General features: G+C 40.4%; 40 protein-coding genes (2 of these 40 only partly in view). 12 read left to right on the plus strand and 28 right to left on the minus strand.

Annotated elements, in window-relative coordinates; translation table 11 throughout:
- On the minus strand, positions 1-198 hold the 5' end (the start) of the coding sequence (gene tpiA / locus ABJF57_RS05020) for a triose-phosphate isomerase (protein WP_462230588.1). It extends 567 nt beyond the left edge of the window; 198 of the gene's 765 nt are visible here — the first part of the coding sequence; its start codon is at positions 196-198; its stop codon lies beyond the left edge, outside the window.
- A 69-nt stretch (positions 199-267) separates the two neighbouring features.
- On the opposite strand from tpiA, the gene ABJF57_RS05025 reads away from it, so the two are divergent.
- The 4 genes from ABJF57_RS05025 (at position 268) to ABJF57_RS05040 (ending at position 3,411) form a co-directional block, all read left to right on the plus strand.
- Positions 268-1,656, plus strand: a complete 1,389-nt coding sequence (locus ABJF57_RS05025; RefSeq protein WP_462230586.1) for a DUF5687 family protein — start codon at positions 268-270, stop codon at positions 1,654-1,656.
- Entirely contained in the window at positions 1,653-2,342 is a 690-nt protein-coding gene (locus ABJF57_RS05030; protein WP_462230584.1) for an ABC transporter ATP-binding protein, read from the plus strand. Before ABJF57_RS05025 ends, ABJF57_RS05030 begins: the two co-directional genes overlap by 4 nt.
- A gap of 108 nt (positions 2,343-2,450) precedes the next feature.
- The gene (locus ABJF57_RS05035; RefSeq protein WP_462230583.1) at positions 2,451-2,861 is read left to right on the plus strand and encodes a tellurite resistance TerB family protein; all 411 of its coding nucleotides are present in this window, start codon (positions 2,451-2,453) and stop codon (positions 2,859-2,861) included.
- A 142-nt stretch (positions 2,862-3,003) separates the two neighbouring features.
- Positions 3,004-3,411 (plus strand): tellurite resistance TerB family protein, encoded by a 408-nt coding sequence (locus ABJF57_RS05040; RefSeq protein ID WP_462230581.1) that lies wholly within the window; start codon positions 3,004-3,006, stop codon positions 3,409-3,411.
- A gap of 2 nt (positions 3,412-3,413) precedes the next feature.
- Here the strand turns inward: ABJF57_RS05040 and uvrA are convergent, their stop codons facing one another.
- Positions 3,414-6,206: an excinuclease ABC subunit UvrA gene (gene uvrA / locus ABJF57_RS05045; protein ID WP_462230579.1), complete on the minus strand. Its 2,793-nt coding sequence runs from the start codon at positions 6,204-6,206 to the stop codon at positions 3,414-3,416.
- Positions 6,207-7,038: 832 nt separating this feature from the next.
- On the opposite strand from uvrA, the gene ABJF57_RS05050 reads away from it, so the two are divergent.
- Positions 7,039-7,638 carry an RNA polymerase sigma factor gene (locus tag ABJF57_RS05050; RefSeq protein WP_462230577.1) on the plus strand — a complete coding sequence of 200 codons (600 nt, stop codon included), beginning with the start codon at positions 7,039-7,041 and terminating at the stop codon, positions 7,636-7,638.
- Positions 7,613-7,840: an anti-sigma factor gene (locus ABJF57_RS05055; protein WP_462230575.1), complete on the plus strand. Its 228-nt coding sequence runs from the start codon at positions 7,613-7,615 to the stop codon at positions 7,838-7,840. The genes ABJF57_RS05050 and ABJF57_RS05055 overlap by 26 nt, the downstream gene beginning before the upstream one ends.
- Positions 7,841-8,156: 316 nt before the next feature.
- On the opposite strand, the gene ABJF57_RS05060 is transcribed toward ABJF57_RS05055, so the two are convergent.
- Both ABJF57_RS05060 and ABJF57_RS05065 read right to left on the minus strand, forming a co-directional pair.
- Positions 8,157-10,031, minus strand: a complete 1,875-nt coding sequence (locus tag ABJF57_RS05060) for a serine hydrolase domain-containing protein (protein WP_462230573.1) — start codon at positions 10,029-10,031, stop codon at positions 8,157-8,159.
- 88 nt (positions 10,032-10,119) lie between these two features.
- Positions 10,120-11,163, minus strand: a complete 1,044-nt coding sequence (locus ABJF57_RS05065) for a helix-turn-helix domain-containing protein (protein WP_462230571.1) — start codon at positions 11,161-11,163, stop codon at positions 10,120-10,122.
- 115 nt (positions 11,164-11,278) lie between these two features.
- Between ABJF57_RS05065 and nth the strand changes: the two genes are divergently transcribed.
- Positions 11,279-11,920: an endonuclease III gene (nth, locus tag ABJF57_RS05070; RefSeq protein WP_462230569.1), complete on the plus strand. Its 642-nt coding sequence runs from the start codon at positions 11,279-11,281 to the stop codon at positions 11,918-11,920.
- Here nth and ABJF57_RS05075 read toward each other — a convergent pair.
- The 4 genes from ABJF57_RS05075 to ABJF57_RS05090 form a co-directional block, all read right to left on the minus strand.
- On the minus strand, positions 11,917-12,477 hold the full coding sequence (locus tag ABJF57_RS05075) for a hypothetical protein (RefSeq protein WP_462230567.1): 561 nt from the start codon (positions 12,475-12,477) through the stop codon (positions 11,917-11,919). The two genes, nth and ABJF57_RS05075, sit on opposite strands and share 4 nt — an antisense overlap.
- Before the next feature lie 88 nt (positions 12,478-12,565).
- Positions 12,566-15,148, minus strand: coding sequence for an ABC transporter permease (locus ABJF57_RS05080; protein ID WP_462230566.1), 2,583 nt, complete (start codon positions 15,146-15,148; stop codon positions 12,566-12,568).
- Positions 15,141-17,810 (minus strand): ABC transporter permease, encoded by a 2,670-nt coding sequence (locus ABJF57_RS05085; protein WP_462230564.1) that lies wholly within the window; start codon positions 17,808-17,810, stop codon positions 15,141-15,143. Before ABJF57_RS05085 ends, ABJF57_RS05080 begins: the two co-directional genes overlap by 8 nt.
- Positions 17,807-18,139 carry a PadR family transcriptional regulator gene (locus tag ABJF57_RS05090; protein WP_462230562.1) on the minus strand — a complete coding sequence of 111 codons (333 nt, stop codon included), beginning with the start codon at positions 18,137-18,139 and terminating at the stop codon, positions 17,807-17,809. The genes ABJF57_RS05085 and ABJF57_RS05090 overlap by 4 nt, the downstream gene beginning before the upstream one ends.
- A gap of 151 nt (positions 18,140-18,290) precedes the next feature.
- Between ABJF57_RS05090 and ABJF57_RS05095 the strand changes: the two genes are divergently transcribed.
- Together ABJF57_RS05095 and ABJF57_RS05100 are read left to right on the plus strand one after the other, a co-directional pair.
- On the plus strand, positions 18,291-19,520 hold the full coding sequence (locus tag ABJF57_RS05095) for an erythromycin esterase family protein (protein WP_462230560.1): 1,230 nt from the start codon (positions 18,291-18,293) through the stop codon (positions 19,518-19,520).
- A gap of 71 nt (positions 19,521-19,591) precedes the next feature.
- On the plus strand, positions 19,592-21,853 hold the full coding sequence (locus ABJF57_RS05100) for an aminotransferase class III-fold pyridoxal phosphate-dependent enzyme (RefSeq protein ID WP_462230558.1): 2,262 nt from the start codon (positions 19,592-19,594) through the stop codon (positions 21,851-21,853).
- A gap of 12 nt (positions 21,854-21,865) precedes the next feature.
- Here the strand turns inward: ABJF57_RS05100 and ABJF57_RS05105 are convergent, their stop codons facing one another.
- The 3 genes from ABJF57_RS05105 to ABJF57_RS05115 all read right to left on the minus strand — a co-directional run bounded on the left by ABJF57_RS05105 (position 21,866) and on the right by ABJF57_RS05115 (position 24,986).
- The gene (locus tag ABJF57_RS05105) at positions 21,866-22,084 is read right to left on the minus strand and encodes a hypothetical protein (RefSeq protein WP_462230556.1); all 219 of its coding nucleotides are present in this window, start codon (positions 22,082-22,084) and stop codon (positions 21,866-21,868) included.
- Between the two features lie 111 nt (positions 22,085-22,195).
- On the minus strand, positions 22,196-23,710 hold the full coding sequence (locus tag ABJF57_RS05110) for a S41 family peptidase (RefSeq protein ID WP_462230554.1): 1,515 nt from the start codon (positions 23,708-23,710) through the stop codon (positions 22,196-22,198).
- A gap of 73 nt (positions 23,711-23,783) precedes the next feature.
- Positions 23,784-24,986, minus strand: a complete 1,203-nt coding sequence (locus tag ABJF57_RS05115) for a helix-turn-helix domain-containing protein (protein WP_462230552.1) — start codon at positions 24,984-24,986, stop codon at positions 23,784-23,786.
- A 10-nt stretch (positions 24,987-24,996) separates the two neighbouring features.
- Between ABJF57_RS05115 and ABJF57_RS05120 the strand changes: the two genes are divergently transcribed.
- Positions 24,997-26,154 (plus strand): helix-turn-helix domain-containing protein, encoded by a 1,158-nt coding sequence (locus ABJF57_RS05120; protein WP_462230550.1) that lies wholly within the window; start codon positions 24,997-24,999, stop codon positions 26,152-26,154.
- A 72-nt stretch (positions 26,155-26,226) separates the two neighbouring features.
- Entirely contained in the window at positions 26,227-27,321 is a 1,095-nt protein-coding gene (locus ABJF57_RS05125) for a hypothetical protein (protein WP_462230548.1), read from the plus strand.
- 53 nt (positions 27,322-27,374) lie between these two features.
- On the opposite strand, the gene ABJF57_RS05130 is transcribed toward ABJF57_RS05125, so the two are convergent.
- From ABJF57_RS05130 to ABJF57_RS05175, 10 genes are all read right to left on the minus strand, one after another.
- The gene (locus ABJF57_RS05130) at positions 27,375-28,514 is read right to left on the minus strand and encodes an acyltransferase family protein (protein WP_462230546.1); all 1,140 of its coding nucleotides are present in this window, start codon (positions 28,512-28,514) and stop codon (positions 27,375-27,377) included.
- 104 nt (positions 28,515-28,618) lie between these two features.
- Entirely contained in the window at positions 28,619-31,222 is a 2,604-nt protein-coding gene (locus ABJF57_RS05135; protein ID WP_462230544.1) for an FtsX-like permease family protein, read from the minus strand.
- Positions 31,215-33,833, minus strand: coding sequence for an ABC transporter permease (locus tag ABJF57_RS05140; RefSeq protein ID WP_462230542.1), 2,619 nt, complete (start codon positions 33,831-33,833; stop codon positions 31,215-31,217). The genes ABJF57_RS05135 and ABJF57_RS05140 overlap by 8 nt, the downstream gene beginning before the upstream one ends.
- A complete protein-coding gene (locus ABJF57_RS05145) occupies positions 33,826-36,420 on the minus strand; it encodes an ABC transporter permease (protein WP_462230540.1) in 2,595 nt (864 codons plus the stop codon). The genes ABJF57_RS05140 and ABJF57_RS05145 overlap by 8 nt, the downstream gene beginning before the upstream one ends.
- Positions 36,413-38,998 (minus strand): ABC transporter permease, encoded by a 2,586-nt coding sequence (locus ABJF57_RS05150; RefSeq protein ID WP_462230538.1) that lies wholly within the window; start codon positions 38,996-38,998, stop codon positions 36,413-36,415. The genes ABJF57_RS05145 and ABJF57_RS05150 overlap by 8 nt, the downstream gene beginning before the upstream one ends.
- Positions 38,991-41,663: an ABC transporter permease gene (locus ABJF57_RS05155; protein WP_462230536.1), complete on the minus strand. Its 2,673-nt coding sequence runs from the start codon at positions 41,661-41,663 to the stop codon at positions 38,991-38,993. The genes ABJF57_RS05150 and ABJF57_RS05155 overlap by 8 nt, the downstream gene beginning before the upstream one ends.
- Positions 41,656-44,328 carry an ABC transporter permease gene (locus tag ABJF57_RS05160; protein WP_462230534.1) on the minus strand — a complete coding sequence of 891 codons (2,673 nt, stop codon included), beginning with the start codon at positions 44,326-44,328 and terminating at the stop codon, positions 41,656-41,658. Before ABJF57_RS05160 ends, ABJF57_RS05155 begins: the two co-directional genes overlap by 8 nt.
- Complete coding sequence (locus ABJF57_RS05165; RefSeq protein WP_462230532.1) at positions 44,321-44,674, minus strand: PadR family transcriptional regulator; 354 nt, start codon at positions 44,672-44,674, stop codon at positions 44,321-44,323. The genes ABJF57_RS05160 and ABJF57_RS05165 overlap by 8 nt, the downstream gene beginning before the upstream one ends.
- 255 nt (positions 44,675-44,929) lie before the next feature.
- The gene (locus ABJF57_RS05170; protein ID WP_462230531.1) at positions 44,930-45,685 is read right to left on the minus strand and encodes a cupin domain-containing protein; all 756 of its coding nucleotides are present in this window, start codon (positions 45,683-45,685) and stop codon (positions 44,930-44,932) included.
- Positions 45,686-45,768: 83 nt separating this feature from the next.
- Positions 45,769-46,773 carry a helix-turn-helix domain-containing protein gene (locus ABJF57_RS05175; protein WP_462230529.1) on the minus strand — a complete coding sequence of 335 codons (1,005 nt, stop codon included), beginning with the start codon at positions 46,771-46,773 and terminating at the stop codon, positions 45,769-45,771.
- Positions 46,774-46,897: 124 nt separating this feature from the next.
- On the opposite strand from ABJF57_RS05175, the gene ABJF57_RS05180 reads away from it, so the two are divergent.
- Entirely contained in the window at positions 46,898-47,368 is a 471-nt protein-coding gene (locus tag ABJF57_RS05180) for a hypothetical protein (protein ID WP_462230527.1), read from the plus strand.
- Between the two features lies 1 nt (position 47,369).
- Here the strand turns inward: ABJF57_RS05180 and ABJF57_RS05185 are convergent, their stop codons facing one another.
- The 7 genes from ABJF57_RS05185 to ABJF57_RS05215 form a co-directional block, all read right to left on the minus strand.
- Complete coding sequence (locus tag ABJF57_RS05185) at positions 47,370-48,284, minus strand: leucine-rich repeat domain-containing protein (RefSeq protein ID WP_462230525.1); 915 nt, start codon at positions 48,282-48,284, stop codon at positions 47,370-47,372.
- A gap of 141 nt (positions 48,285-48,425) precedes the next feature.
- The gene (locus tag ABJF57_RS05190) at positions 48,426-50,864 is read right to left on the minus strand and encodes an ABC transporter permease (RefSeq protein WP_462230523.1); all 2,439 of its coding nucleotides are present in this window, start codon (positions 50,862-50,864) and stop codon (positions 48,426-48,428) included.
- Between the two features lie 138 nt (positions 50,865-51,002).
- A complete protein-coding gene (locus ABJF57_RS05195; protein WP_462230521.1) occupies positions 51,003-51,899 on the minus strand; it encodes a M28 family peptidase in 897 nt (298 codons plus the stop codon).
- A gap of 75 nt (positions 51,900-51,974) precedes the next feature.
- Positions 51,975-54,644 carry an FtsX-like permease family protein gene (locus ABJF57_RS05200; RefSeq protein ID WP_462230519.1) on the minus strand — a complete coding sequence of 890 codons (2,670 nt, stop codon included), beginning with the start codon at positions 54,642-54,644 and terminating at the stop codon, positions 51,975-51,977.
- Entirely contained in the window at positions 54,644-54,985 is a 342-nt protein-coding gene (locus ABJF57_RS05205) for a PadR family transcriptional regulator (RefSeq protein WP_462230517.1), read from the minus strand. Before ABJF57_RS05205 ends, ABJF57_RS05200 begins: the two co-directional genes overlap by 1 nt.
- A 71-nt stretch (positions 54,986-55,056) precedes the next feature.
- Positions 55,057-57,459, minus strand: a complete 2,403-nt coding sequence (locus ABJF57_RS05210; protein WP_462230515.1) for an ABC transporter permease — start codon at positions 57,457-57,459, stop codon at positions 55,057-55,059.
- 86 nt (positions 57,460-57,545) lie between these two features.
- Positions 57,546-57,671, minus strand: partial view of an ABC transporter permease gene (locus tag ABJF57_RS05215; protein WP_462230513.1) — the end only. The gene runs 2,451 nt beyond the window's last position; 126 of the gene's 2,577 nt are visible here — the last part of the coding sequence; the start codon falls outside the window, past its right edge; the stop codon is at positions 57,546-57,548.

Here is a 57,671-nt window from a genome sequence, read left to right on the forward strand (position 1 = left end):
AGCACCCAGCAAAACTTTGTTTGAGGAACCAATTAAGCTATGAATGCTGGAGAGGTGTGTAAAGGGTGGGATCAGTACGACGTGAGCATCATTTTTTACTTCATCTTCGACCATATGAATTACCTCAGAGGTTAATTTTTTTCCCTCCGGGAGGGTGCAATTCATCTTCCAGTTTCCTGCTACGATATTTTTTCTCATTTCCTTTGTAAGTTTTACAAGTGCAATGATACTAACCGAGAGGCATTCTCGCTTTAAAACATGTTTTGAATGAAATTTTTCTACATACGCCATCATTATCAATCAATCGTCAGGAGCACCTCATTTGATGGGGAAGTATTTGCGTTTTTTATTTTGGCGATTTTGTTTGGCAGCTCTATATCGATGACCTATGATCAGCTTGAGCCTTACGCTGAATCTACCAGTTTCTTCTTTTCCCAGTCCGAGACAAACTACTGGCTGTTTTTGATGACCTATCTTTTTTTCGACTTGGGTATGCGGTTGGTGTTTCGACGACCGCTACCCAAACTGAAGTACTACGTATTGTGGAGTAATGCTTCGAAGGAAATTGCCACTCAGTATTTATTTACTTCGCTTTTTGGCATCCTTCCTTTTATTCTCATGATCTCAGTGCTGGCTGTGGCTTATAAAGCAAATGAATGGCTTGGGCTGCCAGGACTACTTTCCGTAATGGTATGGTGGGAAGCTAATCATTTCATAGGGTTGATCTCTCAGTTTGCTCATCAAAGGTTTAGAGGACTTATCGTAGGTGCTATTTTGCTCATTCTTCTTGTTCAATGGCTCATTCCTGCCCTTCCGATTGCACAAAACCTGCTGAATCCCATCATTGCTGGCGTTTTTCTGTTGGTTAGTCTGCTTGTTGCATATCGACTGGTGCGGAGTGCTATAGAACAAAGAGAGGTGCATGAGAAGGAAGGTAAATTGGGGCTTCTAGAATCGTTACCTGTTCTGAGTTTTAAGAATCCAGTGTTTCAGCTGGAGTGGGCACTGCTTGTAAGAAATAAGCGCACAAGAAGCAATTTGCTGCTGGGACTCATAAGTATTTTGTTTCTCCCATTTCTTGTCGACGGTGAAACGGAATGGATGATAGGCACGCTGATCTTTTTTATTACAACGGGCTTTTTTATCATTCAACATGGTGTTTATTCATTGGGTTGGGAGGGAAGTTATTTTGATTTTTTGATTACTAATATTTCACCAAAGGTCTTCATTAAAACAAGGTACCTGTTTTATGCAGGCACTTGTATCATAGGTCTGATTTTGGCCTCCATTCCGACCATGATTAACGGACTCAGCTGGATGAGTCTATTCATGTTGTTTTTGTACAATATTGGCGTAACTATTCCGCTGGTGTTGTATCGATCCACCTTGAATAGTACCAAAATAGTTCTGACTGAAAATTCATTCATGAATTACAATGGCATGATGACGGGCCCAATTTTCGTTAGCAGTTTTCTGGTAACCTTGTTGCCTCTTTTCATTTATGGGTTGGGGCAGGCATTTTTTGATCAAAATGCTATTTACCTACTTGGGCTGATGGGCATCACAGGCTTGTTGTTTTTTAAGCCCATCACCAACCTTGTTGCTCAAAAGTACCACGCACGAAAGTATCATTTATCTCAAAGTTTTAAGGCATGATAAAAATTCAAAATCTCAGAAAATCCTTTAATGGTGTTGCTGCACTTAACATCGAAGATTTGGAAATCCACCCCGGAGAGTGTGTGGGCATTGTAGGAAATAATGGGGCAGGTAAGACTACTTTTTTTAAATCTGTTCTTGACTTGCTAAAGCCCGATACTGGATTTGTTGCCGTGGAGGGTGAGCATGTAAATATTTCAGCTGATTGGCAAAATCATTTGAATGCGTTCATTGATGAATCTTTTCTAATTGAATTTTTGAAGCCCAAAGAATACCTGACGTTCATTCTTAAGATGAAAAACTCGCAGTTTGAGATGGAAGAGCTGCTGGCTAAGTATGCTGAATTTTCGAATAAAGACATTGATGAAAACAAGAAATACATCCGTGACTTATCGACGGGAACCAAAGTGAGAATTGGGGTATTATCCCTGCTTGCAGGAGATCCAAAATACATGATTATGGATGAGCCTTTCGCGCATCTGGATCCTACCTCTCAGGCTAAATTGAGGAAGTTGATCCGTGCACAAAAAGAAGAAGGAAGGTGCGTGATTGTTTCGAGTCATAACTTACAGAATATTGCAGAATCTTGTGATCGGGTCATTCTCATTGAAGCTGGTCGAATCAAGTATGATGTGGAGGTCAATGAAGAGAATATGAAGAAGTTGAGTGCTTATTTTGATGATTGATTAAACAACATTCGGTTAGTAAAAAAGCCTAGAGATTTCTGATACTAACACGCATTTTATGTCTGTGATTAAATGAGTCAATTTGTATGAAACCGACCAGCATTTCATATGAACAAAGAGGAAAAATTTCGAGCATTGATTCGAATGGCGCTTATCGATCATAAGCTAGATAAGGAGGAGATGATGCTTCTCAAAGAACTTGCAAAGGATCATCAAATGGATGATTCAATACTGGCGCAATTAATGGAAGAAGCGCAGAACAGTAAGGAGGTAAAGAAGCCTGTTGCCTTTAATTTGGATCTAGCTGGTAAGATTGAAATCCTTGCTGACTTAGTCAAGATCATGAAAGCGGATGGGAAGGTCTTTTTTAGCGAAATTAAGTTTTGTGAAATGATGGCTAGAATATTTGGGTTCGATGCTAAGTCGATTGAGTTCTTATCCGATGCGGTCCACAAAGACAAAAGTGTATCACCCAACTGGGCTACGATTCAAACCAAAATGAGGGAGTACGTGGCCTGAACTTAAAGGAATTCCTACTCTCTTAAGTGAAAATATCACTGAATTAATCGATATAGATCTGCAACTCATCAATTTCTCACTTGGTTGTAGATAATAAGAAACTAATTCTTATGACCTTGTAGTATCAAAACCTATTTGATCTATGAAAGATATTGTGAAATTCAGAGCACTGGTTGGCATAGCACAGGCTGACGGTGACTTTGATAGTTCTGAAAAAGATTTTATTCGCCACCTGGCAAGCCTTGAAGGCTTAAGTATGAAAGAGCTGAAAGAGCTTCTCCAGAGCGCTGATAAGACCGGAACACTGATTAAAGACCTCAACTTTGACGATAAAATTGATATACTGATTTATACCGTGAAGCTCATGAAGATCGATGGTAAGGTTTTGCTAAGCGAAATTAAATTCAGTGAAAAAATAGCAAGGGCCCTTGGCTTTGAAGAAAAGTGTATCGGGTTTTTGTCTGGTATTATTGAAGGCAACCCCAACGATACGCCCAATGTTGGCAGCATCAATCATCGCATGAGGAAGTATTTAATTGAAACTTCTTGATTCTAAAGTTTCTCTTTCAGGTACTGAGCTGTGTAGTTATCCTTGAGCTTGATCATATCCTCAGGTAACCCTGCAAAGCACACGGTGCCTCCTTCTTCCCCGCCTTCCGGACCGAGATCGATGATCCAATCTGCGTTTTTAATCACCTCAGTGTTATGTTCAATAATTACAACTGAATTACCGGCATTTACAAGCGCATTGATGGCGTCCAGCAGTTTCTTGATGTCATGAAAGTGAAGGCCAGTGGTGGGTTCATCGAAGATGAAAAGAATGTGGTCTGTATTATTGCTCTTGCTTCCCTTTGATAGGAAGCTGGCGAGTTTTACTCGCTGAGCCTCTCCACCACTCAGGGAGTTTGATCCCTGCCCCAGCTTTACATAGCCCAGCCCCACGTCAAAGAGGGGTTGAAGTTTGTTTGTGATTGCATTGTTGCCAGCAAAAAACTCAATGGCTTCCTGAACGGAAAGATCCAGGACTTCCGCAATGTGCTTGTCGTTATACTTTACTTCCAGAATTTCTTTTTTGAAACGCTGGCCACCACAGTTTTCACAGGTGAGGTGAAGGTCGGCCATGAACTGCATTTCGATTTTTACTGTCCCTTCTCCTTCACAAACTTCACATCTTCCTCCATCTACGTTGAATGAGAAGTGAGCGGGCTTGAAGCCATTGGTTTTAGAAAGCGGTTGATCTGAAAAAAGTTGGCGGATCGCATCATAGGCCTTCACATATGTGACGGGGTTGGATCGCGAACTCTTCCCGATTGGGTTTTGATCGACAAATTCTACCTGGGTGATTTTTTTATAATTACCTGTTAGGTTAGTGAATTTCCCGGAGGCTTCACCAATGAGTCCCAGTTGCTTTCCAATAGCCGGATGGATGATTTTTCGAACAAGAGTAGACTTCCCTGAACCACTTACACCCGTAACAACCGTAAGTACACCAAGTGGTACTTCTACATTTAAATCTTTAAGATTATTCTCTCTTGCACCTTCGATCAGCACGGAAGATCTCCATGGTCTGCGTCTCTCAGGAACGGATATGCTTTCCTTTCCTTGCAGGTATTTTGAGGTGTAAGAATTGGTCTCTCCATTCATGTCGGAGGTTTTACCTTGAAAGACAAGTTCTCCACCAAAGACACCTGCATCTGGTCCAATATCGATGATTTGATCAGCAGCCTCCATCACTTTTTCTTCATGCTCTACTACGATCACGGTATTGCCAACATCTCTCAACGTTTTCAATACATCAATGAGTCTGTCGGTATCTCTGGGGTGGAGACCAATACTTGGTTCGTCTAGGATGTACATCGAACCGACAAGCGCACTGCCAAGTGAAGTGGCTAGTTTTATTCGTTGAAATTCTCCTCCGGAAAGCGTACTTGTCAGACGGTTCAGTGTGAGGTACCCAAGTCCTACCTGATCCAGGTATGAGAGGCGATTTTTGATTTCTTCCAGAATGCGTTTTGCTACTTTTTCATCATGCTTGTCCAACTTGATTGCGTTGAAAAAGGGTTTCAGTTTTTTAACTGGCATCAACACTAAATCGGTGATGGAATGATCAACTATTTTCACATAGCTTGCATCCTTTCTCAACTTGGTTCCGCGGCAATCGGGACAAGTTGTTTTGCCTCGGTAGCGGGAAAGCATGACACGATATTGAATCTTGTGTAGTTTCGATTCGAGGTGCGCAAAAAAAGCATTTAACCCTTCAAAATATTCGTTTCCAGTCCAAAGAAGATCATATTCTGCTTGTGTGAGTTCTGCTATAGGTCGATGTATGGGGAACTCAAATCGAATGCCATCACGGAGCAATGGTTCTGCCCATTTTTTCATGGTTTCCCCCTTCCATGGAGCTATGGCTCCTTCGTAAACGGACAAGTTCCGGTCTGGGATAACCAGGTCTGGGTCTATTCCCAGTACTCTGCCGAAACCTTCACATTTGCGGCATGCTCCATACGGATTGTTGAAGCTAAAGAAGTTTACGGTAGGTTCTTCAAAAAGTATATTGTCAAGTTCAAAGCGGTCTGAGAAGTTTTTCTTGCCTTTCCCAACAATTGTTACAAAACAATCGCCTTCTCCCTCAAAAAAAGCTGTTTGTACAGAGTCTGCTAACCTGAACTGCGTGGCTTCATCATTTTGAACCGCCGCCCGATCAATGAGAATCTCTATTCCATCTTTTGGTTTTTCCTTGGACTTTAGGATGTCCTCAATGAATGAGACTTCATCGCCAATCAGGATACGTGTGTACCCTTTACTCATCAAAATTTCCAATTCCTTGGTAAGCGATCTTTTTTCTTTCTTTTTCAGTGGCGTTGTAATCATCAATTTTGATCCCTGCTCGTGCGATAGGATATAATCGACAACATCTGTGACGGTATCTTTTTTTACTTCTTTGGCAGAAGTCGGTGAAATGGTTTTGCCAATTCTAGCGAAGAGGAGCTTAAGGTAATCGTAGATTTCTGTAGTAGTGCCGACAGTTGACCGGGGGTTTCTTGAAGAGACCTTTTGCTCAATAGCAATCGCAGGAGCCACACCTTTGATATAGTCCACTTCAGGTTTTTCCATTCGACCTAGAAACTGCCGAGCGTATGAGCTTAAGCTCTCCACATACTTTCTTTGACCTTCTGCAAAAAGGGTGTCAAACGCCAGGGAAGATTTGCCAGAACCGGACAGCCCCGTGATGACCACCAGCTGATCGCGAGGTATAGCAACATCAAGGTTTTTGAGGTTATTCACCCTGGCACCTTTTATGATGATGTATTCTTTGGGGTCGAGACTGTCTATTTTTTTGGTCATGCGGTAGGGAGAAGCAAACTTAGATTGTAATAGTATACAGTCAACACGTAAAGTTTAAAAATTTAGTTCAAATAGATACCTCAAACATGTTCAAACTTCTGAAATTGACTGTTATAATTTTTCTGTTCGCCTCATGTAAAGAGCGTGAGATAGCAAGTCCACCAATAGAATTTGATGTTCGATACACTCATGCTTTTCTGAATTGTGATAACTCTGTAAATCCCGAAATGAATTGTAATGAGTTCGTTATTTTCAAGGAAAACTCAAAAGCATCACTATTGTTGGGAGGAGATGATATTATCTATAATTACGATTTTCATTATAAAATTGGAAGTATTATACAAGTAGGAAATTGTTGTTCATTTAAGGTCGTCGATCGTCATACGCTGGTCAGGACACAAGACAACAGTACCTGGATAATACAACCTGATTCACCATGAGGGAAGGAGTAAGATAAGGAAATGCCATGTACTTCTTCGAGGACCTAAAAGGATTGTTTCAAAGATAAATTCATCCCTTTTTATGTCAAGGGCTTGTTTTAGCATTCCTTTCTCAGGCTCTTCAGAAGGAGAAATAAGAAGTCATTTTTGAATGGAAAGCATGAGCTTAAATGGAACTCACTTTGATTCGTTTCGGATGATTTTTCCAACCATTTTAGGGGTTCGTCTGTCTATGAAACACTAACAAACGGATTCGGATCTTATGCACTGAAAAAATAGGGTGCTTACTTTTCCGAGTTGTTCAAATTTTATATTCTTGTCCGCTAAATTATTTCAAACCCAAAACGATACAATATGATATAGACCTCTACGTTAACAAACAGGTGAATTACATGAATAAGACAAGTTTGAATGATAGCGAGTTGCTATCCCTCTATATTGGAGGAAACGAAGAGGCATTTGAGGAACTCCTCAATCGTCATAAGGACAGGGTTTTTACCACTATCTATTTAATCGTAAAAGACAGGTACACTGCGGAGGATCTCATGCAAGAGGTTTTCATCAAAGCAATACGTACCATCAAATCTGGCAAGTATAATGAGGAGGGGAAATTTCTTCCATGGATTCTTAGAATCGCTCATAACCTGTCCATAGACCACTTCAGAAAAGCGAAGCGATATCCAATGATCGTGATGGAGGATGGAAGTAGTGTATTTAATACACTGGATTTTTCCGAGTCGTCTATTGAAGAAGAACACATAAAACAAGATACCTACAACCTTCTTAAAGCCTTTATTAAGGATTTACCTGAATCTCAACGTGAGGTGCTAGTTATGCGGCACTACATGAAGATGAGTTTTCAGGAAATCGCAGATGCTACAGATGTAAGCATTAATACAGCGCTGGGAAGAATGAGGTATGCTTTGATAAACTTGAAAAAGAAATTTGAGCAAACCCAAAACGCGTATGACAAAAACCTTTACAAAAAATGACCTATTAAGATTTCTATACGACGAGGTAAATGAGGACGAGCGATTAGAGATGAATGAATCGCTGAGTGCTGACATAGAACTCCGAACAAAATTGGATGAATTGACTGAAGCGAAATCTGCTTTGGACGCTTTTTCTATAAAAGCACCGAGCGAAGTTGTTTCACGAATTCTATATGCTTCTAAAAATTTGGAGTCGGCTTAACAAGCTTAGCTGTTAGAAATTAGGAATGGATTCTGAAAACAAGCCTGCCTGCAGAAGGCAGGTTCAGAATGACTTTTAAAATGATGTCATGCTGGATTCATTTCAGATTCTATCCACTAATTTTAAGCGATGACCAAGAAGGAGTGATTTGAAGCGTTCGTAGCGTACTCTTCAGAGTCTTACCCACAACCGGAAACTGAACTACAATATTCTAATCCGTTTGAGCTACTTGTTTTAGCGGGTTTCTAAGCCCACTGCAAAGCAAGGATCAGAATGTTTGTGTCTTACATTCTTTCCAATGGCGGATTTTAATTTTTTAGTAATCAATGTTCAAGAAATGCCATCTATGTAGCATTAGGATATGCGATGTAGCTACTAAACTATAGGCTGAATAGAATATCCGAATTAGCCAATTCCCATCCTTCCTATACCAAAGGATTATGGAAAGAATGAGTAGAACGACAGCTGAAATTGCCATGACCCAATTGACATATCTGATGGATAGCAATGATGGATTTAGTCCAAACAGGAGCTGTTCCTTCGCTTGAAGTAGCGGAACAAAAAAGCCAAAAATATTCCAACAGAAAAGTGCAAAGAATAACAATGCGGCTATATGATAGTGTGGTTGAATTTTTGTCTTGATTAATAGCTGGGGTTTTTTTCTTCTAACAAAACGCAGAATGAGCCACGCTGGAAGTAACAATGGATAGAAAATTAAAACCAGTAATAATATTGGATATTCATCATTCATAAATCTTGGACGCTCAAACCAACCTAGGCGTTCGTAGCTTGAAGGCACTTGAATGCCCCCAACATGAACGCTTCTAAGCATGCTATTAACCTTACCTTGTTTGTCCTTCTTAAATACAACAAATTGGTCGGGGTTAGATATGTTTTGGAATCTGTCCCTTGCTACCATCACATATTCCTGCCAGGATCCATTGTGATAAGCCAGCAAGGTATTATTGGATGAAGCATGAAATTGAAATTGACCTTGGTACAAAATAAAGAGCTCTTCAATTGACTCATGGTTGGTTCGTTGATTGCCATAATGCCCTGCATATTCGCTTACATCATTTTCTAATTTCTCTCCTAATTCTACATTTTGCACAGGGAAAAATCTTTCTTTGAATGCTTCGAAAAATTCTTCAAGAAAATTATCTGTTTCAGTATTAACTGATAAAAAAATACCCAAATCATCACCTGGAAATAGGATTAAAACTGAAATAAACCCCGGCACCTGTCCTGCTTTTGCTACCGCCGGATAACCGTTGAATGTTTGTACCTCCATCCCATATGTGTAGCCCGCAAGCACCGAATCATTGCTAAACTGTTGATTAAGAATCTCATTGTATGATCCCTCAGAGAGTAGCGATTGATCTTTACGAAGCATGCTTTGCATTAAAAGTGCCATATCATCACTTGTGGAGAGAATGCTCCCGGCAGGTATTGCATGCCTCGGATAGCTGATGACCTCTTCAAATGTATCTCTCCACTCATAGCCACGTGCATAGTTGGGCAGATCTCTGTAATTGTCTGGCAGATAGTATGTGCTATTGACCATACTTATCGAATCGAAGATCCGTTGACTAACATATGTATCAAAAGGCAGACCGGAAGATAACTCGACCAAATGTCCAGCTAGTGCATAGCCATAATTTGAATAGTTAATGGTTCTTCCTGGAGGCTGAAACAGCCGGGGCATGTGATCTTTAAGGTGGATGGATATGGGGTCGATTTCATGTTCACTTCGGGCAAGGTAACCGATGATGTGTTCACTGAATCCTGCAGAGTGTGTTAGTAAATCAGCAATGGTCAATACTCGATCATATGGGTTTTCTATTTTCCAGTTTGGTAAAAACTGGTTTACGTTTTTATCCAAATCAAGTGATTCCATCTCAACTTGCTGAAGTACAGCAATAGCCGTTAAGAGTTTACCAATAGAACCCAATTGAAACAAGGTCTCATTATTTGTCTTGATAGTTTTATCCTCATAATTGCTGTATCCATATCCACGACTTAGATAGATACTGTCTGAACTAACAACACTTAACAAAGCCCCTGGAATCATGGGATAACTAATCCCATATTGAACCATACTATCACTAAAATGTGCTACTTGCTTATGATTTAACTGAGCTGAGACTATTGTTGAAGCAGTAATAAGAAAGCATAATAAACAACTTTTCATATTTGAGTTTTGATGGAATTTACGTTCCAATGTTCTCTAAGGATGACTTTTTTAGTTCATAGTTTGCCTAAATAATTATTTAGGCAAACTAGTTGCGATAGGCTTTTGGTGATTGCCCTGTTTTTTTTCGAAAATTATCATTGAATGCAGAAGTACTGTTAAATCCGGCTTGCTTAGCAATTGCTTCTATAGTGAGGTGGCGCGTGTCCGTCCTACCAAGTAGTCGAACAGCCTCTTCAACTTTGTAATGATTGATTAATTCATTGAAGTTAGCGTTCATGCCTCGATTAATAATCAATGAAATTGTAGGAACTGGCATTTCTAACTTGTCTGCCATGTCTTTGATTGTAAAGTGAGGATCAATAAATAGCTTCTCTTTTATCATTAATTCTTCAATTTTTGCCATCGCATGTTCTACCTCATGAGGGTCTATCCTAATATGAGTTGAAGGCTTGTATATCTTCCCGGACAATTGATTGTAAACCAAATAAATGGCAATAAGAACAAGCAATATGGTGTCCATAAGAGCTGAAAGAAGATCGAAACTGAAGAAAAACCTGAAAATAGAGAGTACCCAAAGTACAGTAAATGCTGCTACGATCATTTTTGCTGATTTAATCGTACGATGGATATGAAGTGATTTTGATTTTTTGGTTATCAATAATATAGATACGCCTAGATAAACCCCTTGATGAATCCTTCGTGTACTCCCAAGAAGAATGGAATCAAAGCCAAGTTGTTGATACATCTCATGCAAATAATCTGCTTTCAGATCGGTCGAGGAAGTGTATAATGGAATCAGATAACAAATGGCCAATACAAATGGGATGATATGCCAGACATCATTCTTTTGCCATTTACGCTTCGGGTCTGCGTATCCAAGAATGACAAAATATAAGGCAGGACCAATGAGGTATAAGAATGGGGAGTTAATGCGAACAAGATAGGGATACACTAGTATTTCATGCGAAGCATATAGCCATCCATAAAAAAGCTCAGTTATAAGGATAAAAATGAGTACGAAAGGAGCAAGAGAAACTGGTCTTTTGAGACCAATACTAACCACTTGCTTAGCAAGAAAAACGATTGCGAAACTTAATCCGATAATGATAAAAATGGATATGTTTCCCATCACATAAAACTCTTATCGTGCACTCAAAGATAATTCGACAATATAAAGCACTTGAAATGTTGCTAGCAGGGTAATAAATTAAGTTCATGAGTAATAGTCTGTCTAATTTTAACCGATGACTAAGAAGGAGCGATTTGAAGCGTTTGTAGCGTACTTTTCAGAGTCTTACCCACAACCGGAAACAGAACTACACTATTCTAATCCGTTTGAGCTACTTGTTGCTGTAGTGCTGAGTGCACAATGTACAGATGCAAGGATCAATAAAGTTACGCCTGCCTTATTTCGGGATTTCCCAACTCCTGAATACATGGCTGCCAGTCACTTTGATGAATTGTTTCCCTACATCCGGAGTGTGTCTTATCCCAACAATAAGACCAAGCACCTACTTTCGTTGAGTAAACGTTTGGTAGAGGAGTATAATTCGGAGATACCAACCACGATTAAGGAACTTACTTCCCTTCAAGGTGTGGGAAGAAAAACGGCAAACGTGATAGTTTCGGTGCTCTTCAATCAGCCTGCAATGGCTGTAGACACACATGTCTTTCGGGTATCCAAACGTCTTGGCCTAGTAACACAGACAGCTAAAACCCCGCTAGAGGTTGAGAAACAACTCGTGAGGCATATTCCGGAGGAATATATCTCACGAGCGCATCATTGGTTGATCTTACATGGCCGGTATGTTTGCCTGGCCAGGTCTCCCAAATGTGACAAGTGTGAGATCACCCACTTTTGTAAGTTTTTTGAGAAAAACTTCTAGAAGAAGATCACGAAGTTGAATTTAAATTCAAGAAGATTTTCACTAGTGAAGTCACTATTCAAACTTGAATTGTATCTAATCGTTGGTTCGAATGTAATATTATCACTTAGAAAGGCGGCGTATCCCATTTGAACTCCTAACCAAAGTGGGTCAGGCGTGTCGATTGAACCTCCGCCAAATGACTCTTGATCTTCATTCGTTGCTCCTGTAATATCAATTTGCAAAGGAACGTTTCCTCCGGCATAATGCTTGATTCCAAATTTGTATGTGAAAAAACTGGAAAAATCAATATCTGAATACCCAAGACCGACTTTAATTGCAGTATTGTCCTGAACAAAGTAGCCGCCTTCTGCTCCGATTGAGTATATAGTGGTTCCCTCAGAGGATAGAAGACTAAAACCAGTACTATTGCCATGTTTTAGTGCTGTTTCTCCAAAGACTGAGGTTCCGACTTCAAAAAATAGATTTCCTTTTTTCGTTGCTTCCACTACTCCTTCTTCTTGAGAATAGCCAGCGTACGACAATACAATAAATGTAAGTGCAATGATTTTCTTCATAGGGATAAATGTTAGTGAGTTAATTTATCCTATTGGCAATGGCATAGTACATTTACCCCTAATTGACTAGTAAAAAGAATCTATTTATTCATTCATCTTTCAATGATTCTACAGGATTTGCAATAGCTGCTTTCCAAGTTTGGGAGCTCACTGTTAGCCAAGCAATAATTAAGGCGAGGAATCCTGCCAGCACAAAAAACCACCATTTTAATTCTATACTATAAGAGAACCCTTCGAGCCATTTTTCACCAAGGTAATAGCTAACCGGTAAAGCCACTAATAAGGATATTAGTACAGATTTAGTGAATTCGTAGGTCATTGATAGCGCTAGCTTCCAGCTTTCGGCTCCAAGTACTTTTTTGATTCCTATCTCCTTAACTCTTCGCTGGACCTGGAAGATGGTAAGTCCAAATAGCCCAAGGCAGGAAATCAGTATTGCCAATCCTGAGAATAAGCGAGATAGCTTGGCTACACGCATTTCTGAATCGTACATGGCCTGATAATCCTGATCAACGAACTTGGCATCAAATGGATAGTTAGGATTAAACTTTTTGTAAACTGATTCGATTTCACTGACCGTTTGCAGTTCCTTCCCTTTTTCAATTTTGGCAAGAATGTAATGCGCTCTTTCTGGTCGATAGTGGAACATTGCGGGCTCGATTGGATTATGAAGCGATTCGGTGGTGAAGTCCTTCACTACACCCACAATTGTTTTCTTTCCGGAATAATGCTCGACGGTCTTGCCTATCGGATCTTGGAGCCCCATAGTATGTATGGCTGTTTCATTGAAAATGATGCTGCTCTCCTCGGTATTCAGCTGATCGTTAAAAAACCTTCCTTCAACTAATTCGAGCCCGATTATTTCGGCGGATTTTGCGTCTCCATTGTTTTCCCAAAACTGTACTTGTTGGTCTTCTCCCTTTCCATCCCAGCTAATGCCGCTGGTTCTATTTTGTAGTCCGGGTGCGACTGAAAAGCCACTTTGAGAAACTAGTTTAACTCCTGGGGTATTTCTCAGTTCCGCCATGAACGTATCACTTCTTTCAAGAATCTGCCCTTCTCTAAGGAAGTAAAGCAAATTGTCTCGATCGTATCCAAGGTTTTTGTTTAACGCATAATCTACCTGCTGGCTTACGATCAATGTACCTACGATGAGAATTATCGACAGTGTGAACTGAACAAATACGAGAATTTTCCGACTCCATGCACCCCCGGATTCAGAAGATTTACCTTTTAGGGCTGAAATAACTTCCAACCCCGACAGGTAGATAGCTGGGAAAAGTCCAGCAATAAGTCCAATTGAAGGTATAAAAAGCAATATCAGCCCCAGAAATTTCCAATCAAGGACAAAAACCAGCTCTTTACCAGTTATTTGATTGAACGGTTCTAGGAGGAAGATCACTAAAACCAATGCGATACAGATTGACAGTGCTGACAGCAGGATGGACTCCAAAAAAAATTGAATGGCTAGCTGCGATTTAGAAGCACCAAATGTTTTTTTGACACCAATTTCTTTCACTTTCAATGAGGCAAAAGCAGTAGAAAGGTTTACGAAATTGATACAAGCGATAAGCAGGATGAAGGCGGCAACTACAATTGCCAGGTATACATAATCAATTCGACCACCTGCTTGTTGGCCATTCTCGTAATTGCCATAGAGGTACTGGTCACTGTAGTTGGCTAAGAATAGCTCTACCTGCTCGTTAGCGTTGTTGCTTTGAAAAATTTCATTGATTTTTTTCTCTACCAGTTCTTTCTTAGAAAGCTCATCGAGTTTGATGACGACTCTTCCGTAGTAATTGCCCCATTGTTTGAAGTTGATCAGTTCATCATGATAAAACTTCCATGAAAGAATGAATTCAAATGGATCGGAAGTAGCTGAAGTTGGATCCTCCAAGATACCGGCAACTTTGAAAGTCTTTTCGCTGTTCCAAAAATGCCAGGTAATACTTTTCCCTACAGCATCTTCAGCACCAAACATACGCTTGGCCAATGTGGACGTAATTAAAATATTGGAAGGGTCTGCCAGGGCTGCTTTTTGACCTTTTAGTAGTGGATAGTTGAAGATGTCGAGATAATCTTTGTCCCCAAACCGTCCCTGAGCCTTAAACCTCTTGTTGTCAATACTGAGGGAATACTCATGGACGTCTGTGGAAACCGTGGAGAGATTTACTTGAGGAATTTGAGCTTCAATTTCCGTATCGAGCAGTCCTGTAACTCCTTGCCACACCGTGATCCCATCTGTGTTGTCGAATCTTGAGTACACTTGAAATAGTCTACCTGAATCATCGTGAAAGCGATCTTTCTGCAATTCATCATTTACCCAGATTGCACTAAAAATGACACAAGTCAGACTTGTGATAAGACCTATTAGGTTAATTCCAAAGACTGTTTTGTGTCTTTTGAAACCTCGAAAAGTAATTAAAAGATTATGTTTAAACATGCCTAAGTAATTGAGTTTTCCCCCGCCATGGAGGGGTTTTATTATTCCTTTTCTAAAAAACCGCAGAACAGTCCAGGCGAATCTTCTTCTTGCCCTTTTTAACCCGATGCTTTCAAGATCCTCTTCAAACTGCTCTTCCAAATCCCCAAGAATCGTTTCTTGTAGGGATGGCTTGCAGTACCACTGAAAGAATTTATGAGGTATCGATGGCGGTTTTACTTTACTCATCTTTCAAAGCGTCAACGGGGTTTCTTCGACTTACCGTAATTATTTGAAAACCAATAGTAAAGAGTCCAATTAGAAACAGTATCAATGATCCTGAAAGTACTGTTCCCAAACCAAATCCTACCCTATTGGGGAAACTTTCTAGCCACAAGTTGTTAGCCAAATAGCTCAAAGGCCCACCCAGCAAGATGGCAATAGTGAGCACTGCTAAGAAAGATTTGCCTAGAGCAAGGCTTAATTGTGATTGCTTTGCTCCAAGCACTTTCCTGATGCCTATTTCTTTAGCTCTACGTTCTGTTGAATAGATGGCCATGCCTAAAAGTCCAAGACAAGAAATTATTACAGCGAGTGATGCGATGAAAGCGATAATTGCTACTACATCACCAAACCATTTTGTTGATTTGGCAAGCTGGTCATCATAAACGTAGGATTTAAAAGGATGCGTTTGATCAATGGATTCCCACTTGTCTTTAAGCTTTTTCATTACCTCTTGATTTTGAGAATCAAATCGCACATTGATGTAACTGAATAATTTGGGGCTATACCTGAGGATTAAGGGGAGGTCGCCTTCTCCCATTACCGGATTCTGAAACTTTACGTCTTTGATGACTCCTTGCACCGTCATGGCCCGTTGCCCACCCATGAACACGGTTTTTCCTATTGCCTCTTGAGGGGAATCAAACCCTAACCGATGTATGGTCATTTCATTAATCAGGATCGCATTTCCTTCAGCCTGGCTTTTAGAAAGATTTTTTCCAGCAATAATGTCTAGTCCCATGTTAGAGACGAAGTTGTGATCGATGCTGATATATTCTGCATCGAATAAGTTCTCTTCTGTGATTTCATTGCTGATCGATGCTCCGTTAGTATGTAGGAGTGCAGGGATGAATTCGCAAGTGGAGGTCCCTAGTACACCTGAAATAGAAGCAAACTCATTTTGAAGTATTTGATACGCATTTCCTTGTATCGGAATGTTCACTACGTTTTCGGTATCAAAACCATATTGAAAATCAATGATGTGATTGAATTGACGGGCGATAAGTATGGATGTAACAATGAAGAATAGGGAGAAGGTGAACTGAGTAATGTTCAAAACTCGTCGCAAACCTATTTTGCCAGGTTTTTCAGCTTTCAAATTTTTTAACGCTTTAAGAGGTGCAAAACCTGAAAGTACCAGTGAGGGATACAACCCCGCTACTAAACCAATGATAAGAGCGAATCCTAAGAAAGAAGAGAAAACGGTTAGGTTAGCGGTAAGATCAAAGTTTAAAACGTTGCTAATCCAAAGAGATTTTAGGGCAGGTCGAAGAATTAATAGGATAAGGTTAGCCATCATCAATGCGAGAAAAGAAGTGATGACCGACTCTGTTAAAAACTGCAATATTAGGCTTCCTCTTCTTGCACCATTTACTTTTCTAACTCCGATTTCTTTGGCACGAGTCAACATTCTTGCTATGGATAGATTGGTGTAGTTCAAGCAAGCTGATAGTAGAATAATGATTGCTAGTCCGATCAGAACATAGTAAGCCTCTATTGGCAGTCTCAGTGTAATTGGATTGCCGACAAATTGTCCTGGTGTTATATTATTTAGACGTCTTGAGAGCAACTGCATTCCTTCTAATTGCGGGAACTCTTTGTATTTAGAGCTAGCTAGTTCATTCAAAGACTCTTGCAGTTGTGTTTGTGTGCTACCTTCTCGAAGGAGTAGGTAGGTGTATCCGACCGAATAGTTTTCCCAGGAGCGAGATTTGTCAGTGACCTTGTTCTCTTGATACAGTCTTGGAAGACTGGATGCTGAAATCAACATGTCAAAATCAATGTGACTTTTGGGTTTGCTTAGATCTATTACTCCGGTAATTGTGAATTGACCCCATTCTTCTGCTATCTCCTCTTTCCCAGTACCAATGTCTATCTTCATCAACCCCAGACTTCTGTCCTGAAAGTTGATGGTTTTTCCGATAGCAGGCTGGCTATTGAATAATTTGTAAGCCACTTCTGATGTAATGACAATGCTGTTGGGGTGATTCAAAGCGGTGTTTGGATCTCCTTCTTTGAGTTCAAAATCAAAGATGTCAAAGAACGCATGATCCGCAAAAAACCCCCTGATTTCCGCATATTTACCTACAGCTAAAACAGCATCTCCTCCGACTCCAGGGACCAGAATTGTTGCATTTTCAACCATTGGATAATCCTTCTTCATAGTTCTAGCAAGTGGAAAAGGACTTGAAGCATTGGCAATACCCGATCCTTCAGTTTTAGTGTGAACTCTATAGATTCTGTCTTTTTTTGTATGAAAATGATCGTATTGATGCTGATCTGCCAACATTAAGATGATCAATAGCGAAACGGCCATCGCAACAGCTAGGCCAAAAGTGTTTATGAACGAGAATGCTTTGTACTTCAGGATATTTCTTATCCCTACTTTGAAATAGTTTTTAAACATGCCTAAGTGGTTGAGTTTTCCGCCAATGGCGGTTTTTATAATTTGTGGACGAAAAAATCGGATAACACTCCATATAAATCGACGCTTCGCTTTCCTTACCCCATAGGCTTTTAGGTCATCCTCAAATTGCTCTTCTAAATCTCCGAGGATGGCTTCCTGTAGTGGTGGCTTGCAGTACCATTTAAAAAAGCGGGTAAACAAACGAGGAGGCTGAGTGCTCATCCGCTGAAGTTTAGTTGAGGCGTCAGTTTCCAGAGGTTTGTTCTGGAGTCTTTCATTTCCTGAAGCAGTACTTTACCTGCATTGGTGATTTTGAAATATCTTTTCTTCCGACCACCTCGGGCTTTGGTAGCTCCGCCCATGTCAGATTCTAAAAAGCCCTTTTCCTCCAGACGGTAGAGTGTAATGTGAACCGAGCTGAGGTTTACTTCTCTTTTTTGATGCTCTTTGATAGCTTTCACAACAGTGTTGCCATACGCCTCTTCGCCCAATATCAAAACCATGGTCAAAATCAGCTCTTCGAATTCACCTAAAAAACTTGTACGTCCCATATTCCTTTACCATTATTATTGAACTTGTAAAACAAATATACGGAGCATTTCTATTTAAGTTGTAAAACAAATAAATTTTCAGTGTGATTGGTGTCAGATCACTTAAAATATTAGACAGAAAATAGCGTTTTTGAACGAAAACCCTAGCCTCATGAAACAAGCTATCCTACTAGCAATTTTGCTGTTTTCACAGCAGCAGCTTGCCCAGAAATTTGTAATAAAACTGGATCACTATGCCCCGTCTGCAAGCACAGATGATTTGAAAGCGCTGGATCAGTACTTTCAAAATAGGCAATTGGTAGGTCTTGGTGAATCCACACATGGTACTCACGAATTTTTTGTGATGAGACACCGGTTGATTCGCTATTTGGTTGAAAATCATCAATTCAATAGGGTGTTTATGGAAGCAGATTTTGCAAACTGTTTGGCCGTCAACGATTATATCTCTGGCAAAGGAGGAACAGCCGCAGAAGCAGTGGATAATCTGGCCTTATGGCCTTGGGAGACTGAGGAGTTTGTAGAATTGGTGGAGTGGTTAAAACTGTACAATCAATCTCACCCTTCCAATTCAGTTGAATTCGTTGGAGTAGACGTTCAAAAAATTGGTGAAACAGTAAGACGACTGGAGATGCTCCTGGCAAAGTATGACTTACCAGGAAGAGAAGATGAGATGATAGATGCTACTGCTTTTTACAAACTCGGTGGTAAGGAAATATTGGAAATGAGATCGGTTGAAGTTGCCCGGTACGAAGGGGTTGATGTTTCTAGTTTTTCGAGCCAGGATACGTATGAGTATAAATGGCTATTCCGACACTTAGATCAAATTCTATCAGAAAAATCAGAAAAAAAATCCAAGCAAAACGGCTATAGAGATAAGATGATGGCTGAAAACATACTTGAACATCTGAAGGAGGGCAGCAAGAAAAAAGGCGTGTTTTGGGCTCATAATGGACATGTGGCAAATCTGTTTAACAAAAAGAAGGACAAGGGTGTCGCAGGGGGCTATTTGAAAAAAACCCTTGGAGCGGAGTATTTTATTTTGGGTCAAGAGTTTGACTATGGCAGTTTTAATGCTCGAACAAAACCGGCAGAGTACAGTAAAGATTACAACGAGTGGAAATTGATGGAAGTTGAAGTTGAAGAATCTCCTGAGGGAAGTGTTGCGGCCTATTACAGATCCAATAATCACCCCATCATGTTTATACCATTTGATAGATTGCCGGAAGAGTTGACTGTGTATATGAATTTCATTGGAGCAGTTTATTGGACCAATAAAAAAGGGGAGGCACCTGAATATTTAAGAAGAAATAATCATGGCAGAGAAGCTTTTGATGCGATTATTTTATTTCAAGAATCGACCCCTACTAAACTGTTGAAGTAAGAAACTTTGCTCGAAACCCCTGTAATTGTCAATCTCTGCTATCTTTCTTTTCTAATACAGAAGGTTAGGAAATGGAAAATTTATTGCGCACGCATTTTGATTTTGAAAAAGTCACGATAAAGAAGCTCAACGGCTACAGCAATGCAAACTATATGGTCATTGCGGATGAGCAGCGTTTCATTTTCAAAACGTATGTTTTTGACGAGCAAATGCTTGAGCAAGTAAGTGCTGAGACCGAAATACTCCTTTTTTTAAGTGAAACTCCAAACACGTTGTTCCCGAGCCCCAAGGCATTCGCGGAGGGCTCATTTGTAAAGAAACTTCCAGTTGGTGGAGAGCACCTTATTTGTCGTATGCTCTCTTATTTGGATGGAGAATTTCTAGGCAATGTTGTTCCTTCAGAATCGCTATTTACATCCTTTGGTCGATTTCTTGCCGAAATGAATGTGAAATTAAAGGCCGTTAAGAATGCGACCTTAAAGAGCAGGGAGTTGGCGTGGGACCTGAATCAGTTTCATTTAAATAAGCCGTACATTTCAGCCATTGAAGATCCTCACGACCGTAACATCGTCAGGTATTTTTTTCAAGCATACGACCAACGTGTGGTGCCTGTTCTCCCAGAGCTTCGAAAGTGCATCATACACAATGATGCCAATGAATGGAACATTCTGGTAAAGGATGATCGAGTTTCGGGAGTCATTGATTTTGGTGACATGGTATATTCTTCCCTCATCAATGAGGTCGCGATTGCGATAACCTATGGTTGCTATGATAAAGACAATCCGTTGGAATGGTCGCGAGCCATATTGAAAGGCTACCATGAGATTGTTGCGCTGGAGGAAAAGGAGCTTGATGTTTTGTACTATTTGATTGCAGCGCGACTGTGTACGAGCGTTTGCCAATCCGCTCATGCAAGGAAGCAGGATCCTTCCAATGAGTATGCTTCCGTCAGTGAAAAGTCCGCATGGAAAATGCTCAGAAAATGGCTAAGTATTGGGCCTATTCAAGCGGTCAATTGCTTTTACTCGGCAGCAGGTTTGAGTCTTCCTGAAGTAGACTCGGTTGACGAGATAAAAGAGCGAAGACACCAATCTGTTAGTCCTATTTTATCTATCAGCTACTCTGAGGCTATATACATGAAACAGGCTGCTTTTCAGTACATGTATGATGGCTATGGTAATGCTTTTCTTGATTCGTATAATAACATACCGCATGTCGGACATTGCCATCCACAAGTGGTGGAAGCAGGGCAACGTCAGATAGCCACCCTGAACACAAACACACGGTACCTCTACGATCAGTTGGCGGAATACGCTGAGCAACTGCTATCCAAATTCCCTTCGCCGCTCAACAAGGTCTTCTTTGTGAATTCTGGGAGTGCCGCAAGTGACCTTGCCATGAGATTGGCCAGGACGCATACACAAAAGGATCAGGTGATGGTCATGGAGCATGGATATCACGGGAATACGCAGACCTCTATAGATATCAGCGATTATAAATTCAGCAACCCTAAAGGCCAGGGTCAAAAAGAGCATGTCATAAAGACACCCTTGCCTAATGCCTATAATGGCAAATACAGAGGAGAGCACGCAGGTAGCGCGTATGGGAAAGATGCAGTTGATCAAATTGCGCATGCTGAAGATACCATTGCCGCCTTTGTTTCAGAGCCTATCGTGGGTTGTGGTGGACAGGTACCGCTGGCCGCTGGCTATTTGAAAGAGGTGTATCCGGCTATTCGAAAGCAAGGAGGCGTTTGCATTAGCGATGAGGTACAAACTGGATTTGGACGATTGGGAGATTACTTTTGGGGCTTTGAGGCCCACAATGTAGTTCCAGACATTGTGATATTAGGCAAGCCGATTGCCAATGGCCACCCGATGGGTGCAGTGGTATGCACAGAGGAGGTCGCAGCATCATTTGGACATGGGGTCGAGTTTTTTAGCTCTTTTGGTGGGAATCCGGTTTCATGCGAAATAGCAAAATCTGTCCTTCATGTCATCGAGGAAGAAAGCTTGCAACAACATGCAAAATCAGTGGGTGATTTTTATATATCAGAGTTGCGATCCCTTCAAAAGAAATTTCCCTGCATTGGAGATGTGAGAGGTTCTGGATTATTTATTGGGGTGGAAATTGTTAAGCCAGGATCTTTTGAGACCGATCAGAAAATAGCGCATCAGCTAAAAAACGAATTAAGAAGAAACTTTATCCTGATAAGCACGGATGGTCCAGATGACAGTGTTCTCAAAATGAAACCACCCCTTTGCTTCAACAAAGAAAATGTGAAAGAGGTGATTGATAAGTTGGAAAGTATTCTTGAGAAGCAGAAAAGTTGAAAGCGTACGAAACTAAGCGACCTGTGATTGAAATTCGAAAATCTCTAGGCATCTTTCGTTGGCCCAGGATCTAAAAGAATCCAGCTGATCGGGATAAATATTGACCTTATGATCAACATGGGATCTACTGTATTTTAAATCTGAATCGAGAAAATCGAGGAGTATCGTTCGAGACGGAAAGGAGATGGATAGCATATATCCTTCATCTTTGATTAGTAAAGCGTTAGTCATTGATTTGGCGGTTTATAGTTTTAAAAATAATTGATAAACACTCAATTTGCTTATCCTAACTACATAATTATCATGCCAGACCTACAAATACCCTAAATAGGGTATCTGATTTTAAGGGGATTCCGTTTTTTTATCATTTTTTCTAATCAAGCCCTTCACGAATTCCAATTGCCTGTCGTACCGGATCAACAAATCATCCCTGATAAAATTTACTTCATGGTGAGGCAATACACCTCTATTGGGTATCTTTTGTGGTTTTACGTTCAAGTAACCAGCTACCAAGGGGCTATTGACGTAGATGCCAGAGTTTGGCAATGTCATTTTTATAAACGTAGAACTATTGCCTCCATCGTATGCAGCGTTTGTTTCAGATCCGACGAACGTGCCGAGGTTTCGACTCTTGGCTGCTCCAGCAAACTCACTAGCTGCTGAACCTGTCGTTTCTTGAATTAGAAAGTATAAGTCTCCCTTAAATCGATTGGGCTTAGGTTGGGTAAGTACGGGGTTTGGGCCGTCTGGATTGACCACAAGAAAAGTTCCGTCTGGTTGCTCCTTCAGCTCTTTCTTTGCGATGAGCCAATCTTGATAGGAATACTCTGTGTATTTGAGAAAAGTAGTATCCTTAATAATGGCAATTCCTTTGCGCCAATATTCAAACGGTTCGTCACTTTTTACGAGATAAGATAATAGTTCTGATCCTACAATGTCCCAACCTCCTTGATTGGATCTGAGGTCAATAATCAATGACTCAACTCCTACTTTTTCCATTTTTTTGATGGCCATATCCATAAACTTTCGCGTCTTTTGTTGCGCATCTTCTTCTGAGTCACCTCCAAAAACACTGATGGAAATGGTGGCTGTTTTATCCGCATCTTTAGGAAATCCAAGCTTGAACATCTTCCTCTTCCCTTGCTTGTACTTCTTCAGTATGGATTTATTGACAGGGTTTTTCTTGTAATTGGCCATGCTGGTTCGTGGAGTCAGGGCTTTTACGTGAAACATTTGAAGTTTTCCATCTAGATCCTTAAAAGTGATATCAAATCGTTCTGACTTATCAACTAAAGCATGGTAAAACATCCAAAAAAGGGAACCAGCGAAGAATCTAATTTTCGATGATTCGATAGAAGCATCTGACCATGCATACGTATAGAATTGCTCTTTAATGGATTCGATAGAGTTGCCATTAATGCTCAAGATTTCGAATCCAGGCTTGATTCCTTCGTTCATCGAACCATTGAAAAGTACATATACCTTTTCATTCATCCCATAAGTATAAAAAGGAACTGTACTGATTTGATTCATGCTGTATTGACTTACCTTTTTTGATGGAAAGGCATAAGAATGTGTACACCGAATCTGAGCGCCTATATGTAAGATATCTTTGTAGAACTGATAAAAAGATTTTGGTTTTACTAACGTAGAAGCCACACTATCCAATGTGGATTGCATGTGCTCTTTGGATGTATACCTGTACAATCCGGGGTGAGTCTCTTCCAGCATCTTGCGGTAAAGTTGGAAGTCCTCCTTAAGTTGTTTTGGTGACAGGACGGTTGTTTTCAGTGTATCTATTTGCTGGCCAAAGCTGAGATTTCCTATGAGTACTGCGAGTAATGAGAGTCTTTTCATTTTGAGTTTTTGAGTCAAATAGAGCGAGTGTAAATACTTAATTCTACTCATATCTAGAAATGAGAAGTATTTACTAGCTATCTATATTGGCAGATGCTCTGAAGGACTTTGGAGTTTTACCAGTTATAGCTTTAAAGGCACGCTGGAAGGTAGCTTGAGAGTTGAATCCGCTTTCCAATGCCACCCCGGTAATGGAGAGATGAGCAAATGAAGGATCTACCAATTTCCGCTTCACTTCATTGACTCGGTATTCATTGATCCATTCATTGAAACTTTTGCCTAAATATTGGTTTAGAGCTCCGGAAATTTCTTTTTGGAGTAGTCCGGTTTTTTCTACAATGATGTTAAGAGATAATGAAGCATCAAGATATAGCCTTTCTTTTTCCATCACTTTGTTCAAGCTGTTGACCACTCGTTCCATCTGCTCCTCATCAAGCGTACTAACCCTATGACTTTTAAGATGAACAAGACCATTAATGCCAAGCCAATAAACCAAAATCGTTAGCGGAATATAAATAGGATACCATCCTAGATAAGATAAAAGCCAATTGGAGGTTGATGGCAAGAGATAAGGGATTAGGTGGAAGAGCCAAACGATTTGAAAGATCATAAACACACCCAAAAACTGTTTGACCCACTTGGTTTGAGCAAGTCTTTTTTTAGATACGTATCGTATGGTAAGGACTAAATAAATACTCGTAGAGAGCCAGCGTGGCACATCAACATATTTTTCATAAACCAGATTTAGCTCTTCCAATTCTATTGGCTGGAAGGATGATACGGCATTAAATGCGTATAGAATGGTGGCTATCAAAAACACCAGCGATGGGATAAGGTCTAAAATCGTTGGGAAGAAATGGGCTCGACTAGCTTTAAATGAGAAGGACATACCTGCTAATGACCTGACATGGAAGTAGATCAAAGGTCCTAAAGGCATGATGATAATTAATGGAACGACTTTTTCAAGAATCCGAATAGCAGTAGGAACATCTGGTGGAAGTACTTCGAATAGGTAAATGTTTAGGCATGCCAGCGAAATGATCAAAAGGATACTGGCAAGCAAATGACTTGATTGATGCCTCTTTTTTGAAAAAAGGAGTGTAGCGGTGATGAAGCCTTGCAATGCTCCAAATAAGATGAGTAAGTCTAAAAAGTTGCCGTTATTCAATTGGAGAGGATTTGACTGAAAAATATCAAGAATGGTGCCGATATGGAAATGAAATAGAGAAGGGCTGTCTGAATTAGATAGCATCATCTTTGCTTTGAATCCTGACAAACAGCATTAATTGGATAATCATATATACTTCAATCTTAATCCTATCAATTTCCTGATAATTTCTGGAATTCTACAGATTTTTATACTCTCCGGGGTTCTTTTTGTTAGAAATGAGGGCCATTATTTGAGCAATAGACTCTTGAGTTTGCTTCTTGTGCTTGTTAATTCTTATCTGACCTACTTGATGATTCTGGATCTTAACCTGGATAATCTCTTTCCATGGTTGTTGTGGTTCCCATACTCCTACCTACTAGCGATTGGCCCACTTATCTATTTTTATACTTTGTCTTTTACGCAACCAGATTTTATACTTTCAGAGAAAGTAATGGTTCATTTTCTTCCCTTAGGGATTGAGCTGGCTTTACAGGTTTTTCAAATTAGTTGGGCAATAAGTACTAATGAAATGTATTACAATGTTTTCTCTGATGCATTTATTTCTCCACTGATCTACTTTGGAACTTCTGTTTCTATTTTTATTTATTTAAAGAAATCTTTAATCGCAATCCAAAACCATGAGCAGGCTGTAGTCCATCAATTTTCTGAGATGAGGAAAAAGACGTTGGATTGGTTATTTGCTCTTATTTCCTATTATCGCCTGTTTTGGTTTGTCTGGATTCCTTTTGCAGTTGTTTTTCTTACGCTGTTCAGAGGTCAAATTCAAAATGTGTTTACAATCATCAGTGCCTATTTACTGTTACTATTCCTAACATATCTAACCTACTGGATTGGGCTTCAGGGTTTGCTAAAAGGTTCGGCTATGAACCTTGGAGACTTTTTGAAAAGTGCTAAGAAAGGAAGCTATGATCATCTTCCAGAGAATGAAATTGAAGGGTTAATCATAGTTGTTAAAACTGCAATGGAGGAACATAAGGCGTATTTAAATCCATCGCTCTCACTCAAAGAATTTGCTGGTATGCTGGACAGAGAACCTAATCTTATCTCCTTCATTCTCAACAGACACCTTCAAAAAACCTTTTATGAGCTGGTAAATACTTATCGAATCAATGCAGTCAAAGAAATGCTGTCTCAGAATAAGGCAGAAGGTTTGACCTTGTTAGCCATTGCATTAGAATGTGGTTTTAACTCTAAAACGTCTTTTAATCGGGTGTTTAAAGAAATGAATGGAGTTACTCCAAGTCAATATCTGAAGAAGATTTCGAATAATTAGTGCCAACCGATAGATTGGTACGAAAGTCAAACAAGGATTATTTTCTTTCGTGATTTTACCAAATAAAATCATATGCGAGTCGTTCAAAAAATCTTCTTTCTTCTAATATCTCTCAATGGATTTTCTCAGTCTAAGACGCTACCCTCATTAGATCAATTTGTTGGATACTATAGCGTAGGAGTAAAACCTAATAAACCTTTTTTCAGGAGTCGTTGGTATTTAAAGGAGGATCGACTATTCATTATTTATGATTCTGATATTGATCGGGAACTAGAGCCTTATGAAAACGGAATACTGAAACCTACGATTTTCTTATCTGAAGAAGAGGTTAAGGTGACTGATACAGATTCGACCTACTATTTGGTTTTAAACTTTGAGCATGATAAACTTCAAAGTTTTCGTGTAATACGTCCAAGAAAGGAATGGTCGACAGATCTTTATGGATACAGAAATGACCGACTGAATGAGCTAGCCATTGATACAGAGCAAGAACTTACAGAATCTTCTAAAACAACGCACTTTGAATTTGCATATTCAAAATCAGATTCTGCTCTAGTTCCTAATGTCGCCTTAAGGCTCGAAGAAAGTTTTAAGGTACTGACCAAAGATTTTCAGCTAGATGATTTTCCAGTAACATCCATTAAAATTTATCCAGACATTAAAACCTATCATAATGCGGTGCTTACCCCAGGGGCACCTAAATGGCAAATGGGAAGAGCATGGGATGAAAATGAAATTCGAATGCTCTCTACAATAGTTGCTTCAGAAATAAGAGAAGAAGAAGTTGATCTATATGAAATGATTATGCATGAATTTATTCACTGCATTCATTTGAGTAAACTGTCGAATACGCAGCGAGCGCCGGGTTGGCTTTGGGAAGGCATTGCAACATACAAAGGGTGCTGTCAATGGACAGATAATCCATTTCAGCTAGACTATATGAAAAACGGGAATTATCCTTCTCTCAAGCAAATAGAGAAAGACCGAACCGCACAGTTGAAATATGATTTGGGTTACTATATCATTACTTCTATTGAAGAGAAATATGGGTGGGATGCTGTCCTTGATTTAATAAAAACGAATGGAGATATCAAGCGATCACTCAATGTCTCTGTAAAGCAATTTCAAAAGGAATTCTATGCCTATCTCGAAGAAAAGTATAAATGATAACTCATCCTAAATGACTCACAGAGATGACTTTCACTAAAGTCATATTCAATCTACTTGTTCGTTTTATATTTTCTTCTCAACCAGCGATTTACCGGTTCAGAAAAATAAGTTGAAACCAACCATCCAAGTGCATAGGATACCAAAACGCATGCAATCAAAAGAGGAATGAACCATGCCTCACCTAAATCATTTGCCCTAATTAGCTGAGCAGCTGGTATGACGACAAACATGTGAGTCAAATAGATTTCGTAGCTGTACTTCCCCATGCGATTTAGTCCACGAAAGGCTAGATAGTTTTTTTGAGTTCTGGCTTTTTGTTGGTGATGAAGCCAAAAGACAACAAGCGAAACACCTACTGAAAGTATGGTTACATTCAGGCCAAGTTCTGTTAGACCAGATCGCCAGATCAATCCTTTATAAACCATCACAAGTATCATCAAGGTGAATCCTATGATTAGAAAAACAACATTGAGTTTTTTTGGAATAGTAAATCTATGGGCAATGATGGCAGTCATACAGCCTAATGCTAAGGAGTCAATAGATCCCAGGTGGTTTTTGTATGCTAAGTCGTTCCCTGGAAATAGTTCTATTCGAGCCCATGGCGAAATGAACATGAAAGCAATCAGAATGAAGAGAAAATGCCATTCTTTTTTTAAAAGTAAACAGGTGAAGGGGAAAACTAAGTAGAAGCATTCTTCAATCGAAATTGACCAGAGAACATCCCAATTTGCTGGAAGGTATCCGACTTGTATTTCAAGCCAGTTGAAATGAAAAGTGAGCACGGCGAAAATGGCGCGGAGTAGAGACGTTTTGTTTGGGTTGATCACAAATCCGGAAACCCCACTCAAGTGCAAGGCGGATAAAACGATGAGCAAAGCGATTAAGGGCGGAATGATTCGTGAAAATCGAAACCAATAAAATTGTCGGAGATTTATCGCTGATAGACTAGCCGATCTTTTCAAGATCGATGTAGTAATGAGATAACCAGATAAAGTGAAGAATATCACCACACCGTAAAGTCCGTTCCAGAAGAGGAAAGAGAAAAGCTTTGATGAGAGCTCTTCTGCAAGAAATGAATTTTTTAACCCAAAGTGAATATTAACATGCAGTAGGATGACCAGCAGAATGCTGACTCCTCTTAGAATATCTACTCCAATATTTCTTTTTTCGGAGTGCTGATCTGTGTTCATTGATATCAATTCAATTGATAGTAAGGCACAATTATAACTATTAAAATAGTCTAATTACTATTTTAATAGTTAATGATGAATAGCATAGGAAATTCTCGAACTATTTATCCATCAGCCTTCAAACTTTCTGACACACTGAACTTAGTGGACTTGGCGATTTGTATCATAATGGCTAACACAGCCACTGCAAGAATCAGCACTCCTGCCACGACGAAATACAAAGGCTCCAAATCTATGCGGTAAGCAAAGTTGTTTAGCCAGTTTTTCATCAGGTAGTAGGCGACAGGCAATCCAATCACAACCGCCATGGATACCAGCAGTGTGAAATCACGAGAAAGCATTCTGACAATACTCAGGCTGGTGGATCCAAGGACTTTTCGGATCGCGATTTCTTTGAATCGTTGTTGTGTACTGAAAGAAGTCAATGCCAATAGGCCAAGGCACGAAATGACAATCGCTATTCCTGCAAAATACTTTGATAAAACGGTGATGCGTTCTTCTGAAGCATAGAGTGCTTGATAGTTCTCATCCATGAACGAAACTTCCAATGGGAAGTCAGGGTTGAAATTTTCATATACTTCCGCTATTTGCTCAATCGTTTTTCGCTCGGTACCCGCCTGTATTTTTGCAATGAAATTGTTTCCTCGATCGCTTAAAGAGAAGAAGAAGGGCTTTACTTCTTCGTGAAATGACTGGAAATGAAAGTCTTCAATCACTCCGATGATTTCCTTTTCGTTGACGTTAGGATTCAAGTTTCCAAATGCCTCTCCAACGGGATTTTCCAACTGCATCATTTGGATAGCAGTTTCATTCATGATTACGGCATCTTTGTCTGTGGCGTAATCCCTGGAGAAATCACGACCCTCCTTCAGCGTAATGCCAAGCAAATCGATCAGTTCATATCCACCTCGTATTTTATAGAATCTCAGTTTCTTATCTGCTTCGCTCATGTCTTTCCATGTAAATCCGTGAGTATATCCGATACGTCCAGGCAATTCGCCACTCATTTGCGAAGCATTTGATACGCCTGGAATGGATCGAATTTCCGAAAGAAATGCTTCATGATTTTCTGTCAAATTTCCTTCTCTAGGGAAAGTGATGATGTGTTCTTTACTGTACCCCAGGTTGACGGTCTGGATGAAAGAAATCTGACGATAGATGACCAATACGGAGACAATCAGCATGACAGAAATGGCAAACTGAAAGACAACCAACCCCTGACGAACCCACAGGGCACCTTTATCACCGGAAAGTTTTCCTTTCATCGCTACAATAGGTTTGAAGCCAGATAGGTGTAGTGCAGGATATATTCCTGAAATCAGTCCGGTAATGATGGTGATTGACAGAATGGCTAAGATGATATTCGAATCCAGATTTAGCGAAAGCTGTTTGCCTGTGATCTCATTGAACTGTGGAAGCAGAAGGAGTACAATTCCCAAGGCAATAAAAAGTGAAATAAAGGCCATTAATAATGACTCACTGAAGTATTGGAAAATCAGTGCTTTTCTGCCTGCTCCGATCGCTTTTTTCACGCCAATTTCTTTGATTCTTCTTGAAGCTTTCGCCGTAGAAAAATTCATATAGTTGATGCATGCTATGGACAACACAATTAGGGCGATAATGGAAAAGAGCTTCACATACATGATTCTCCCGGAAATAGGCACACCGTTTTCATAGGTATTATAGAGGTATCTTTCAGCATACGGCTGTGCATATAAGATGTCTTTCCAGTTAGGTGAAAGTGTAGTTAAATAGTCACTGAGTTTTTCGTTGAAGGCCTCCAAGTCAACACCTTCCTTTAATACTAAATGCGCCTGGGTACCGCTATTGTACCATTCCATCATTTCATCCGTTGCAAAGACTTCATGGTTGAGCAGTACATCGTATAGTTCAGAATTATGTGGGTTGGGTTCAAAAACACCCGTGACTAAAAAGCTTCCTTCATAGTATGCACCTTTCAGCTCAATCAACTTCCCAACAGCCTGTTCAACAGATCCAAACAATGTCTTTGCCATGGTTTCTGATATGGCAATGTCATTTTTATCGGATGGAAATTCATTTTTATTCCCTTGAAGGAAATTGACAGGGAATACATTGAAAAAACCTCCTCCTATGAATTGATACTTGCCCCTGATATTCTTATTATTTGCTGAGAAAACCCCCTGATACTCTCGGTCACCACTCACCGGAAAAGCGTATTCTATTTCGGGCAGATCTTTAGGCAGTCGCTTAAAAAGTGGGTTAGGGGTTGATCCATCAATGTTGGTGTGATAGGTTCCGGAAGTCGGATACGTATGAATAACCTGCACATGCCTGTTACTGTCTTTCTCATCGAATTGGTTCATGGAAAGCTCATCATGAACCCAGAGATAGATGAGCATGGTTGCAGCCAAGCCACTGGAAAGTCCCAATAAGTTGATCAAAAAGGTACTTTTGAATCGTTTGAAGCTTCTGAGCGAAATAAGTAAATTATGTTTTAGCATGCCGTAAGTGTTTAGTCTGTAAGTGCCATCAGCTGGCTTAATAATATCTTTTCTGAACAGTAGGAATACATCTCTGATAAATTCTAGATCTGCCTTCTTTTTTCCGATTTCTTTGACTCGCTCATCATAGAGCTCCATCAAATCTCCTTCGATTGGTTTTTGCAATCGGGGATGACAAAACCATCGGAAGAAGCGCAGGAAAAACTTTGGCGGTTGGTTATTCATCCTTCAAACTTTTCACAGGATTGGCAGAGGCTGCCTTCCACGTTTGGAAACTTACCGTCAGACAGGCGATAGCGATAGTAGCTAGTGCTCCAAATGCAAAAAACCAGGTACTAAGTTCAATGCGATAAGCAAAATTTTCAAGCCAGCTTCCAAGTAGGCTAAATGCTATCGGGATAGCAACTAGCATAGCAATCAAAAGCATTTTAAGCATCCCACTTCCCAATAGTGCAACAATCCTGGTTCGGCTCGATCCCAAAACTTTTCGTATGCCAATTTCTTTGGTTCTCCTTTCGGTAATGAAGGCAGTTAACCCAAACAGTCCAAGACAGGAAATTAAGATCGCAATAGAAGCAAAGTAGGTTGATAGGGAGGCTACTTTTTGCTCTGCTTGATATAGGGTATTGTATTCGTCATCAAGGAATGTAAATTCGAATGGAAGACCGGGATTAAATTCATGGTATGCTTCTTCCAGTTTTTCAATCGTTTCCCTTTCCTTTCCTGGCTGCAATTTCACAGCAATGTTGTTGGCGTCTCCTGGCTCAAAAATCAGAAAACTCGGTTTGATTTTTTCATGCAGTGATTGGAGGTGAAAGTCTTTCAGTATGCCTATGATCTCTCGGTTGCCTCTTATATTCACGATTTTGCCCAATGGGTCTTCTAGCTCCATGGCAGCAATTGCTGTTTCATTGAGAATGATTTTGGAATCTTCATTGGCAAAGTCTCTTGAGAACGACCGGCCTTCTTTCAATTCCAAGCCTACCGTTTCAACATAGTCATATCCTACATAAGCGAATGTGAATTGTATGTAGGGTTTGTTTTCCCTCTTATATCCGCCACCGGAGTTGTTAAATTGTGCGATGCTTCCTTCCAGAACGGTTGTATATTGAACTCCTGGTAGAGATTCCACTTTTGTAAGAAATGGAGTTGCTCGTTCTACCAAAGCTCCATCCTTTTCGAAAGTGATCACATTTTCTCGATCGTATCCCAAATTTTTTGACTGTACGAAATCTATCTGTTTGGAGATTACCAGTACCGAGACAATAAGGATAATTGAGATTGAAAACTGAAAAATGATCAGGCCTTTTCTCAGTAGCAGCTCACCCACAGAAGACCTAAGTTTGGATTGCAGAGCATCTATTGGTTTTAAGTGCGAAAGGAAGAAAGCCGGATAAGTGCCAGAAAGAAGTGTAGTGGAAATGATAATGGTACCCATAATTTTCACCCACTGAAAGTCAAAATTCAGCGAGAGCGTTTTTCCCGTAATCGCATTGAATGATGGTAGGGTGATAAAAATCAAAATTAAAGCCGTTGCAAAGGAAAGAGCTACAAGGACGAAGGACTCCATTAGATGTTGTGAGATCAATACCTTCCTTGTGGTTCCGAATACTTTCTTTACTCCCACTTCCTTTAGTCTTCTGGATGCAAGAGCAGTAGATAAGTTGATGAAATTGATGCATGCGATAAGCAAGGTGATCACTCCTACAATAGAGAATAAGTAGACATAGGAAATTCTTCCACCTGAGAGTTCTCCGTTTTCATAATTGCTGTATAAGTAACGAGAGGAGTATGGTTGAAGGTGCATTTTGACAGAAGTGTATGGGAATCGCTCTCCCCATAGACCTCTCATCTTTGCTTCATAGAACTCACTTAGTTTCTTGTCAAATTCCTTAGGATCTGCCCCTTCCCTCAATAAAATATAGACATTGGGGCCATTGCTTTCCCATGCTCTTACGGTTTGATCTCTATCAGAAATAAAAAGACTATTGGGAAGAAGAAAATCGAAACGCTCAGAGCTATTTAACCCTGCGTTATCGAAGACTCCAGAGACAATGTAGTCAGCTTCGTATTCGACCTCACCATCAGTATTATCCACCATATGAAAGGATTTGCCAATGGGGTTTTGGTCTTTGAAAAATTTGTCTGCTAAAAATTGAGAAATAACAATTGAAGATTTCTCAGAGAGCACTTTGTCTTTTGATCCTTGAACCAGGTTGAAAGAGAAAGCCTCGAAAAAGTCTTCCCCGACAAACTTTCCTGCCGCCTTTATTTTCTGTTCGTTGGCCTCTAAGATGGCATAGGAAAACTCTTCCATCACTGGTACAGCAATCTCAACTTCTGCTAGTTCAGCCAACATTTCAGGTGCTAAAAGAACGGAATTGTCGCCATTTGTAAGTGTGCGCGAGTCATTAAATTCGAGGGTTCGCATCACCTGGTATAGCCGATCATTATGCTCATGGAATTTATCTTTCTGTACCTCATCATTGACCCACAAATAAATGAGCATGAAAGATGCCAGGCCGGTGGAAAGACCAATCAGGTTAATGAGGAAGGAACTCTTGTACTTTCTGAAATTCCTAAAGATGATGAGTAAGTTGTGTTTTAGCATACCGTAGTTGTTTAATCTATAAGTGCCATCAGATGGCTTAATAATACTGGGGCGAAAGAGCTGAATCACGTCTCGACGAAACCTTCGATCAGCTTTTCTTTTTCCTAGTTCTTTTACCCGCTCTTCGTAGAGTTCCATCAGGTCACCTTCGATGGGCTTTTGCAATCGAGGATGGCAAAACCATCGAAAGAATCGGAGGAAATATTTTGGTGGTTGATTACTCATCTTTCAGGGAATCAACAGGATTTCTTAAAGCTGTATTGTATGATTTGATCCCTACAGTAAATCCTACAATAACTAACATGAAAGCACCAGTGATTAGGAAAACAGACGGGCTGAGATCAATTCGATATTCAAAATTTTCTAACCAGTTATTCGAAAAGTAAAATGCAAAGGGTGCTGCGATACAAAATGAAATAAGCACCAATCTTCCAAATTCATTTCCCAATAAAGTCACTAACCTATAGGTACTAGCACCCAACACTTTACGGATACCTATTTCCTTTGTGCGCTGTTGAGTGGTAAATGAAACAAGCCCAAATAGGCCTAAGCAGGATATAGAGATGGCTACAAACGAGAAGTAGATGGCTAATTTTCCTACTACGGTCTCATTTTTATACATACTTTCAAACTGATCATCTAAAAACTGAAAATCAAATGGATATCCCGGATCGAACTCTGTATAGATTTTTTCTAAGCTAGCAAGTGCCTCTTTCGTTTGGTTCGGTTTGGTTCTAATAAAGAGCTTCGAAGCATATTCTAAATCCAATCGAATGATCAGAGGTTCAATAGTCGAGTGCATAGACGCAAAATGAAAATCTTTTACTACACCAATGATTCGTCCCTCCCTTCCCCAAAAGGAGAGAGATTCTCCTATAGGAGTGTCCATTTCCATGGCTCTAGCGGCTGCTTCATTAATGATGACATTAGAAAAATCGCTAGATATCTCTTTAGAATAATCCCTCCCGTGAGCAAGCTCTATTTTCATTGTTTCTATGAAATCAAAGTGTGCTAAGATGATATTAAATCCAACTCTTTGATCATCCGTTTTCCCATTCCACCTTACTGCCGTTGTAAAATTCCTAACTGATAAAGGATTGTTTACAGAAGCAGAGACACTAGCTATTCCAGGCATTTGGTTCAGTACTGTTTTGACAGTTTCGTAGTTTTGCTTTGCCCCTTTTTGTAAGTCTAGTTGCAGTAGGTTTTCGCGATCCATGCCTAGGTTTTTATTCTGAATATAGTTGACCTGATTAAAGACAACCATGGTGGCGATGATCAAACAGATGGATATAGAAAACTGAAAAATGACTAAACTTTTTCTGAAGAATCCTGCTTGTTTTGAATGTTTAACCCCCCCTTTTAGGCTTTGTATTATCTTCAAACTGGAAAGGAAAAGGGCTGGATAACTTCCCGAAAGAAGACCTGTTAAACTAACCATACCTAGTGAAATAGCCCAGTATTGTGGGTCTAAGTAGTCGATGATAATTTGCTTATCTGTGAGTAGGTTAAACCCTGGAAGTAAAAGATAGGTGAGCACCTGTGTAAGAAGAAAAGCAAATGAGGTGATCACTAGTGTTTCTACTAAAAACTGGATTCGCAAAGATCCTTTCTGAGCTCCCATAACTTTTCTGACACCAATTTCTTTCGCTCTTCCATTAGAGCGAGCGGTCGTTAGATTCATGAAATTGATGCAGGCAATGACTAATATGAAAATAGCTATTAGCGTGAAGATTCTGACGTACTCAATACGACCACCAGTTACTACCCCATCTTCATAGGTACTAAATAGATATCTATCGGAAAATTTCTGAAGAAAGACTTCACTGTTTATGTGCTTGCTATTATTCAGCGCAATTATTTGTTTGATTTTTTCATTGAAGTCGGTAAGCTTTGAGCCTTCCTCAAGTGTCACGTAGGCCTTCAGCATACTGTGATTCCAACTACCTCTTATTCGTTCATTTTCACGAATGAAGGCTTCAATAGGCGCCACGAAATCAAATTGAAATGAAGAGTTGGCGGGAACGTTTTCAAAAATACCTGCTATGATAAAGTCTTCTTTATCTCCGATTTTAATTGTCTTACCAATGGTTAGATTAGCGTTTCTCCAGGCTGATCCAAAGTATTTCATTGCCAGTTCTTTGGAAATAACCACCGAATTTGATTTATCTAAGGCTGTGTGTTTATCCCCTACAATGAGAGGAAAAGAAAAGACTTCTAGAAAAGAAGGGGTGACGTATATGCCATCGTCCTTAAAGTAGCGATCATCTACCTGTATTATTCTAGTTCTTTTTGAACTCACGAATGTCGCAAGTTTTATTTCAGGATAGTTCTCCTTTAGTACTTCTAGCAGTGGCTGTGGAGTACGAGTAGCCGTCAGAATCTTGCCATCAGGATAGTACGAATTGACCATTACCTGATGGATAGAAGAATCATGAAAGCTATCCACTTTTCTTTCATCATTTATCCAAAGGAAAATGAAGGAGCTAGAAAGTAAGCCTATAGTTAAGCCAGAAATATTGATGAATGAATAAGACTTCTGATTGAGAATACTTCTAAGACTGGTTTTAAAATAGTTTTTAATCATACCGTAGTTGTTTAATCTATAAGTGCCATCAGATGGCTTAATAATACTGGGTCGAAAGAGCTGAATCACATCTCGACGAAACCTTCGATCAGCATTTCTTTTTCCTAGTTCTTTTACCCGCTCTTCGTAGAGTTCCATCAAATCCCCCTCGATGGGTTTTTGCAATCGTGGATGGCAAAACCATCGAAAGAATCTGAGGAAAAACTGGGGTGGTTGATTATTCATCTTTCAGAGATTCTACGGGATTCACGAGTGCTGCCTTTATGGATTGACTGCTAATGGTTGCGAAGGCAATTAAGATTGCTATTGTACCACCCAGCGCGAATACCCACCAACCTGGAGTGATTCTATAGGCGAAATTTTGCAGCCAACCATCCATCAGTAGCCATGAGACAGGCACAGCAATGACAAACCCAATAGTTACGAGGGAAAGAAATTTCTTCCCGAACAGCCACACGATGCTTTGAATGGTGGCACCTAGGACTTTTCTGATGCCAACCTCTTTTTGATTTTTGATAGCCTCAAACGCGGCTAGCCCGAAAAGACCCAAACCTGCAATTAGCATGGCAAGCAAAGTGAAAAACCCTAAAAGTTGTCCTTGTCTTTGATCCTCTTTGTAGATCTGATCAAAATGATCATCCATGAATGTATAGTCAAAAGGATAATTCGAATATTCTTCAACGGTTTCTTGCAAATGCACAACAGTCTCTGGAATACTACCCTTGCCAACTTTTACTGAAATATAGCTGAGCAAATCTCGCTTACCGATGATGAGTGGCGCAATAGGCATGTGCATGCTGTGAATATGGAAATCCTTCACCACTCCAATGATGTTTTTTCTTTCACCATCTTCATGGATATACTCTTGCCCAATAGCAGATTGTGCAGTCCAGCCCAGGACTTTTGCAGCGGTTTCGTTAATGACAAAATCTCTCTCGTTGGCTGTTGGCAAATCAGCATCTAGAAATCGACCTGAAAGTAACTCGACACCAAACACATCCAGAAATTGATGGTCTGTATAGAGACGGTAGATGTTGCCCCCTGTTCTATCCATATTGAGAGAAGTACTTGACTGAACATCCGTTGGAAAACTATTCACAGAGCTCACCGATTCCACGTTGGAAAAATTCATAAATCGCTCTTTTATCACTTCAATGTTTTCTCTCATTTCACGGCCTCTGACACGCACGATCACGATTTGATCTTTCTCTATGCCTAGTTCTTTTTCGCTAATGAAGCGTATCTGCTGATAGGCTATCAGGGTGCTGATAAGCATAATGATAGAAATTGAGTATTGAGACACGATAAGAAATTTTTGGAGTTTACCACCAGATTTTTGCGTGCCGAGCCTTCCTTTCAAGACATGAACAGGTCTAAGCGATGACATGAATAATGCAGGATAGCTCCCTGAAATTATTCCGAGCATTACAACGGTGATGAATAGGAATGGAATGAGATTCAAATCACTCAAAAGACCAATTTCCATTTGACGTTCCACCAATTGTCCGAATAGAGGAAGGGTGAGTTGAGTAATCCCCAGAGCGATAAATAGAGCCAATAAAGAAAGAAAAACGGATTCGCCTAGAAATTGAATGACTAGCTGAGTCTTTCGGGCGCCAATGGCTTTTCTAAGCCCCACCTCTTTTGCTCGATTAATGGATCGAGCGACTGCCAAATTCATGTAATTTATTGCCGCGAGTGTCAGAATAAGAATGGCGATTACCGAAAAAAGGCTAAGTTGTTTTGCATTTCCTTTCACCCCAAAATCTTCATTGATACTACCTCTCAAGTGAAATTCAGAAAGAGGCTGCACAAAATATTTATTCGGGATATCTGTATGTTGCCAACGAACCGCTAAAAGCTCTTTGAGCTTGCTTTCAAAAGAAGGTGGATTGGCCCCTTCTTTAAATGTTAGAAATGTAAAGTATGAATTTCCATCCCATTGTTCTTTTATTCGCTCGCTTCTATAGTATTCGCTTGCTTGAATGCTGAGAATGGCAGAAAATTTTATAGAGGAATTCTTAGGGAGATCTTTAATGACACCTGTAACAAAAGCTGAGCCAGCCCAAAATTTTATTTCCTTTCCAATAGGATCCTCATTTTTAAAAAGCTTTTTAGCAAATGACTCAGTCAAAACCGTGCCTTCGGCAGTATTCATTGCTGTTTTGGGATTGCCAGCGATGAATGTATGTTTAAATACTTCGAAGAATCGCTCGTCTGCCACCACAATGGGCTCGAAGTGATGTTCGCCTTCAGATTCTATCAAAGTGGAATAAGCGTCCATGGTTGTGGCAGACTCGATCTCCGGATATTCGGCTACTAGCGTTGGTGCAAGAGCTGCCGGAGTTACTGCGAAGAAGTCTGTTCCTAAAGAAAAGTTTCCCGGTTGTTGCTGATAGATGTTGTAAATATTGTCCGCATTGGAATAGCAATCGTCAAAAGACCTTTCGTATTGCACGTAAATGAAGATCAATAGAAAAGAAGCTATACCGATGGAAAGTCCTCCAATATTGATAGCAGAGTACAGTTTTTGACGAAACAGATTTCGAACTGTTACTTTGAAATAATTTTTAATCATGCCGTAGTTTGTTAGTCTATAAGTACCACTTGCGGGTTTAATAATATCTTTTCTAAATAGTAGCAGCACATCTTTTTTGAACTTCCGATCTGCTTTTCTTTTGCCTAATTCCTCTACTCTTTCATCGTAGAGTTCCATCAGGTCTCCTTCAATGGGCCTTTGCAATTCCGGATGGCAAAACCATCGGAAGAATCGGAGGAAAAACTGGGGAGGTTGATTATTCATCTTTCAGAGATTCTATTGGGTTTCGCTGAGACACAGAAATGATTTGAGAACCGATAGTTAGTAGGCCGATGATCAATAAAATCACGGAACCTAAGAGAATAGTACCAATACCAAAATCCACACGGTTGGGCAAGCTTTCCAGCCAAAGTATATTCAGGAAATAGCTGATTGGTGCCGCTATCAAGATGGAGATTAACAATATTTTTATAAAAGACCTGCTGAGGAGGAAGGTGAGGCTTTGGAGGTTTGCACCCAGTACTTTTCTAACGCCAACCTCCTTTTGTCTTCGCTCGCTTGTATATACAGCCATCCCTAAAAGGCCGAGACAAGAAATAATGACAGCCAGAATTGAAATGAAGCCAATAATTGAAGAAAGGTCTGCAAGCCAAAGATTGGCTTTCAATAGCTGCTCATTGTATACATTGTATTTAAAAGGATGAACCGCATCAACGGTTTTCCACTTCGTTTCCAAATTCGCAATGACTTCAGACCAGTTATCGGATGATATACGGATGTTTAGGTAGTTGAATTGATCAGGATTACTCCAAAATACAACCGGTCCATTGCCATCATCTACTGGCGTCTTAAATTCAAAGTTTTCAACCACTCCCACTATTTTCATCACCTGGCTTCCATTGGCTTTGATGGACTGTCCAACGGCAGCTACTTCTGACAGGAAGCCAAGCTTTTGGCTCATGGTTTGATCGATGATGATCTCTTTTGCAGTTGCTGATGAGGTAGTGAAATTGCTGCCAGCAACAATTTTTAGCCCTAGGTTATCAATAAAATTAAGGTCTACGCTGTGGTATACGGAGCTAAAGGCTTCTTCATCTTGCAGCCCCTGAATAGTGACGGTTCGGATGTTTGGCAGTGATGGAATCATCTCGCAGGCCGATACTTGTGCGACTTCTGCCAGGGTTTTAAGCTCACTAGATAGCAGTTTATAGTCATTCCCTTGTAAAGGGATGTTTACAATATTGTCAGTATCGAGGTTATACTTAAAATTGCTGTAGTGCTGAAACTGCCGACCAATAAGGATGGCTGTGATGATGAAAAGTAACGAAAAGACAAACTGAGTGATACTCAATACTTGTCTGAGTCGGATCTTCCCTGAATTCCCAAGGTTGAGTTTCTTTAAAGTATCCAAAGGAGTAAATTTCGATAAAAGCAGTGCCGGGTATAATCCGGCAAAAAGCCCGATGATTATGGCGAATCCTACAAAGAAGAGGTAAATAACCACGTTGGATTGTAGGTTGAAGGTAAGGAGCTGACTAACCCATAGTCCATTAAGCGCTGGTTTAAGGAAAAGAAGAAAAATGTTAGAAAGAAGGAGAGCCAAAAATGAGGTGAGCAAGGCTTCCACTAAAAATTGTGAAATGAGGTTCTTTCGGGAAGCACCATTTACTTTTCTTACGCCTATTTCTTTTGCGCGAGTCAGCGCTCGGGCGATGGATAAGTTTGTATAATTCAGGCATGCAGAAAAAAGAATGACCAAGGTCAAGAATCCGAGAAAATAATAAGCATGGATGGGTAGCCGGAGTGTGATCGGGGCTCCGATAAATTTACCTGGTGTGATCTCACTCAGCTTTTGGATAGGTAGTGAAAGCTCAGATAAATGCTCAAACCCAACATACTCTTCTTTTACAATATTATTTATTGCGCTTTGTAAATCTGACCCCTCACTGCTCTCTTTTATGAGTATATAAGTGTAGCAATTAGAATAGTTGATCCAGTTTTCGGATTTATCATCTCGAAATCCTTCTTGCACCAACCTTGGAATACTAGTCGATGAGGTCAAAACGTCGAATTGTATATGTGACTTGTACTTTTTCAAATCAATCACTCCTGTGATGGTAAAAGAGCCCCAATCTTGAGGGATGTTGGCGGTCTCAATACCCATGTCAAAGTCCATATGCTCTAGTCCTCTGTCTGAAAATTGGATGGTCTTGCCTATGGGGTTTTGATCGTTGAATAATGCATACGCTTTTTCCGATGTGATTACCATGGAATTTGGCTGACTTAGTGCAGTTAATTTATTGCCATTGACAAGATCAAAATCAAAGACACTGAAGAAGCTCTCGTCAGCGAAAAAGCCTCTTAGCTCGGTGCTTTTATCTGTATTTATGTTTACTGCATCACCACCCACTGTTGGAATTAGCCTCACCGATCCTTCGATAAAGGGGTAGTCGCTTTCCAGCTTAGTTGCTAGAGGATTTGGACATTTTGCATTGGGAGTGAGTGATTTTTCTTGCTTAGAAAGGATTCTGAAAATCCTGTCCTTCTTCATGTTAAATTGATCATACTGTGTCTGATCATACAGGATTTGCATAATGAGCAAACCGACGGTCATAGCAACTGCCAAGCCAAAAATGTTGATGAAAGAAAATGTTTTGTATTTCAGAATATTTCTGATCCCTACCTTACAATGATTTTTAATCATGCCGTAATTATTAAGTCTGTAAGTGCCGTCTGTTGGCCTGATAATATCTTTTCTAAATAGTAGAAGTACATCTCTGATGAATCTTTTATCTGCTTTCTTTTTCCCGATTTCTTTCACTTGTTCTTCGTAGAGCTCCATCAAATCCCCCTCGATTGGTTTTTGCAATCGCGGATGACAAAACCATCGAAAGAATCGGAGGAAAAACTGGGGAGGTTGATTATTCATCTTTCAGAGATTCTACCGGGTTTTGTCTTGCAGCTCGAAAGGTTTGAGAACCGATGGTAATCAACCCGAGTCCCAACATTAATAGTGAGCCTATTACGACTGTTCCAAATCCAAAATCGACACGATTGGGAAGGTTGTCTAGCCAAAAGCTGTTGATGAAGTAGCTTAAAGGAGCTGCGATTAGAATGGAGATGGACAGCAACTTCAAAAAGCTTTTCGATAGAATAAACACGATGGTCATTTCTGCAGCTCCGAGTACTTTTCGGATGCCCACTTCCTTGGTTCTTCTTTCTGTTGTGTAGGTAGCCATCCCCAACATGCCAAGACAGGCAATGAGAATAGCCAAAAATGAAATGTATCCTACAATAGAAACCACGTCGAAAATGGCCAGATTCGTATTGGCCAATTCATTTTCAAAAAATTCGTACTCGAATTCATGAACCGGGTCTATGCTTTTCCATTTTTCTTCAAGACTCGCAATAGTTCCTTGTGGATTTCCTTCAGATATTCTTACGTTGAGATAGTTAAATTCTTCAGCGTTATTTACAAGCACAAGTGGGCGTATATTGTCTCCATTGATAAGCAATGAAGCTCTAAAGTTTTTAACTACTCCGATGATTTGAAGAGATTGGTCGTTCTTCTTTTTCCACAATTCACCTATCGCATCTTGAGGAGTTTCGTACCCCAGCTTTTCTACCGCAGACTCATTGATAATGATGTGTCTGCCTTCTTCCAGTGCTGTTGTTGAGAAGGGTTGTCCAGCAATGAGTTCCAGGTCTAGGTTGGAGATGAATTGCCGGTCGATGTTGAGTTGCAACATTACAAATGGATCCAATTCCTCGTCCCGGTTTTTTAGCTCAGTGATATTGGTGGTGCCTGTGGCAGGAATGTGATCACATGCCGAGATCTTAGTGACGCCAGAAATGGAACTGAATTCATTCACAAGCATTTCATAATCATTGCTCTGCAGTGGAATATTGATGAGGTTCTCGGAATTGAATCCGTATTCAAACGCTGTGTAATGCTTGAACTGGTTGTAGATCACCATGGAGGTGACGATGAAAACCAGCGACACAACGAACTGTGACACATTGAGCACCTTTTGCATTCCCCACTTGCCTGTAGGGACACCATGCGTTTTCAACGCAAATACAGGAGGTCTTTTTGAGAGGAAAAGGGCGGGATATGTACCAGCAATTAGCCCTACAATTAGTGCAAATGCGACAAAAATTAAGTAAACAGGCAATGATGAACTTAGCTCAAAATTGAGGTATTTATTGAACCACAGATCCATGAAAGCTTCTTTGGTAAAATAAAGTAAGAGGCTTGCAACTACCAGAGCGAGCATCACGGTGATAATGGATTCAGTGAGGAATTGATAAATGAGATTTTTCCGCGTTGCTCCAGTCACTTTTCTTACCCCTATTTCTTTCATCCGAGTGAGTGATCGAGCAATGGAGAGACTGGTGTAGTTAAGGCATGCCATAACCATGATGACCAGTGCCAACAGCGAAAGGATGTAGTAGGCAATTTCGGGCAATCTGAAAGTAGCCTCATTGTTTACCAAGATACCTGGAGTGATATCATTGATGGACTGACCAAACATGCCGAATTCTCGAATTTCTTCATCTTTCAACTCTTCAGCCTCCAGGTATTTGCTTTCGGCTATGGAAGCGAGTGCTGCATCCAATGAAGCGTTGGTGGCTTCCGGTTTTAGTTTTAAGTACGCGAACCCTCCCCAGTAATACTCCCAATTCTGGGATACATCGGAGATGAGTTTTTCCTTGTACAAAAGGGGTAGTGACGAACTGGATGCAATTGCGTCAAATTCAAGGTGTGATTTGATATTTTTTATGTCTATGACACCAACTACCGTAAACTCACCCAGTGATACCGGTGGACGATCGCCATCAAAATCCATCATGCTGAGTCCACGATCTTCAAAGGTGACATGCTTCCCGATGGGATTCTCTGTATTGAAAAGTTGGTAAGCTTTCTCACTGCTTAGCACAATGGAATTCGGCGTGGAGAGCGCGGTAGCTCGATCGCCATGTATCAGCGGAAAACTGAAAATATTAAAGAATGCATTGTCGGTAAAGTACCCTCTCAACTCCACCGTTTTTTCATTGAAAGTGGCATCTCCACCCAATCCTCTTCGCAAGAATGTAGCCTGTTCAACCAAAGGGTATTCTTCTTTTAAAGTTTTTACAAGAGGCATAGGAACCGTTGCATAGGGTATGCTGCCTTTGATCGGCGTGCCAATGACGCGATATAGCTGATCCTTATTTTCATGAAACTGATCATAGCTCTTCTGATCGGCCAGCATCAGGATAATCAACATGCAGACAGACATAGCTACCGCTAAGCCGAAAACATTGATGAAAGAAAACATTTTGTATTTCAGGATATTTCTGATCCCTACTTTGAAGTAATTTTTGAACATGCCGTAATTGGTTAAACTGTAAGTGCCGTCAGTGGGCCGAATAATGTCTTTTCTAAAAAGGAGCAGTACATCTTTGATGAACTTTCGATCTGCCTTTCGTTTTCCAAGTTCCTTCACTCGCTCATCGTAAAGCTCCAAGAGGTCTCCTTCTACAGGTTTGAGTAACCTGGGATGGCAAAACCACCGAAAAAACTTTAGGAAAATTTGAGGAGGACTATGCATCGTAGACTTTGGCAAATTTTACATCAAGAGAAATGGATGGGATAGCATCCCATAGCGAATTCCTTGTCTCTTTGGTATGCTGCATAGCTTGCTTACCCAGGGAGGTGATTTTGAAGTACCGCTTGGGCCGGCCGGCTCGTTCTTGTGTGGCGTCTTTATCCACCGAAGCTAAATAGTCTTTGTCCTCTAGCCTCTTGAGGGCAGATTGCAGTGCACCTACACTTACGCTTCTTCCCAATCTGCTCTCAATCTCTTTCTTAATAGAGACTCCATAGGCATTGTCGTAGAGGATGGCCACCGTGAGCATTACGATTTCTTCGAATTCACCAAGTTGAAATTTTTTCATTTGAATAAAAGTTTGGATAAATGAGCGATTTGCTGCCCTTTGATTTTATGAGGTTCTTGTTCTCAATGATTGGGTTAAGCGGCACGCTTATAATTAATTCCTATTTGTAGTGTTTACGAAGAAAAAGAATTTTGGTTATAAATTCCTATTTGTAGTAAAATTATTTTTGAGCGATTGAAATGAATCACTTGTTTTTTGAGCATAAAAAAAGACATCTGGATCGTCCTGATGCCCTTATTTGTTGTGCGTTAGAATCTACGATCGATAGATTTCGAGAATCCGGAGAGGTTGCAGACTCTGAGATTCCCACCTTCCTTCAAAGCCTTCTCGCAGTATGATGAATTCCCCAGGATAGCATTTGATCGGCTCCTCACCACTTTGAGTAATGGTAATCACACCATTTACGATATGAAGCATTCGCTCTTTTGTGGTTCCTTCAAATTCCAATTTGCCGGCTGTGAGCATGTTTACTGTAAGTTCAACGCCGGTATAAATTTCCTTTTTATTTGAAACCCCGGATAAAAGGTCACGATCGATGACCAAGGCTTTAGAAATCGGAGAAGGCCCCGATGATGCTGATCTGTTTCTGGCAATGACGGAAAGTTCTAGGTGCAATTCACCGTCTCCAATAAAATTCCATTTGCCTTGAAATCCCTTGGCCTGAATGAAATAGTCTCCGGCAAAGATTGGAAAGGCCTCTTCGTTGATGGGTTCGACCAGAGCTTTTCCATTCTTCCAAAAGATGAATTCTTCCATGGGAAAGCTTTCAAACTCGTTGGTGATTCCAGATCCAATAGCTACCATATAGACGGCCAAGTCTGTTCCGTTGTAGACCCTTTTCTGAAAAAATCTTCGCTCTGGATCTTCCTGCTTTATTGCGCTGAGACCTTCTCCGGCTAGTAATTCTTTGGAAATCTTAATGATGGAGGGTTTACTTTGCTGATTGGTTTGTGCAGACAATACGATGGTTTGGATTGCAAGAGCAATGGATAGAATAGTCACTTTTCTCATAGTTTTTATCCTAAATCTGTCCGCTTGTTCCCAATTATGAGACCAAAATGATAGAATAGGAGTCCGAAATGATCAAAAAGGACTTATTGCTGCTGTTTATATTGAGAGGGAGTCACCCCTTTGATTTTCTTAAACGTGGAGAAAAACGAGGACCGTGAATGAAAACCTACCTCATAGCCTACGGCTTCCATGCTGTATGGTTTATCCTCAGCAAGCAGTTTACAGGCTGCGTTGATTCTATATGAATTGATGTATTGATTAAAACTCTGATCTAAATTATCATTCAAAAGTTGGGACAGAAGATGCTTACTGATGGAAAGACTTGAAGCCAGTGGCTCGAGCTTGAGATTTGGGTCTTGATAAGCTTTTTCGACTTCCATTAGCTGAGTCAGTTTGTGGTTTAGTCTTTCGAATTGCTCTTTGTCAATCTGCTTTTGACGGTAAGCGCTCCTTTCCGAGCGCTCAGCTTTCAGTAGAATACCTATGGTTAGATAGAGCACCACCGAAAAAATAAGAGGCCCGAGGATGTAGCTAGTAAACAAAGAGATGGCAAAACCTATGCAAGCCAGCACTGTGGCAAAATAGATTGTGATTCCTCGCAGCGCAATTTTATTGGGTGCGCTTTTTCGAATGAGCGAATGGTAAATATGCGTTCTCCAACGGATGGCTGTCCCAAGGATATAAGCCGTCAAAACTCCGTGAAATACAAAACGTAATGTCCAATCCCATGAGAGAAAATCAAAAGAAACCCATGCAAGGGTTAGCCCAAACACCAGAAAGAGCATATGGGTCAGGTCATGCGATGTAAACCTCTTTTCAGGATGCAGGTGAGAGCGGACAAGGTAAAAGAGTGCGGGTCCCATCAGCAAACTTGCTGTTAGTCCAGTCTGGACAATTTCATCAGGGACTTTTCCGAAGTAGTAGATACAGGATATGCCCACTCTTAATGCTAAGAGGATTGATAACATTGACAAGGTGTAATCGGCGCTGGTACGATTGTTTTTGAATAAGCCGAAGTAACTTCCTATGAGGAAGACGTTAAAAGCACCCAATGCACCAAAGAAAAAAAGTAGTTTGCTGTATAACATTCCGAACTATGAGAACCTGGCAAAGTGTTTAAAGCAAAATAAGACAAACGAGATTTACTTTTCGTGGTTATCCATTTAACATGGCTTGTATCTTTAACTTATTTAAGTTTTTAAAAAGCGATTAATGAAAGCAGCATCATTGGCAGACATCAAGAAAGAATTGAAGCAGCGGACGCCTGAGGAAGTCCTCGCCATTTGCTTGCGACTTGGCCGATTCAAAAAGGACAATAAAGAACTACTGACGTATTTACTTTTTGAGGCAGGTGATGAAGCTTCCTACATCGATCTTCTGAAGCTAGACATTGATGATATGATGGGCGAGATCAATATGAGTCACCTTTATTACGTAAAAAAAGGTCTTCAGAAAATTGTACGCTCACTGAATAAATCGCTTCGCTATTCCGGTCATAAGCATACAGAAGTAGAGGTAAGGCTGTATTTCTGCCAGTGCATAAAATCATCTGGTATCGCGATCTCCCGGCATACGACAATCAATAACCTATATCATCGTGAGATCAAGCGAATAGAAAAAGCACTATCTGGGTTACATGAAGATCTGCAGGCGGACTACAAACATGAATTAGATCTGCTGTAATTCAGAAGACCACATTGGTGTCAGGAAGCCCATTTTTGATTCTGGCTTGTTCAGTTTCAGAGAAGCGATTGCCGCTGAGTTCCAATACTGCCAATTTATTGAATGCATCCAGGTTTTCCGGAAGCTTCTCAATTTGACTATTCCTCAGAAGCAAGACTTTCAATCCTTGAAGTTTTTCCAACTGATTCGAAAGCTGATCGAGTCGGATGTTAGGATTGCCATCGAGCACTAAACCCTCAAGTTGCGTCATTTTCGAAAGACTACTGGGTATGCCGGTTATTTGGTTTTCATCCAATACCAGTATTTTAAGACTTGCTGTTTTACTAAGAACTGAAAAAGCTTGGGTCAGATCTAAATTTGGGTTGTTTGTCAGGTGGAGTTCCTGGAGTGCATTTAGCAGACTCAACTGTTCTGGAAGTGTCGTGAGATTGTTTTCACTTAGATAGAGAAAGTCCAGTTTTTCTACTTGCTGGAGTTGCTCAATAACATCTGAGAAATCTAGCTTAGCGTTGTCCGTTAAATCAATTTCTCGAAGCTTTGGAAGTTTAGTTATGACCGATGGAAATTTTTCAAAATCATTTCCTCTCAAGTTGATTACCGATAAGTTGGCAAGGGCTTCAAGTTCCGCTGACAAAAATGTCAGTTGATTGTTTTGAACATTGAGAAGTGTTAGTTTTTGAAGCTTACCTATTTCTTTCGGGAGTTCCTTCAAAGCACAATCTTTGAGGTACAATTGCTGTACATTGACTAGTTGCTCAAGTTGACTTAGTGGTTGCTCATCCTTGCAATTAAGCTCCAGCCATTTTGCTTTTTCGGGTTCATTTAGCGCACTCTTCAGCGTAGTGAATTTCGTATTAGTCTGTCCATAAAGTACAAAATGGAGGATGAAGATCGATAGGTAGGAAATTAGCCTCATTGCAATATAGGTTAGTTGAATGTGTCTACTCAAGCAAAATCCTTACCACCATGCGCTAACATCATTGAAGTGACTACTTCTATAGCACTTTCAATTTTGTGCTCGCCATTCTTTTGCGGTTTTGAGTGAGGAAATTGGTTTTTATTCATCTTTCAATGATTCAATGGGGTTAGTCAGGGCGGCTTTGATCCCCTGTGAGCCAATGGTTATCCAGCTGATAACTATGCTGCATAATCCGGCAATGATGAAAGCATCAATAGGAACACTGATTCGGTAGGCAAAATCTTGCAACCAATATTCCATCGTATACCAGGCAATAGGAATGGCTAACAAAAATGATAGTGTGATAATCTTAACAAAGTCTTTTGAGAGCAGCAGCAGGATGCCAGAGATACTTGCTCCAATAACCTTACGAATTCCAATTTCTTTTTTTCTCAAAGTGACAGTGTAGGCTGATAATCCAAATAGACCAATTCCAGCAATGAAAATACTGAGTCCGGAAAACAGTGAAAAGATGGTGGCTAGATTTCTTTCACTCTCATAATTCATGCGCAGTGTATCATCTAAAAAACGATAGGTAAAAGCTCGATCGGAAATGGTTTCTTTCCACTTTTCTTCCAATAGATGAATCGTTTGACTGATGTTATTGCCGCTGACCTTTGCTAGGATATAGGACATTCGACCAGCAAATTTTTCGTTGCTTTGTATAACAAGTGGCTCAACCTCATTTCTCAGTGATTGATAGTTGAAATTTTTGATTACTCCTTTGACTTTAAACCCTGTCTTTTCCAAGGAACCTTCATCATGTGTGATCATATTGATGGTTTTCCCAATTGGATCTTCAATACCAAAAGCATCGACCGCAGCCTGATTTAGCATGACAAAATGCTCATCATTTTTTTGATCTGAAAAGAATTCACCATCGATTAATTCGAAATTCATAACCTCGCCCATACGATCACCTATAGGCACCCGCCGAATGGAATGAACAATGGACGAGTTTTCCACGCTGTATTCATCCGACCATGTGCCCTGAAACCCCTGAACCCAAAGCGTACCTGCCGTTTCCTTTACTCCCGGGATCGATCTGGCTTCTTCTAAGAATGGACGGGTATAGTTTGGATCCATGTGAAAAGTTCCCTCAATAACCAGAAGTTTATCTTTGTCAAAGCCAAGGTCTTTGTTCTCCAAAAAGTGAATTTGTTTTTGAAATACAAGCGTGCTAATCATTAGCATGATGGAGATCCAAAACTGGAATCCGACAAGCCCATTTTTCACCCTTGTACCTTTCTGGGTGGATGTTATTTTACCCTTCAAAGCCTGTACAGGTTTATAAGCCGAGAGGACAAAAGCGGGATATAATCCAGCCAAGATTGATATGAAAAGGGTCAGACAAAATAAGACAATGGGAGTACTAATTGTTTGTGGGAAACGAATTGCAGAATCAAAAAGGGTGTTGAAAAGAGGAATAGTCACGATCGTTATACCAAGAGCCAATGCAACTCCTATGAAGCTAATGATGAATGATTCGGATAGAAATTGAAGGATCAACTGATGTTTTAGAGATCCCATGACTTTTCTTACTCCAACCTCGCGTGCACGTTCCATAGATCTTGCAGTGGAAAGATTCATGAAGTTGATGCAGGCGATAATGAAGATGAGTAAGGCCACGGCGATGAGTACCTTAAGCATGGTTGAGTTGCCCCCGGCCTTCATTCCACTAGCTATTTCAGGATCAAGATGAACAGAGGTAAGCGGGCGTAAAAAATAGTTGTACCCATTTCCTGCCTGTCGGTATTCGTCCCAAGAAACTTTATTTATCCGCTCTATTTCTTTGGCAAGGTAGGTGTCAACCATTGTTGGAAATTTGTCTTCCAGGGCTTTTGGATTGGCATAAGGCTTCAATTTGAAATAGCATTTAGCATATCTAAGGTTGAATTTGTCTTGACTGAACCACCTTACTGTGGTAGAGGATACGATATACGAGAACTTGAAGTGCGAATTGGCAGGTGGATCCTGACACACTCCGGACACTACAGAACTTCTTCGGCCAATAGAAATGGGCTTACCTAAAGGGTCTTCTTCACCGAAGAAACGCTTAGCCGTACTTTCACTTAAAACAACGCTGTTTGGATTCTTCAAAGCAGAGTTTTTGTCTCCGCTGATCATTTCAAAACTTAGAACCTTGAAGAAGTTACTGTCAGCAATTATTGCATGGTCCTCGAGAAAATGGATCCGCTCTTCATTTTTGTTTAAGATGGAAACATTCTGATTAGAAAAGGGGCCTGCAACCGCAGTGGCTACCTCTACCTCAGGGTAATCTTGGGGAACTGTTCCCACGAAAGAATATGGAACATTACTGTGTACGACCGTGCTCTCAGGGGATATTCGTTGCTCCACCATTCGGTAAATTCGATCTGAGCCTTCGAAAAACTCATCGTACGAATATTCATGCTGGACAAATAATGTTATGAGGATGCAGCCAGTGAGTCCAATGGATAGGCTTACGGAGTTGATAAGGGTGAAGCCCTTGCGCTTCATTAAATTTCTGGAGGCAATTTTAAGGTTGGTTCTTAGCATGAGCCAAACATAACTATAATTATAGTAATTAAACTATTTTTATAGTAGTAATTAACTTTGTGAATCCCTCTCTAATAAGTCGATCAGCTTTTACCAATCTCCTAATAGATCTAAGATTTGAAAAAATGCTCGGGGGTACTATCTAATAGTTTGATCGATTTCATCCACTGTTTGTAGGATAGTTGTGACCGTACTTTGAAAAAAAGCAGGCTTTATTTTGTCTGCAGTATCTGTGTCTTTGTGGTAGTCTGGGTGGTCTTCTACTCCAAAGTAAATGAACGGAATGCCTTTCTGATGAAAGGGGCCATGATCGGAGGAGAGCGTCCAATCGTTATGTCCATCCGAAGGTTGGTCATTGCCCATCATTAATGTCACAGGGGCTTTTTCTTTTATTTTTTCCAACACGGACCGTAGGTGGGGATAATGAGAACCACCTGATGCAAAAATCCGATTATTATCATCTCTACCGACCATGTCCAGGTTGACGTTAAGGAGTATTTCGGTTTTTTTGAACGGCAGATTTTTTACGAAATGTCGAGCTCCTTGTAAGCCCATTTCTTCTGCATCAAAAGCGATGAAGATAAGTGTGTTGTTAGGTTTATTAATGGAATAGTATCGTGCGATAGCCAAGATGCCAGCCACGCCAGAGGCATTGTCATCTGCGCCATTAAAGGTTTTATCTCCTCTGATACCGAGGTGATCATAATGCGCAGTTATAATGATCTTTTTTTCAGACGCTCCTTTGATGCATCCGATCACATTCACACCCTGCTTACTACCCGCCCTGGTTGTGAAGGAAAAAGGTTGAAAGTACTGATCTTGAAGAGGCGTTAACGCTAATCCTTCAAAGCGATCGGCAATAAATTCTCTTGCTTTTTCATTTCCCTCGCTACCATTTCCTCTTCCGCCGAGTTCATCTGAGGCCAAATAATTTAAATCCTTAATCAACTCTTCCTTATCCACAAGCTCTTGAGACAAGCTGGGTAGAAAAGAGCCCACTAGAAAGGCCAGCAAAATGGATCTGAAGTACTTCATATTGAGTGATGTCTTATGTAAGTCAAAGAGCTAAAGTTAACTCCTATGTCTGACTAGTGTAGGCCAATTGTAGTTTTACTCATCTCGCAGGGATAAAATTGGATTAGCCCTTGCTACTTTCAGGGATTTGTATCCTACCGTGAGCAAAGCTATTGCGATGCTTGCGAGAATGGACAACACAAAAAATCCAGGTCCTATAGGAACGCGGTACGCATAATTATCGAGCACAGCATTCATCAGAAAGTAAGAGGCAGGTGCGGAAATGGCGAAAGCAACGATTAGAAGAGTCAAAAATTCCCTGGAAAAAATATTCCAAATAGTAAGCTCGGATGCTCCCATTACCTTTCGAATTCCTATCTCTTTGGTTTTTTGATTGGCCATGAAGGCAACTAGTCCGTATAGACCCAATGCTCCAATCACTATCGCTATGATCATGAATATTCGGAAAACCTGGGCAACACTCTGCTCAAGACTGTAAAAACTATCCAGCTTTTCATTGTAAAATTCAAGCTCGAAAACGTGCTCCGGAAAGTGGCTTTTCCATTTTTCCTCGATAAACTGGATCGTTCGCTGCATTTCTTCACGTCCTGCTTTTTCAGTGTTTAGTTTGACCCCCATCTGAAAAATATTCCATGACTGATTGGCAAGAAATACATTTTCCATATCTGCTCGTAGTGAGGAGGAATGAAAATCTTCAGCTACCCCTACTACCAAAAACTCTAATGATCCCCTACCAAACCTGAGTCTCTCACCAATGGCTTCAGCGGGGTCTTCAAACCCGAGTACTTGTGTCAGTTTTCTGTTGATCACTGCATGATCACTTGGGTCGGTATCATTAAATGGCTCTCCTGCTATGATATCAATCTCATATAGGGCGAAGTAATTCTCATCAACGTTCTTCAGATTCCCAATTTGATCTTGCCCTTCTATGTTTGGATGAAAAATAGTATTGGAAGACTGCCAGCTAGACATGGGGCCGGAAGTGCTAAAGCTCACATCTTTTATCTCCGAATTGCTCAATAATTCATTCCGCAAAACAATTTGTTTCGTTGAGTCATTTTCAGGGAGTTTTACGGTAACAATTGATTCCGCAGTAAATCCTAAATCCTTGTTCATGAAATAGTCCACTTGAGCAGTTAAGATAAGAATACCTATAATCAGCATCTGGGAGATGGCAAACTGAAAAATCACCAAGATCCTTCTTAAGGATAAGAATCCTGATGTTTGCTTTATGTTCAAACTATTCTTGATAGCTAGCACCGGGTCCATTTTGGCCAAAACGAAGGATGGGTAAAGTCCTGCAACGACAGTAACGCCAAGGACGACCAAACCCAGAAAATACATGATATCTAAATCTCTGAATACATTGAATGAAAGCTGGTAGGAAAAAATCATTTCGACCTGCTGAATCAGGAAGGAAGCAATCAATACACCAACCATTGTTGCGAAGAACGTGATTAGAAAGGTCTCACAGAGAAACTGTATAATAAGCTGTCTTCTGCTGCTGCCCATGGTTTTTCGAACACCCACCTCTTTGGACCTTTTTACGGCCTGAGCAGTAGACAAATTCACGAAGTTGATGCACGCAGTGATGATAAGAAACAAGCCTACCATACCAAGTGCGAGTAGCTCGTTTTTGGTAGATGTAATGCCTGCATACGTTCTTCTTATCAAGCTACTGTAATGCAGGTCTGACAATGCTTGTAAGCGATAAGTTCTCTTTTCTGCTACGTGTTCGGGTAAGTATTTGTCTACAAATGCAACAAGCTGTTTTTCCAACTCGATATGCGAAGCTCCTTCCTGAAGCATCACCCAACAATTAGTTGCGCTATTGTATTCTCCCCACTCTTTTCCCCCATAAAACCACGGGTTTGCCGCACCTTGATCCTGATAATGGAAAATTACTTCGAAAGGAAAGTCTGTGTTGGTAGGCGGGTTCTCAACGATAGCAGAAACAAATACTGTCTGTTTGTTTTCCAGAATCAAGGACCTTCCTACAGCCTCGTGAAGGTTGTATTCACTAACACCAAAATATTTTTTTGCCTTAGATCTGGTAATGATGACTTTGCCAGGTTGATCCAGGGCGGAACTTGCATCTCCGTGTAGAAATGGTAGAGTGAAAAGCTCCAGGTATTGAGATTCAACAAATACAACTCCTTCCTTTTCCTGAAACCGCTGAATGTTGCCCTCCACATCTTCTATCCCAATCAGCCCATCTTTATCATAAAAGGTCATGGCGGCATTGATGGATGGGAATTCTGTTCTCAGTGCATGGGCTAACGGATGTGTCTGTCCTCTCCTATATACCGTTCCTTCCGTTCGTACATCCTCATTTATAAGCCGGTAGATACGATCATAATTGACGTTTTGCTTATTGTAGCCCAGCTCGTGATCCAGTATTTTGTATATCACGATCGCACACGCAATGCCTAGGGCTAGGCCTGCAATGTTCATGAATGCAAACGTTCTTTCTCTTTTAATGAAGCGAAATGAGGTGATGAAATAATTCTTTAACATGCCGTAATAGTTGAGTTTTTGAAATCCTTCTAAGTTTTTGACCAGGGATGGACGCATGAGCTTTACTATTTCCCATGCGAATAACCACTTAGCTGCTCGTTTGCCTTTTCTTTTGCTATTGTAGTGGAAAAGCTCTATTAAATCACCCTCCACATACTTGAGTAGGTCTTGGTGACAAAACCAGCGAAAGAAACGCAGCAGTATTTTCGGAGGAGCTGACTTATCCATTAGTTACTTGTTTTAACCTCAAGTGCTACCCTTGGGATTTCATTGTAAAGCTGATTCCTGATTGACCTGGCATGTTCGATTGCAGCCTTGCCAGTAGAAGTAAGCAAAAAATAACGCTTTGGCCTGCCACCACGCTCACTGGTAGATTCACCTTCTTTCGATGAAAGATATTGCTTCTCTTCCAGACGTTTCAAAGCAGACTGAAGAGCACCTACGCTTACTTTTCTATTGAGTTTTTCTTCAATTGAGAGCTTAATGGAAACCCCATAAGCATCTCCGTATAAGACACCAACAGTAAGCAATACAATCTCTTCAAATTCACCTAATTGATATTTTCCCATGGTTTTTTCCTAATTGCAGTGTTGCAATTTTAAGCATTCAAAGGGTAATTTCCTAATTGTAGAGTTGGGAATTATTCTTTTAGGGACTTCAAAGGACTTAGCACTGCTAGCTTGAAGCATTTTTCTGAGACCACAGCCAATGCAATAAGAAGCACAACCAGTAGAGGAATCGCGATCAATGAAGGATCCAAATTGATCCGGTAGGCGTAGTTCTCCAGCCACTTGCGCGACCCGAGGATGATGAGTGGGATTGAAATGAGTGAAGCGAGTGCAACAAGTTTGAGAAAGTCAGCAATGAGCACCACTAAAATCTGAGGTGATTCAGCTCCAAGGACTTTTCGAATACCTATCTCTTTTTGTCTCTTTTGAGCGATGAATGAGGATAATCCAAGCATGCCCATATTCGCTATCACCAAGGTCATGATTGAAAAAAACAGAAACATATGCATGACATATTTTTCAGAATTTCCCTGATTTTGGTAGTTCCGCTTAAATAATGAAAAGAAAGGGAGAGCTTTCGACAAATAGTACTCATTCTTATCAAGAAACTGAATCAGGCTTTCCCCACTGCCTCCGGGATAGTTCAAAACCACGTCCACATAGGTCTTGTATCGGAAACCAGTCGCAAAGATCTCAGGCTCCATCAATGCGCTTCGATTCTTCACCACACCAATGACATTCCACTTGCCACCTTTGGAAAATAACTTTTGATTTATAATACTGTCAGGGTGATTGTAACCAGCTAAACGCATAGCTTCATGTGTAAGGATCACGTTTCCAGCATCGCTACCAAATGTGTAATGAAAATTTCTTCCTGCTAGAAAAGAGATATCTGAGTCGTTAATGTAGCCATGATCCACTACGCTGATTCTGACGGGATTTTCGATTGAATCAAGGTGTAACCATTGAATGGTCTTGATTTCACCCTTATAGAGATTGGAGATCGCATATGATTCCAGGGCGTTTGTTTTTTGATATTCGTTTAGTCCAAAGTAAGCTTCCTCCGTAAATCTCTCACCCGCTCCTGAGGCTCCCGGAAAAATACCTGAAATAGCGACCTCCATTGGGGATTGATCTTTCTTTTTAAGGTATTCCAGCTGAGAATAGACAATGTACAGTCCCGATAGAAAACAGATGGATATGCCTAGTTGAAAAATTAAAAGATACTTAATCACTCGACCAGCAGAACTAAATTGTCTTGAGCTCATAAGCTCATACTTACTTTTCAAAGCTGCTATAGGGCTCAATGAAGTCAGGTAAAAAGCCGGGTATGTCCCTGAAAGAACGGTGCTGATAGCTAGCAACAAGAGAATAACTCCTGAGTAGGCGACCATATTTGCCTCTTCGAATGAAGGGTATGGAATGTCAGTGTTTACTTGAACCAACTGCACACCTATCCGAAAAATCACAATTGAAATTAGTACGGCTATTAGGTTGATCAAAAAAGCCTCTCCCACTAAAGATAGAAAAAGTTGCTTGGGTTTTATGCCAAGGAGTTTTCTTACGCCAATTTCCTTGGCTCTATCTATCGAATTAAAGATTGAGTTGTTGGTATGATTGGTAGAAGCAAGCAGCAGGACAATTATTGCGATTATGGATAAAAAAATGAGCAATCGACTATTTGCACTAGGTTCCGGGTTTCCGGACACCTTTGCAGCCAGATGAATCTCATTTATGTGACGGATTGTTAGTTTATTAGGGCTCCCTTTTTCTGGATAATCAACTCCATTCTTTAAATCTGTAGGAACCACATCAGCGATGGTGAGATAGGAATAGGTATTTCTTTTTTCTTGTGAAGCAACTCCATTAGCATTGTTATCCATGGACTTTGCCACGAGTGCATCGAACTTCAAATGTGTATTGATCGGACGGTCAGCGAAAATCCCCGTTACAACAAATTCTTCTACGACATTTCCGATTCCAGGTGATAGAAGCTTTTTGCCAATGATTGAGACACCGGATGCAAGCTCCTTTTCAAATACTTCATGGGCTGTCTGATGAGAAATAACAATTGAATTAGCTTGGTTTAAGCAGGTGACCGGATTACCATCTTCAAGAGGTAATTGAAATACATTGAAAATGGATGCTTCGGCGTAGAATACCTTAGGAATATAAACACTGACGAAAGCGCTATCGTTTTTTTGCTTCCTAAACAGACCCGTCCCTTCTTCAGAAAAAGAAATCAAACGTGTATAATCTACTATTTCAGCAACTTTTTGCTTTAAAAATGGAGCTGCATCCGTGCTGGTGCGTGCCTCCTGATAAGACAACTCTTGATTGTCAAAAATATGAGACTCAACCCTGTAAACGTTGCTCTCTGAAGGTTTTGCATCATAGGTAAGCTCAAAGTGGATGTAGTGGAAAATGAATAAACAGACAGCTGTACCAAATGTCAGACTGGCAATATTTAGATAAGAAGATCCTTTATTCTTTGAGATGTTTCGGAGGGTGATTAAAAGGAAGTTCTTAAGCATGATATTCAATACCTAACGAAAGATATAGAAGGCTGTTTCCTAATTGCAGTATTGAGATGAGATTTCATTTTCAAAAAGCTTGCTTTTTATTGGTCCTTTAGCGAGTCCACAGGATTTGCAGCCGCGGTTTTAATGGTTTGCGTGCTGATAGTCAATAGTGCAATCGCGATCGAGAGCAGACCTGCTGCAAGGAAATAGCTGATGTTTAAGTC

The sequence above is a fragment of the Ekhidna sp. genome, assembly GCF_039940915.1.
Lineage (GTDB): Bacteria > Bacteroidota > Bacteroidia > Cytophagales > Cyclobacteriaceae > Ekhidna.

What these genes read in the sequence shown, in the direction of transcription:
- ABJF57_RS05030 (WP_462230584.1), top strand. Translation starts at nt 1,653, where the DNA reads ATGATAAAAATTCAAAATCTCAGAAAATCCTTTAATGGTGTTGCTGCA.
- uvrA (WP_462230579.1), bottom strand. Translation starts at nt 6,206, where the DNA reads ATGACCAAAAAAATAGACAGTCTCGACCCCAAAGAATACATCATCATA.
- ABJF57_RS05110 (WP_462230554.1), bottom strand. Translation starts at nt 23,710, where the DNA reads ATGAAAAGACTCTCATTACTCGCAGTACTCATAGGAAATCTCAGCTTT.
- ABJF57_RS05165 (WP_462230532.1), bottom strand. Translation starts at nt 44,674, where the DNA reads ATGAAAAAATTTCAACTTGGTGAATTCGAAGAAATCGTAATGCTCACG.
- ABJF57_RS05025 (WP_462230586.1), top strand. Translation starts at nt 268, where the DNA reads ATGAAATTTTTCTACATACGCCATCATTATCAATCAATCGTCAGGAGC.
- ABJF57_RS05090 (WP_462230562.1), bottom strand. Translation starts at nt 18,139, where the DNA reads ATGGGACGTACAAGTTTTTTAGGTGAATTCGAAGAGCTGATTTTGACC.
- ABJF57_RS05205 (WP_462230517.1), bottom strand. Translation starts at nt 54,985, where the DNA reads ATGGGAAAATATCAATTAGGTGAATTTGAAGAGATTGTATTGCTTACT.
- ABJF57_RS05210 (WP_462230515.1), bottom strand. Translation starts at nt 57,459, where the DNA reads ATGCTTAAGAACTTCCTTTTAATCACCCTCCGAAACATCTCAAAGAAT.
- ABJF57_RS05055 (WP_462230575.1), top strand. Translation starts at nt 7,613, where the DNA reads ATGACAAAAACCTTTACAAAAAATGACCTATTAAGATTTCTATACGAC.
- ABJF57_RS05195 (WP_462230521.1), bottom strand. Translation starts at nt 51,899, where the DNA reads ATGAAGTACTTCAGATCCATTTTGCTGGCCTTTCTAGTGGGCTCTTTT.
- ABJF57_RS05180 (WP_462230527.1), top strand. Translation starts at nt 46,898, where the DNA reads ATGAAAGCAGCATCATTGGCAGACATCAAGAAAGAATTGAAGCAGCGG.
- ABJF57_RS05175 (WP_462230529.1), bottom strand. Translation starts at nt 46,773, where the DNA reads ATGTTATACAGCAAACTACTTTTTTTCTTTGGTGCATTGGGTGCTTTT.
- ABJF57_RS05135 (WP_462230544.1), bottom strand. Translation starts at nt 31,222, where the DNA reads ATGAATAACCAACCGCCAAAGTTTTTCCTGCGCTTCTTCCGATGGTTT.
- ABJF57_RS05170 (WP_462230531.1), bottom strand. Translation starts at nt 45,685, where the DNA reads ATGAGAAAAGTGACTATTCTATCCATTGCTCTTGCAATCCAAACCATC.
- ABJF57_RS05105 (WP_462230556.1), bottom strand. Translation starts at nt 22,084, where the DNA reads ATGACTAACGCTTTACTAATCAAAGATGAAGGATATATGCTATCCATC.
- ABJF57_RS05085 (WP_462230564.1), bottom strand. Translation starts at nt 17,810, where the DNA reads ATGAGCACTCAGCCTCCTCGTTTGTTTACCCGCTTTTTTAAATGGTAC.
- ABJF57_RS05150 (WP_462230538.1), bottom strand. Translation starts at nt 38,998, where the DNA reads ATGAATAATCAACCTCCCCAGTTTTTCCTCCGATTCTTCCGATGGTTT.
- ABJF57_RS05035 (WP_462230583.1), top strand. Translation starts at nt 2,451, where the DNA reads ATGAACAAAGAGGAAAAATTTCGAGCATTGATTCGAATGGCGCTTATC.
- ABJF57_RS05080 (WP_462230566.1), bottom strand. Translation starts at nt 15,148, where the DNA reads ATGAGTAAAGTAAAACCGCCATCGATACCTCATAAATTCTTTCAGTGG.
- ABJF57_RS05190 (WP_462230523.1), bottom strand. Translation starts at nt 50,864, where the DNA reads ATGCTAAGAACCAACCTTAAAATTGCCTCCAGAAATTTAATGAAGCGC.
- ABJF57_RS05075 (WP_462230567.1), bottom strand. Translation starts at nt 12,477, where the DNA reads ATGAAGAAAATCATTGCACTTACATTTATTGTATTGTCGTACGCTGGC.
- nth (WP_462230569.1), top strand. Translation starts at nt 11,279, where the DNA reads ATGACTAAGAAGGAGCGATTTGAAGCGTTTGTAGCGTACTTTTCAGAG.
- ABJF57_RS05185 (WP_462230525.1), bottom strand. Translation starts at nt 48,284, where the DNA reads ATGAGGCTAATTTCCTACCTATCGATCTTCATCCTCCATTTTGTACTT.
- ABJF57_RS05155 (WP_462230536.1), bottom strand. Translation starts at nt 41,663, where the DNA reads ATGAATAATCAACCTCCCCAGTTTTTCCTCCGATTCTTTCGATGGTTT.
- ABJF57_RS05050 (WP_462230577.1), top strand. Translation starts at nt 7,039, where the DNA reads ATGAATAAGACAAGTTTGAATGATAGCGAGTTGCTATCCCTCTATATT.
- ABJF57_RS05100 (WP_462230558.1), top strand. Translation starts at nt 19,592, where the DNA reads ATGGAAAATTTATTGCGCACGCATTTTGATTTTGAAAAAGTCACGATA.
- ABJF57_RS05160 (WP_462230534.1), bottom strand. Translation starts at nt 44,328, where the DNA reads ATGCATAGTCCTCCTCAAATTTTCCTAAAGTTTTTTCGGTGGTTTTGC.
- ABJF57_RS05130 (WP_462230546.1), bottom strand. Translation starts at nt 28,514, where the DNA reads ATGAACACAGATCAGCACTCCGAAAAAAGAAATATTGGAGTAGATATT.
- ABJF57_RS05145 (WP_462230540.1), bottom strand. Translation starts at nt 36,420, where the DNA reads ATGAATAATCAACCACCCCAGTTTTTCCTCAGATTCTTTCGATGGTTT.
- ABJF57_RS05060 (WP_462230573.1), bottom strand. Translation starts at nt 10,031, where the DNA reads ATGAAAAGTTGTTTATTATGCTTTCTTATTACTGCTTCAACAATAGTC.
- ABJF57_RS05200 (WP_462230519.1), bottom strand. Translation starts at nt 54,644, where the DNA reads ATGGATAAGTCAGCTCCTCCGAAAATACTGCTGCGTTTCTTTCGCTGG.
- ABJF57_RS05140 (WP_462230542.1), bottom strand. Translation starts at nt 33,833, where the DNA reads ATGAGTAATCAACCACCAAAATATTTCCTCCGATTCTTTCGATGGTTT.
- ABJF57_RS05125 (WP_462230548.1), top strand. Translation starts at nt 26,227, where the DNA reads ATGCGAGTCGTTCAAAAAATCTTCTTTCTTCTAATATCTCTCAATGGA.
- ABJF57_RS05040 (WP_462230581.1), top strand. Translation starts at nt 3,004, where the DNA reads ATGAAAGATATTGTGAAATTCAGAGCACTGGTTGGCATAGCACAGGCT.
- ABJF57_RS05065 (WP_462230571.1), bottom strand. Translation starts at nt 11,163, where the DNA reads ATGGGAAACATATCCATTTTTATCATTATCGGATTAAGTTTCGCAATC.
- ABJF57_RS05095 (WP_462230560.1), top strand. Translation starts at nt 18,291, where the DNA reads ATGAAACAAGCTATCCTACTAGCAATTTTGCTGTTTTCACAGCAGCAG.